This is a genomic window from Paraburkholderia sp. JHI869, from assembly GCF_038900775.1.
GTDB lineage: Bacteria > Pseudomonadota > Gammaproteobacteria > Burkholderiales > Burkholderiaceae > Paraburkholderia.
Genome location: NZ_JAYMSC010000030.1, coordinates 55,811 through 105,206 on the forward strand (window position 1 = coordinate 55,811; position 49,396 = coordinate 105,206).

General features: G+C 64.5%; 35 protein-coding genes (1 of these 35 only partly in view). 17 read left to right on the forward strand and 18 right to left on the reverse strand.

The genetic code is table 11. The annotated features are described in order from the left end of the window. The 5 genes from VSR72_RS34730 to VSR72_RS34750 all read right to left on the reverse strand — a co-directional run. Positions 1-381 carry the 5' portion of a hypothetical protein gene (locus VSR72_RS34730; protein WP_342956779.1) on the reverse strand. The gene continues 111 nt to the left of window position 1, outside the view, so only the first 381 of its 492 coding nucleotides appear in the window; the start codon lies at positions 379-381; its stop codon lies off the left edge, out of view. 45 nt (positions 382-426) lie between these two features. Continuing rightward, positions 427-2,481, reverse strand: coding sequence for an alkyl sulfatase dimerization domain-containing protein (locus VSR72_RS34735; protein WP_342956780.1), 2,055 nt, complete (start codon positions 2,479-2,481; stop codon positions 427-429). Between the two features lie 162 nt (positions 2,482-2,643). Next, the gene (locus VSR72_RS34740) at positions 2,644-4,344 is read right to left on the reverse strand and encodes a ShlB/FhaC/HecB family hemolysin secretion/activation protein (protein ID WP_342956781.1); all 1,701 of its coding nucleotides are present in this window, start codon (positions 4,342-4,344) and stop codon (positions 2,644-2,646) included. A 74-nt stretch (positions 4,345-4,418) separates the two neighbouring features. Further along, the gene (locus VSR72_RS34745; protein ID WP_342956782.1) at positions 4,419-13,994 is read right to left on the reverse strand and encodes a YDG domain-containing protein; all 9,576 of its coding nucleotides are present in this window, start codon (positions 13,992-13,994) and stop codon (positions 4,419-4,421) included. 142 nt (positions 13,995-14,136) lie between these two features. Further along, the gene (locus tag VSR72_RS34750; protein ID WP_342956783.1) at positions 14,137-14,313 is read right to left on the reverse strand and encodes a hypothetical protein; all 177 of its coding nucleotides are present in this window, start codon (positions 14,311-14,313) and stop codon (positions 14,137-14,139) included. A gap of 549 nt (positions 14,314-14,862) precedes the next feature. Between VSR72_RS34750 and ugpC the strand changes: the two genes are divergently transcribed. From ugpC to VSR72_RS34785, 7 genes are all read left to right on the forward strand, one after another. Next, positions 14,863-15,951 carry a sn-glycerol-3-phosphate ABC transporter ATP-binding protein UgpC gene (gene ugpC, locus VSR72_RS34755; protein WP_342956784.1) on the forward strand — a complete coding sequence of 363 codons (1,089 nt, stop codon included), beginning with the start codon at positions 14,863-14,865 and terminating at the stop codon, positions 15,949-15,951. A gap of 22 nt (positions 15,952-15,973) precedes the next feature. Then, entirely contained in the window at positions 15,974-16,876 is a 903-nt protein-coding gene (locus VSR72_RS34760; protein ID WP_342956785.1) for a sugar ABC transporter permease, read from the forward strand. Continuing rightward, entirely contained in the window at positions 16,873-17,736 is an 864-nt protein-coding gene (locus VSR72_RS34765; RefSeq protein ID WP_342956786.1) for a carbohydrate ABC transporter permease, read from the forward strand. Before VSR72_RS34760 ends, VSR72_RS34765 begins: the two co-directional genes overlap by 4 nt. 126 nt (positions 17,737-17,862) lie before the next feature. Next, positions 17,863-19,194 (forward strand): extracellular solute-binding protein, encoded by a 1,332-nt coding sequence (locus VSR72_RS34770; RefSeq protein ID WP_342956787.1) that lies wholly within the window; start codon positions 17,863-17,865, stop codon positions 19,192-19,194. A gap of 75 nt (positions 19,195-19,269) precedes the next feature. Further along, on the forward strand, positions 19,270-20,781 hold the full coding sequence (locus VSR72_RS34775) for an alpha-N-arabinofuranosidase (RefSeq protein WP_342956788.1): 1,512 nt from the start codon (positions 19,270-19,272) through the stop codon (positions 20,779-20,781). A gap of 17 nt (positions 20,782-20,798) precedes the next feature. Further along, a complete protein-coding gene (locus VSR72_RS34780) occupies positions 20,799-21,563 on the forward strand; it encodes a FadR/GntR family transcriptional regulator (protein ID WP_342956789.1) in 765 nt (254 codons plus the stop codon). A gap of 302 nt (positions 21,564-21,865) precedes the next feature. Beyond that, entirely contained in the window at positions 21,866-22,999 is a 1,134-nt protein-coding gene (locus VSR72_RS34785; protein WP_342956790.1) for a branched-chain amino acid ABC transporter substrate-binding protein, read from the forward strand. 76 nt (positions 23,000-23,075) lie between these two features. On the opposite strand, the gene VSR72_RS34790 is transcribed toward VSR72_RS34785, so the two are convergent. The 3 genes from VSR72_RS34790 to VSR72_RS34800 are packed head-to-tail and all read right to left on the reverse strand — an operon-like array spanning position 23,076 to position 27,028. Next, on the reverse strand, positions 23,076-24,650 hold the full coding sequence (locus VSR72_RS34790; protein WP_342956816.1) for a long-chain-fatty-acid--CoA ligase: 1,575 nt from the start codon (positions 24,648-24,650) through the stop codon (positions 23,076-23,078). A 25-nt stretch (positions 24,651-24,675) separates the two neighbouring features. Further along, on the reverse strand, positions 24,676-25,806 hold the full coding sequence (locus VSR72_RS34795; RefSeq protein WP_342956791.1) for an acyl-CoA dehydrogenase: 1,131 nt from the start codon (positions 25,804-25,806) through the stop codon (positions 24,676-24,678). A gap of 16 nt (positions 25,807-25,822) precedes the next feature. Then, the gene (locus VSR72_RS34800) at positions 25,823-27,028 is read right to left on the reverse strand and encodes an acyl-CoA dehydrogenase family protein (protein WP_342956792.1); all 1,206 of its coding nucleotides are present in this window, start codon (positions 27,026-27,028) and stop codon (positions 25,823-25,825) included. A 198-nt stretch (positions 27,029-27,226) separates the two neighbouring features. Here VSR72_RS34800 and VSR72_RS34805 point away from each other — a divergent pair, with 198 nt between their 5' ends. The 8 genes from VSR72_RS34805 to VSR72_RS34840 all read left to right on the forward strand — a co-directional run bounded on the left by VSR72_RS34805 (position 27,227) and on the right by VSR72_RS34840 (position 35,457). Then, positions 27,227-28,366 carry an acyl-CoA dehydrogenase family protein gene (locus VSR72_RS34805; protein WP_342956793.1) on the forward strand — a complete coding sequence of 380 codons (1,140 nt, stop codon included), beginning with the start codon at positions 27,227-27,229 and terminating at the stop codon, positions 28,364-28,366. 38 nt (positions 28,367-28,404) lie between these two features. Next, entirely contained in the window at positions 28,405-29,592 is a 1,188-nt protein-coding gene (locus VSR72_RS34810; protein ID WP_342956794.1) for a lipid-transfer protein, read from the forward strand. Between the two features lie 11 nt (positions 29,593-29,603). Next, positions 29,604-30,044, forward strand: a complete 441-nt coding sequence (locus VSR72_RS34815; protein ID WP_342956795.1) for a MaoC family dehydratase N-terminal domain-containing protein — start codon at positions 29,604-29,606, stop codon at positions 30,042-30,044. A 16-nt stretch (positions 30,045-30,060) separates the two neighbouring features. Beyond that, positions 30,061-30,483 (forward strand): MaoC family dehydratase, encoded by a 423-nt coding sequence (locus tag VSR72_RS34820; protein WP_342956796.1) that lies wholly within the window; start codon positions 30,061-30,063, stop codon positions 30,481-30,483. A gap of 14 nt (positions 30,484-30,497) precedes the next feature. Beyond that, positions 30,498-31,322, forward strand: a complete 825-nt coding sequence (locus VSR72_RS34825) for an SDR family oxidoreductase (RefSeq protein ID WP_342956797.1) — start codon at positions 30,498-30,500, stop codon at positions 31,320-31,322. A 92-nt stretch (positions 31,323-31,414) separates the two neighbouring features. Further along, positions 31,415-32,740, forward strand: a complete 1,326-nt coding sequence (locus VSR72_RS34830; protein ID WP_342956798.1) for an MFS transporter — start codon at positions 31,415-31,417, stop codon at positions 32,738-32,740. A 31-nt stretch (positions 32,741-32,771) separates the two neighbouring features. After that, entirely contained in the window at positions 32,772-34,193 is a 1,422-nt protein-coding gene (locus VSR72_RS34835) for an aldehyde dehydrogenase family protein (protein WP_342956799.1), read from the forward strand. Positions 34,194-34,224: 31 nt separating this feature from the next. Then, positions 34,225-35,457, forward strand: a complete 1,233-nt coding sequence (locus tag VSR72_RS34840) for an acyl-CoA dehydrogenase (protein ID WP_342956800.1) — start codon at positions 34,225-34,227, stop codon at positions 35,455-35,457. 611 nt (positions 35,458-36,068) lie between these two features. Here the strand turns inward: VSR72_RS34840 and VSR72_RS34845 are convergent. Then, on the reverse strand, positions 36,069-36,431 hold the full coding sequence (locus VSR72_RS34845; RefSeq protein ID WP_342956801.1) for a BON domain-containing protein: 363 nt from the start codon (positions 36,429-36,431) through the stop codon (positions 36,069-36,071). 53 nt (positions 36,432-36,484) lie between these two features. Beyond that, positions 36,485-37,600 (reverse strand): porin, encoded by a 1,116-nt coding sequence (locus VSR72_RS34850; protein WP_342956802.1) that lies wholly within the window; start codon positions 37,598-37,600, stop codon positions 36,485-36,487. A gap of 368 nt (positions 37,601-37,968) precedes the next feature. Here VSR72_RS34850 and VSR72_RS34855 point away from each other — a divergent pair, with 368 nt between their 5' ends. Continuing rightward, positions 37,969-39,834, forward strand: a complete 1,866-nt coding sequence (locus VSR72_RS34855) for an alkyl sulfatase dimerization domain-containing protein (RefSeq protein ID WP_342956803.1) — start codon at positions 37,969-37,971, stop codon at positions 39,832-39,834. Between the two features lie 145 nt (positions 39,835-39,979). Here the strand turns inward: VSR72_RS34855 and VSR72_RS34860 are convergent, their stop codons facing one another. From VSR72_RS34860 to VSR72_RS34895, 8 genes are all read right to left on the reverse strand, one after another. Then, the gene (locus VSR72_RS34860) at positions 39,980-41,632 is read right to left on the reverse strand and encodes a GMC family oxidoreductase N-terminal domain-containing protein (protein WP_342956804.1); all 1,653 of its coding nucleotides are present in this window, start codon (positions 41,630-41,632) and stop codon (positions 39,980-39,982) included. A gap of 75 nt (positions 41,633-41,707) precedes the next feature. After that, a complete protein-coding gene (locus tag VSR72_RS34865) occupies positions 41,708-42,622 on the reverse strand; it encodes an SDR family oxidoreductase (protein ID WP_342956805.1) in 915 nt (304 codons plus the stop codon). A 39-nt stretch (positions 42,623-42,661) separates the two neighbouring features. Beyond that, a complete protein-coding gene (locus VSR72_RS34870) occupies positions 42,662-43,816 on the reverse strand; it encodes an acyl-CoA dehydrogenase family protein (RefSeq protein ID WP_342956806.1) in 1,155 nt (384 codons plus the stop codon). Positions 43,817-43,843: 27 nt separating this feature from the next. Further along, on the reverse strand, positions 43,844-44,647 hold the full coding sequence (locus VSR72_RS34875) for an enoyl-CoA hydratase-related protein (protein ID WP_342956807.1): 804 nt from the start codon (positions 44,645-44,647) through the stop codon (positions 43,844-43,846). Positions 44,648-44,657: 10 nt separating this feature from the next. Next, positions 44,658-45,440 carry an SDR family NAD(P)-dependent oxidoreductase gene (locus VSR72_RS34880; RefSeq protein ID WP_342956808.1) on the reverse strand — a complete coding sequence of 261 codons (783 nt, stop codon included), beginning with the start codon at positions 45,438-45,440 and terminating at the stop codon, positions 44,658-44,660. A 19-nt stretch (positions 45,441-45,459) separates the two neighbouring features. Beyond that, positions 45,460-46,608, reverse strand: coding sequence for a thiolase family protein (locus VSR72_RS34885; RefSeq protein WP_342956809.1), 1,149 nt, complete (start codon positions 46,606-46,608; stop codon positions 45,460-45,462). Continuing rightward, positions 46,605-47,012, reverse strand: a complete 408-nt coding sequence (locus tag VSR72_RS34890) for an OB-fold domain-containing protein (protein WP_342956810.1) — start codon at positions 47,010-47,012, stop codon at positions 46,605-46,607. Before VSR72_RS34890 ends, VSR72_RS34885 begins: the two co-directional genes overlap by 4 nt. Before the next feature lie 47 nt (positions 47,013-47,059). Beyond that, the gene (locus tag VSR72_RS34895) at positions 47,060-48,268 is read right to left on the reverse strand and encodes an acetyl-CoA C-acetyltransferase (RefSeq protein ID WP_342956811.1); all 1,209 of its coding nucleotides are present in this window, start codon (positions 48,266-48,268) and stop codon (positions 47,060-47,062) included. Positions 48,269-48,491: 223 nt separating this feature from the next. Between VSR72_RS34895 and VSR72_RS34900 the strand changes: the two genes are divergently transcribed. Next, the gene (locus VSR72_RS34900) at positions 48,492-49,277 is read left to right on the forward strand and encodes an enoyl-CoA hydratase-related protein (RefSeq protein ID WP_342956812.1); all 786 of its coding nucleotides are present in this window, start codon (positions 48,492-48,494) and stop codon (positions 49,275-49,277) included. Positions 49,278-49,396: the final 119 nt, after the last annotated feature.

Sequence of the window (49,396 nt, forward strand, 5' to 3'; positions counted from 1 at the left end):
GAGGTCGAAACGCCCTTCCAGCCAGCCGCGCAACGCCGCCTCCGAAGTGATAACGATATTGCTGCGCCGCTCGTCCGTGGTTGCCGTGACGTCCGGCATCTCGGGAACGATGTCCGGGTCGAAGCCTTCGGTCGTCGCGTGAAAGAATCCCCACGTATCGTTTTCAATAAGCAGAACGTAGAAGTCCGGCAGCGCCAGCAACGCCTCTTCGCCGTGAGCCTCTTCGATGCGAGCCTGCAGCAGGTTGAGCGCTTCGATCGAGGAGATACGCATGCGGGCCGCCGCGAGCGCGCCGCCGGTGGTATCGATCGGCTCGATCAGTCCGGCATCGATCGCGCTACGCGCCGCGACAGCAACGGTCAGGGCCGACGGGTGGCCCACGCCAAAATCGAGCTTGAAATTGCAGATTGCGCACATGTGGGCACCTCAGGGCGTGACGATGTTGAACCAGAAGTCGAACGTATCGAGCCAGGAAACGAACTCGCCCAGTTTCTGGCTGTTGCCGTCGATTTTCGCGTTGCCGGCCATCACGAGCTTCTGCATGTTGGTCTTGCCCATCATGATGTCGTTGAGGTCTGCGCGCGTCATCGTGACCGTGGCGTCAGCCGACTTCGAAGATTTGTCCTTCGTGTAGTGCAGCGCGCTATTCTCCACCCCGAGCACGTAGTTCTCTTTGGTGTCGGTCAACACGAGATTGAACGAAGCCGTCTTCCCGTTGGCGCGGTCGCCGTTGAGCCGAATGCCGAGATAGTCGAGGAACATGTCGAGCGGCATGGCCTGGATGGTGTCCGGGCTCTGCGGCTGCGGCGCGGGAAGCTGCTTGATGCCGCCGCGCAGTTCCTGTGCACCGGTCAGATAGAAGTTGCGCCATGAGGCCGACTCCGACTGATAGCCCAGTTGCTCATAGGTATCGGCGAGGAGCTGCTTCGCGGCCGTGTTCTGCGGCTCCGCGAACACGACGTGATTGACGACTTCAGCGACCCAGCGGTAATCGCCCTTGCTGTAATACCCATGCGCCTTGCTCAGTACAGCGGCCGAGCCGCCCATGAACTCGACATAGCGCTTGCCCGCCTCGGTCGGCGGCAAGCGGTGCAGGTTCGCGGGCACGCCGTCGAAGAACCCGAGACGCAGGTTGTACTGCGCAACGGCGTCGTGGTAGACCGTGCCATAGTAGCCGCGGCAGAACCAGTGTTTCGCGAGACTATCGGGCAAGCGTATGGCCTCGCCGATTTCCAGCGGCGTCATGCCCTTGTTGGCCATACGCAGCACCTGATCGTGCATGTAACGGTACATGTCGCGTTGCGCGCGCAGGAATGCGACGACGCGATCGTTGCCCCACGTCGGCCAGTAGTGGGACGCGAACACCACCTGCATGTCGTCGCCGAACATGTCGAGCGACGATTGCAGATACTTGGACCAGAGCAACGCGTCGCGAACCTTGGCGCCGCGCAGCGTGTACAGATTGTGGAGCGTGTGGGTCGCGTCTTCCGCCGCGCAGAACGCCTTGAACTTCGGCAGATAGAACATGAACTCGGCGGGCGCCTCCGACTCCGGCGCCATCAGCACCACGAGTTCCACGCCGTCGAGCGTGAGCTTCTGGCCGGTCTTTTCGGCGAACTGGGTGGGCACAGCGAGCGTGATGGTGCCGACCGAAGTCGTCTTGCCGAGCCCGCCGTCGACAATGCCCGTTGCGCTGCGCGGCAGCAGCGAGCCATACATATAGCTCGCGCGGCGCCCCATGGCGTTACCGGCGATGATGTTCTCGCCCACGGCCGCTTCGGTGAAACCTGTCGGCGCCACGATCTGCACCTTGCCGGACTTCAGGTCGTCGTCGCTCACGAGCCCGCGTACGCCGCCGTAGTGATCGACGTGGCTGTGCGTATAGATCACGTGCGTAATGGGGTGGTCGCCCAGATGCGGAATGACGAGTTGCTTCCAGACCACCGACGCCACATCGGTCGTGATGAACGGATCGACGACGATATACCCCTTGTCGCCGCGAATGATGCTCATGACGGAAAGATCGTAGCCGCGTACCTGCCAGATCCCGTCGACCACCTTGAAGAGGCCGTGGTTCATGTTGAGCTTGGCGTTGCGCCAGAGGCTCGGGTTCACTGTGGACGGCGAGTTGTTCTCCGGGCCGCCGCTCACGAAGGCGAACTGCTGCAGGTCCCACGCGACATTCCCCTCGGGGCCCTTGATGACGACCGGTTCGGGGAGCGTAGCAACGAGCCCGCGCTTGGCGTCTTCGAAGTCCTGTGCATCCTCGAACGAAAGGAATTCGGCGTACTGCTTGTTCACCGCAATCGTCGCAGGGGTCGCCGGCTTGGCTGCCGGGCCCGTGGCCGTTGCTGCGGTGGCGGCCTGCGCCAGGGTTTCGCCGACCACGCCGGAAAGGCTGGTCGCCACACCGGTGACCGCTACGTTCTTGAGGAATGCCCTGCGCCCGCCTGCCTTTGCCGCGTCGTCCGATTGGGACATGACTACCTCCGGTAATTCGGGGTAACTGCGGGCGCACGGCGCCCGCGCTGGTTGTTCGAGACCTTCAACGAAATATTTCGCACAAACGTAGAACCGCGACCATAGGGAGTTGGGGAAATCCGCTTGCCCAAAGGGGCAATACGGGTCGCGCATTGCGTGCCGCTAGAACGCCTTGCGCAACTGCACCCAGCAGTGCACCGACGTGTTGGCGTTGGCGCTGAGTATTTCCGGCGTGCGGCCGAATGGGAACGCAACACTGGCGCTGAGCAGCAGCTTGTACGGGCCGTTCCACTGCACGCCGAAGCCGGCGCTGCTCAACTGGCCGGTATTGGGTCCGGGCACGAAGGTGTTCTTGTACTGTTGAATCCAGCCGGTATCGACGAAAACGGAAAACTGCCAGAGGCCCGGAATATTCTGGAAAGTCGAATCGTGCCGATACTCGATCGTCGCCAGATAGCCACGCGAGCCGGACAGCACGCCGACGTCATAGCCGCGCACGCTATCGGGGCCGCCAAGGTAGAACTGCTCGGAGGTGTCGAGGTTCTTGCTCGACGTCTGCCCCGAGAATCCGAAGTAAAGCGCGTCGCTGCGCGTGAACTGCTGCAGGCGCGATAGCGACAGTGAGAGCTTGACGTAATGGCCGGCGGTATCGGCGCCGAGCTGGTCGATGATGTCGGTCTGCCAGTTGTTCGCCGCGAGCACGCCATAGGTCATGGCGAGGCGCGCATTGGTCACGCCGCCCGCATCGAGCTGGTCTCCCGCCAGCGTGGTGGTGAAGCTATTCGTGTGACGATCGTTCTGGAGTCCGATGATATCGATGTTGTCGTTGAGCCTGCGGAAGTCATACTCGATCTGGCCGAAAAGATTGCCTCGCGTATTGCGGATGATCGGCTGGGCGAGCACCACGCCGCCCACGAACGCAGAACCGTGCGACTGCAGTTCGGAGAGGTCGTTGCCGAGATGATAGTCGAGCCCCGACACCGTGGCCCCGAGCGTCGTGCCCTGCCCGTTGAGCAGATAGCGATAATCCATGCGCCCGTAAGTCATGCCGTTACCCGACGTCAACGCGCTGAAATCGAGCAGATCGCCCTGATTGAACAGACCGTTGATGTTCAGGCTGCCGCTGCCGCGAACGCGCCCGCTATACGGGTCGCCGAAGTTGTCCACGCCGGCGTCGCCGGTCACGCGCTGCTGGGGCGTCACATCGACGAGCAGATCGGACGTGCCAACCTGTTGCCCTGGCCGCAGCGTCGAACTCACCTCCGCACCCGGAATGTCCTGCATGAGCAGCAGCGTGCGCTCGAGCTGGAATTCGCTGACCGGCTGCCCCGACTGCAACGCCGCGAGCGTATTGTTCAGCACGCGGTCCGACACAGCGCTCTGATTATTGAGCGAGACCGCGCCGTAACGCGCCTCCGCCACGTCGATACGCACGATGCCGTTCTCGATCGTCTGCGCAGGCACGTAGGCCGTGGCGAGAGGGAAGCCGCGCTCGTGATACACGTCGCTGATCTTGTCGGCAAGCGCGTTCAGGTCGCTCAGCGTGAGGTTCTTGCCCTCGCTCGGCGCGACGACCGCGTGCAGCAAGTCGGTGGGCAACTGCGTGTTGCCCGTGATCTCGATCGTGCGCACGGGGAACGTTTTCGTGTCGTCCGCCGGTGCGTTCTTCGGCTGCTGGATCGTGAGGTCGAGGTTCGAGGGCGGCGGCTGCGTGGAAGGCTGCGGCACCTGCTGGAGCAACTGGCCGCTGTTGGGCGGCGTCGGCACGCGCACCTGTGCATGGGCGGCAAGAGCCGTCGCAGCGAGCGCGACGGCGAGACAGATTCGTGTTTTGCGCAGGCTTTCCGAGCGAATCTCGATCATGGCATGAAGGTATCGTGCCCGCGCTGCCGCGCGGGCGTTATTGTTCTCCTCCACACGGAGGCCGTGGTTCACACTCAGTTCGCTGGCAGCCGGACCCCTCCGTTTAGCACCGTGAGCGCGAGTCCCGGGTGGAAGTCCCCGCGCGCCACGTTGCGCTCGTTGGGATGATTCTCCTGCTTCTGATTGCCCGCATAAGTGCCCTGCGCGGAATCCGAAGCGGTGCCATACGGTGTCGTCGTGTCGTCCGGTCCGAGCGGCGCCTGGACGCTCGCCAGCGTGCCCGAAGGCACGGGAGCCACGGGCGCGACGATGTCCGCGGTGAGGCCGGATGGCTGCACGAGCACATAGTTGCCCGAGTCGGCGCCGCTGGCCGTCATCGCCGTGCTCACAGGCTTGTTGAAACCGACCGCAGGGCTGTTGAAGTAGCCCACGTTGCCGTTGCCGAGTGTCACGCTGTCGTGGCCGAGCACGCCGGAAAGCGTTGCGCCCGAGAGCGCATCGAACACGGTGCCGTCATAGGTCCGGTTGCTCGTGAGCGTGCCCACCACCGTGAGCGGCGCGGGCGTGACCGTCACCCAGTCCACGCCGCCCGCCAGCGTGTAGTTGCCGGCAAGCGCCGCGCCGTTGCCGGTCAGCGTATAGCCGCCGAGCCCACCGGACGCGAAGGCGATCTGGTTGCCGACATTCTTCGAAGCCAGCGTGCCGCTGCCCGAAAGCGTGAGCGTCTCGCCATTCACGCCCTGGAGCACGCCATTCGTGCCGAAAACATTCGCCGCCGCACCGCTGGTTGCGTCGTACACGCGGCTACCCGTGAGATCGAGCACGACCGGCGTGATGTTGGCGGCTGTGGTCGCCACCGTGTTGTACGTGTAGTTGCCGGCGTCCGCGCCGCTGCCGGCAATGCCCGTCACCAGAATCGGCACGCCGTTACCGGCATTCGGCGAGACGAAGCTGGCCGACTGCGCGCTGAAGCTCACGCTGTCGCCGCTCAGAATGCCGCTGCTCGCGAGGCCGACCGAAGCCGTGCGCGTGCCGTCGTACACCTTGCCGGTCCCCGTCGCGCTCACGGTGACGGCAAGCGGCGTGATGGTGACCCAGTCGATACCGCCCAGCAGCGTGTAATTGCTCGCAAGCGCCGAGCCATTGCCGCTCAGCGTGTAGCCCTGGAGTCCGCCCAGCGCGAACGGTTGCTGCGACCCGGCGTTGCGGCTGGCGAGCGTGCCCGAGCCGGAAAGCGTCAGCGTCTGCCCGGCCACACCCGTGAGCTGGCCGCCGTTGCCGAAGAGGTTGGCGCCGGCCTGGTTCGTGCCGTCGTACACGCGGCTGCCCGTGAGGTTCACGATGTACGGGAAGATGTCTGCCGTGGTGATGGCCGTGGTGTTGTACGTGTAGTTCCCAAGCGCGCTGCCCACGCCCGTAATGCCCGACACGGTGACGAGAATGTTGTTGCCCGCGTTCGCCGTCAAGAAGTTCGCGCCGCTCGCCGTGAAGTCGGAGGTGTCGCCCGCCACGAGGCCGGCGACGCTCAGCCCGGTGAGCGTCGCCGTGGTGGTGCCGTCGTAGAACTTGTTGCCTACGTTCGCCGTGATCGTCAACGCGCGCGGGGTGATGTTCGCGCTCGTCGTCACGACCCGGCTGCCAAACGAGTAGTTGCCGATGTCCGTGCCATTGCCGTAGAGGCCAACCGTGACAGGAATGTTCTGGCCGACGTTGGCCGTGGCGAAGTCCGCCGAGTTGTAGCCAACCGACGCGTTGTCACCCGCTACGAGGCCGTTCACGGTGAAGCTGCTGAGTTGCGCAGCCGTCGTGCCGTCGTAGACCTTGATTTCGCCCGTGGCCGTGATCGTCAGCGGCTTCGGCGTGATGCTGACCCAGTCGCCAACGCCCGTCCCGAGCGTGTAGTTGCTGGCAAGCGCGCCGCCGTTTCCTGCGAGCGTAAAGCCCGCGATGCCGTTCGTGTCGAAGGGCTGCTTCGCGTTCACGTTCTTGCTCGCGAGCGTGCCGGCGCCGGAAAGCGTGAGCGTTTCGCCATTCACGCCCGTGAGCACTCCGTTGTTGCCGAACAGGCTCGCCGCCGCGCCCGTGGTGCCGTCGTACACGCGCGCGCCCTGCAACGTCAGCACGTAAGGCCAGATGTCGGCGGCGCTCGTCGCGGTGGTGTTGAACGCGTAGTTGCCTGCGTCTGCGCCGCTCGCTGTAATGCCGTTCACGGTGACGGCAATGCCGTTGCCCGCGTTAGGCGTAGCGAAGGTCGCGCTGCCGAAACCGAAATTCACGTTGTCGCCCGCGAGCACGCCGCTCGGTGTGATCGTCGCCGTGGCCGCGGTCGTGCCGTTGTAATAGCGGCTCTGGGCCGTCGCGCTGACCGTGACCGCAAGCGGGTTGATGGTCACCCAGTCGGTACCGCCCGTGAATGTGTAGTTGCTGGGCAGCGCGCCATTGTTGCCGGCGAGCGTGAAGCCCCCAAGACCGTTGGTGGCGAACGGCACCTGCGAGCCCGCGTTCTTTGTGGAGAGCGTCCCGGTGCCCGAAAGCGTGAGCGTCTCGCCGTTCACGCCCGTCAGCACGCCGCTGTTGCCGAACAGGCTCGCCGCGGCGCCCGTCGTGCCGTCGTACGCACGTGAGCCGGTGAGGTTCAGCACGACGGGCAGGATGTTCGCCGTGGTCGTCGCGGTGGTGTTGTACACGTAATTGCCGGCATCCGTGCCGCTCGCGGCGATGCCGTTCACCGTCACGGGAATGCCGTTGCCCGCGTTCGGCGTGGCGAAGTTCGCGCCGGCGAAACCGAAATTCACTGTGTCGCCTGCCAGCACGCCGTTCGTGGCCACCGTGGCCGTGGCGGCCGGCGAGCCGTCGTAGGTCTTGTTCTGCGCGGTGGCGTCCACGACGATCGGGCGAGCGGTAATCGTGCCCGTGAGGCCCGTGGGCTGCGTGAGCACGTAATTGCCTGCATCGGTGCCGCTGATGGTCATGGTCGACGCCGTCACCGACTTGCCGCTGCCGACGTTCTTGTCCGCGAACGTGCCCGTGGTGTCGTTGCCGAGCGCGACGCTGTCGCTGCCGAGCACACCGGAAAGCGCCGCGCCGCTGAGCGTGGCGGCCGTGGTGGCGTCGTAGATTTTCGTGTTCACCGTGGCGCCGGTTACCGTGAGCGTAGCCGGTGTGATGTTGACCCAGTCGGTGCCGCCGTCGAATGTGTAGTTGCTGGCGAGCGCCGCGCCGTTGCCGGTGAGCGTGTAGCCCGCCAGACCGTTTGCAGCAAATGCCTGCTGCGAGTTCACGTTTTTGCTCGCAAGCGTACCGGTGCCGGAAAGCGTGAGCGTTTCGCCGCCTGCGCCGGTCAGCGTCCCGTTATTGCCGAACAGGCTCGCGTTCGCATTCGTCGTGGCGTCGTACACGCGCGTGCCCTGCAGGCTCAGCACGAACGGCGTGATGTTGGCCGTGGTCGTCGCGGTCGTATTCGTGAACGTGTAGTTGCTCGCGTCCGCGCCGGTTTCGTTGATGCCGGAAACCGTGACCGTCTTGCCCGTGCCGACATCCTTTGTATCGAACGTGGCGGACTGGTCGCTGAAGACCACCTGGTCGCCCGCCACGACGCCAGGGCTGCTGAGCTGGACGGTCGCCGTCGTGCTGGCGTCGTAGACCTTGTTGCTGGCCGACGCGACCACCGTCACGCCGAGCGGCGTGATGTTCGCGACAAGGCCGGTGGGCTGGGTGAGGTCGTAATTGCCCGCATCCGCGCCCGAAATCGTCATGCTCGTGCTCACCGGCTTGTTGGTGCCCACGTTCTTGTCGTTGAACTGGCCTTGCGTGTCGTTGCCGAGCGCCACGCTGTCGCTGCCCAGCACGCCGTTGAGCGTGGCGCCCACCAACACCGCATTGGTATTGCCGTCGTACACCTTGTTCTGGGCCGCCGTGCCGGTCACGAACAGTTGCGCGGGCGTGACGGTGACCCAGTCGGCGCCACCCGTCAGCGTATAGTTGCTCGCCTTCGCCGCGCCGTCGCCGGTGAGCGTGTAGCCGCTCAGGCCATTCGGCGCGAACGGCTTCTGGTTGCCCACGTTCTTGTCCACCAGTTGCCCGGTTCCGCTGAGCGTGAGCGTCTCGCCGTTCTGCCCTTGCAGCACGCCGTTGGTGCCGAACAGCGTCGCGGACGCATTGGTCGTGGTGTCGTACACGCGGGCGCCCTGCAGGTTCAGCACGCGCGGCGTGATATTGGCCGTGGTGTCCGCCGTCGTGTTGGCGAACGTGTAGTTGGCCGCATCGGCGCCGCTCGCCGAAATGCCGCTCACGTGCACCGCGAGATTGTTGCCCACGTCCGACTGCGAGAAGTTGGCCGCCGTATCGCTGAAGCTCACCTGGTCGCCCGCCACCACCGCCGCGCTGCTGAGATTGACGTTGGCGGCCGTGGTGCCGTCGTACTGCTTGTCGATGCCGCTTGCCGCGATCGTTGCGGCCAGCGGCGTGATATTCGCAGTAATGCCCGTCGGCTGAACCAGCGTGTAATTGCCCGCGTCCGTGCCCGCGATCGTCATGCTCGTGGACACAGGCTTGTTGGTGCCCACGTTCTTGTTGTTGAAGTTGCCCGTTGCATCGTTGCCGAGCGCCACGCTGTCGCTGCCGATCACGCCGCTCAGCAGCGCATTCTGCAAGGTCGCCGCGGTCGTGCCGTCGTAGACCTTGTCGAGCGCGATCGTGTTGAGCACGGTCAGTTGCGCAGGCGTGATGGTCACCCAGTCCGTGCCGCCCAGTAGCGTGTAGTTGCTCGCGAGCCCGCCATTGGAACCGTTGCCCAGCGCAAGGGTGCCGAGATTCGAGAACGGCACCTGCCTGCCCACGTTCTTGCTGGTCAGCGTGCCAGTGCCGCTCAGGCTCAGCGTCTCGCCATTCACGCCGTTCACCACGCCAGCGCTGGAGAACAGGCTCGCATCGGCGTTGGTCGTGGCGTCGTACACGCGCGTGCCGGTGAGGTTGATGACCTTCGCCGTGATCTGGCCGAGCGTGCCGGCGGCCTGAGTCGGCAGATTGTAGTTCGACAGGTTCGTCCCGAACGCCGCCGAGTAGTCAGAGGGTTCGAGCGTCGCGCTCAAGCCGACGTTGGTGCCGACGTTCGGCGAGAGATAGCCGCTCGATGCGGTCTGCGTGACCGTGGCGCTCTGGTTCCCCACGAAACCCGTGATCGTGAAGTCCGAAGCGCCGAGCGTCACCGACTTCGTGCCGTCGTACTGCTTGACGGGGTTGCCCGTGATGGTGACCGTGAGCGGCGCCGGCGTGATGTCGGCATACAGGTTCTGAGGCTGCTGCACCGTGTAGTTGCCCGCCTGTGCGCCGCTCAGCGTGAAGCCGCTCGCGGTGACCGCCAGGTTCGTGCCCGCGTTCGCCGTCGAGAACTGGCCGCCCGCACCGCCCGACGCGAGCGAGACATTGTCGTTGCCGAGCACACCGGAAAGCGTCGCGTTGCTGCTGTTGATCGTGGCCGCGGTCGTGCTGTCGTACACCTTGTTGTTCGCCACGGCGCCGTTCACGATCAGTTGCGCGGGCGTGATGTTCGCGGTCAGCCCCGTGAGCGGTTGCAGCGAGTAGTTGGCTGCCGCGCTGCCCGAGATGCTGAAGCCGCTTGCCGTCACAGCAATGTTGTTGCCGACGTTGGACTGCGCGAATGTGCCCGTGGTGGACGTGTTGAGCGTCACGTTGCCGGCATCGGAAGGCACCACGCCCGAGAGCGAGGCGCTGCTCACGTTGAGCGTGTCGGCGGTCGTCGTGTCGTAGACCTTGTTGGTCGCGTAGGCGTTCAGAATATAGAGCGGCGCTTGCGTGATCGTGCCCGGACCCGAGGCCGTGGTGGGCAACTGGTAGTTGGAGAGCAGTGTGCCGCTGTTCGCCGTGTAGTTGCCCGGCACGAGCGACCCGCTTACGGTCCGGCTGCCCGCATTCGCCTGGTCGTACGTGAACTGCGCGGTGGGCGTGATGCTTGCGCCCTCGCCGCTCACGAAACCGGTGATCAGAAAGTTGGTGTCGCGCACGCGCGCGATCGCGTCGCCGTTGTACACCTTGGTCGGATTGCCGATGATCGTGACGGTCAACACGGCCGGCAAAATCGTGCCGGTGCCGTAGGCAGTCACGGGAAACGAGTAATTGTTCAGATTCGTGCCGGCTCCGGCCGTGAGATCCGACTGCGCGAGCGAGGCTGTCACCGCCTGCGACCCGGCGTTTTTCGTTGCGTACTGGCCGGTGATGGTATGCGAGACCGTCGCGCTGTCCGTGCCGATGAAACCGCTGAACGTGAAATCGCTGGCAGCAATCGTGGCGATCGTGTTGCCGTCGTAGGTCTTCGACGGGTTGTCGGTAATCGAGGCGCTCAGCCCCCCGCTGATCGGCCGCTTCACGATCGTGCCCATGCCCGAGGCCGTGGTAGGCAGCGCGTAGTTGGAGAGCAACGTGTTCGGGCCCGCCTGGAAGTCGCCCGCGGGCAGCGTCGTACTCACGCCCTGGTAGCCGACATTGCGCGTCGCGTAGTCGCCAGTCGTCGGATAGGGATTCAGGGTGATGGATTCGCCGGGTATTGCGCCGAGCACCTGGTAGTTGTTGGCGCCGAGCGAGGCTGTGGTCGTGCCGTCGAAGACCTTGGTCGGGTTGTTGACGATGTCGACTTCCACCGGCGCGGGCGTAATGATGCCGGTCGCAGAAATCACGGCGGACGGGAACGTGTAATTCGACATCGACGTGCCGGTGGCCGGTACGAAGTCCGAAGGCCTGAGCGTCGCGCTAATGGTGATGCCGGTGCCCGCGTTGGGTGTAGCGTAGGACGCCGAAGTCTGGCCGATGGTGGCGCTCTGGCCGCCCACGAAACCCGAGATCGTGTAATTCGCCTGAGTGAGCGTGGCGTTGGCGCTGCCGTCGTAGACCTTGGTCGGCGAGCCAACGAAGGTGACGGTGAGCGGCGCGGGCGTGATGTTCGCGGCAAGGCCGGTAATGCCCGTCACTGCGTAATTGCCGGCCGCTGAACCGCCGAGCGCGAGACCGCTCACCGAGACCGGCAGGTTGCTGCCCACGTCGGACTGGCTGAACGTGCCGGCGGCCCCGCTCGTGGAGAGCGTGACATTGCCGGTGTCCGAGGCCACGAGGCCCGTGATCGTCGCGCTGCCCAGTTTGAGCGAGGCTGCGGTGGTGGCGTCGTACACCTTGTCGTTCGCCGTCACGCCCGTGACCGTCACGGTCTTCGGCGTGATGTTCGCGGAGAGATATAGCGGCGGCGAGATCTCGTAGTTGCCCGCCTTGGCGCCCGTGAGCGTGAATCCCGAAGCTGCGACCGAAATAGTGTTCCCGACGTTGGGCGTCACGAACGTGCCGATGGCGCCGCTCGTGTTCAGCGTAACCTGTCCGTTGTCCGAACTGATCAGACCGAAGAGAGATGCGCCGCTCACGTCGAGCGTATCGGCGCGCGTGCCGTCGTAGACCTTGTTGCTGGCGATCAGTCCGCTGATGAGCAGCGGCGCGGGCGTAATGGTGCCGGTTCCCGTGGCCGTTGTCGGCAACGTGTAGTTCGCGAGATTCGTGCCGCTGTTCGCGACGAAATTCGTCGACGTGAAGGTCGCGTTCACCGGTATGCCCGTACCCGCGTTGGCGCTCGTGTACGTAACCGAACTGGCCTGGTTCACGCTCGCGCCCTGCCCGGCCACGAAGCCCGTAAAGCTGTAGTTGCTGGCCGTGAGCGGCGCCGAGGTCGTGCCGTCGTACACCTTGGTCGGGTCGTTCACGATACTGACCGTGAGCGGCGCGGGCGTGATCGTGCCGATGCTGGCCGACGCCGTGCCCCGCGCCTGATAGCCGTAGGCCGGAATGCCCGTCGAAGTGTTGATGACGACGCCGGCAAAGGTTGTCGGCGAATTCACGGTGATGTTCGTGCCCGCGTTCGACGTTGCATACGTACCCGTTGCGCTCGCAACGACATCGCCGTTCACGAGCCCCGTGGTCTGCAGGTTCGCATTGGTCAGATTCGCGGTGGTCGTGCCGTCGTAGACCTTGGTCACGCTGCCCGTGAGCCCGGTGAGCGTGATCGTGGGCGCGAGGCTGTAGAGAAAGCCGTTGCCGGAAGCTGCGGGCGTCGTGCCATAGGGCGCGTTGTACTGAATATACGAAGGCGTGAGACCCCCGGCAGTATCGAGCCGCGGATCGGTCGAGTAGATTAGCCATGGCGCCGAGGTGCCGGTGCTCACGGCCGAACTGCCCGCGTTGTTCACGAAGTTGGCGTTCGTCGCGAGCGCGACGCCCGCGCCGCCTGTAACGGAAGCGCCCGAAGCGATCGTCAGGTTGCCGGTGCCTGCCTGCATGTTCACCGCGCCCGCGCCGGTCACAGGCGCATTCACGTAGATGGCATTGAGCGCCTGGAGCGTCAGGCTCGCGGCCGAATTGCTCCAGCTGATGGCTGCGTTGACGTTGATGTCGCCCGCACCCGGCGACTGCACGCCTGCGCCCGTGGTGCCCGAAGCCGTTGTCTGCTCGACGACGTTCGTGCCGCCATTCAGCGTGTTCGAGATCTGGGTGGCCGCGTTGGCGTCGATGGTGAGGTCGGTCGGATCGACGAGCCACGTGCCGGCACGCCCGAACGGCGCAGCCGCCGTGATGTGCGTGTCGGGCGCGATGCTGAACTTCGCCGCCGACGTTTCGATCGAGCCCCCGTTGCCGCCGTTCGGTGCGCTCGCATCGAGCGTGCCGCCAACGTTCACCTGTCCCGCTTCCATGCCGCCCAGCAGCACAATCTTGCCTTCGTGATCTTCCACGGTCTGCGCGCGAATCTTGCCCGTGTTGTTCACGGCGCTGGCGAGGAGTGCGTCTTTGGCGCCCGCGGTCATGATGACCTGGCCGCCGTCCGCTACGAGCAATTGGCGGTTTTCCGCCAGGTTGTCGAGCGTGCTCGCATCGACCTGAATATGGACGAGCCGCGAACCGTCGAACGTGAGCGTCGCCGCGCTCCCGCCTGCCAGCGCGATCATGCCCAGGCGCGCGCTGATGACGCCCTGATTGGAGACGCGATTACCAAGGAGTGCGACATAGCCGCCATCGGCCGCGGTAATCGTGCCATGGTTGACGACGCTGCCCTGCCCGCTGCCGCTAAAGCGGCGCGTATTGCTGCCGAGGCTGCCCGGATCCACATCGAGTGTGGAGGCCACGATACCGCCGACGTTCACGCGAGCGGAGGGCCCGAACAGGACACCATTGGGATTGATGAGCCATACCTGGCCGTTGGCGTTGAGCTTGCCGAGCACGGTACTCGGCGTGCTGCCGAGAATGCGGTTGACCGCAATCGCACTGCTGCCAGGCTGCACGAAATTGACGGTCTGCCCCGCACCGACATTGAAGCTCTGCCAGTTCAGTTGCAGCGTCGGGCTGGCCTGCTGGATCGTTGTCGTCGCACCCGCCTGACTGATCGAACCGGCACCCGAAACGATCTGGCCGCCAGTCGGCGCGCCAGCAGCAAACGCCATGCCCACCCACAGCAATGGCACACCCGCGAGGACGATAGCCACGACGCGGCTCACGCCTCTTCCAGCGCGGCAAGCGCCTCTGCCCGCACGTCGGCTCGCGAGTTCCGACGCGACGACCCATTGCCTGAGAGACCGATTCCAGCACAGCCGGTAGATGTGATTCATGGCCTCGTCCAAGGTCGTCAGGATGACGAATAACTGGAAACGGTGCCCATTCAACCATGCCGGCCGGCAGTCACCGTGCACATGCTACCTGGAGCAGAACGGTGCGTTCGAGCCACACAGCGTACTGATTCCCTTTCAATTCTTATTCTTTCTTGCACAAGCAACCATAGGGATTCGGGGCAATCGCCATTGCCCTTTCGGGCAATAAAAAGTGGAGGGCATTGGCGATGTGGCACAGTGACGGCGCACGCAAGCTTGACGTTGCACGATCATCAAGATCGGCATTCCATATCAACAGTTTGAAATCAGCCTTCGCCATGGGAAAAAACACCCGGCGCGAGAGGACTGCAATATCAGTCAATCGGCGGATATTTAACGAGGTCGGCACCCTGTCTGAACGGGTAGGTGTGCGCTGCCGCAGACGCGGGTTACAGTCCGGACTGAGGGTGTCCTCGCGCTCCCTCGGTCTCCAAACCTGCTACCCGCCACGTGAACTGCACCTCGATGTTGGACACCGATCCAACCTTTTGGGTGCACTTCACGTGGCGGGATTTTTTATTTCCAGGAACGTCGTGCGAAACCCGCTCTCGCGCGAGATGTGATTACCAGGCATTCCCTGGCAAATCGCAGTTTGAATCGCCAATCGATACCTGGCTAAGCGAACCTCCCATTCCCAGAATCAAAAATCTCCTCAAATCAAAATAGCGCGAACCTTGCTCGCCTATTCCCATTTCGAATCAATTCGCATAAAGCCCATTATTTGGGATACCAGATAATCAGTGTTTACACGAATGGGTTATGAGGTCTTTCTTTTCATAATATCAACGCACTAAAAGCGGCGGTACGAGACTACTCCAAAGGAGGCACCGTGACGGGCATCCGACTGAGCGGCGTAACGAAGCGGTATGGCGAAACCGAGGTGATCACCGGCCTCGACCTCGACATTCAATCCGGTGAGTTTCTTGTCTTCCTCGGCCCTTCGGGCTGCGGGAAATCCACGTTGCTACGCATGATCGCCGGGCTCGAAACCGTGAGCGACGGCCAGATCAGCATTGGCGAGCGGCGCGTGAACGATCAGCCTCCGGGCAAACGCGGTGTGGCGATGGTGTTCCAGCATTACGCGCTCTATCCGCACATGACCGTCTACGACAACATGGCGTTCGGCCTGCGCAATACGGGCGTGAGCGCGAGCGAAGTCGACCAGCGCATCAACGAGGCCGCGCGCATGCTCGAACTGAGCCCATTGCTGCAGCGCCGCCCCGCCCAGCTTTCCGGTGGCCAGCGCCAACGTGTCGCAATCGGCCGCGCCGTTGTGAAGGAGCCCGAAGCGTTCCTGTTCGACGAACCGCTCTCCAACCTCGACGCCGCGCTGCGCACCCGCACGCGCCTGGAGCTTGCGCGCATCCATCAGCGCCTGCACTCCACCATGGTGTTCGTCACGCACGATCAGGTGGAGGCCATGACGCTCGCCACGCGCATCGTCGTGATGAACCGCGGCCGTATCGAACAGATCGGCGCGCCGCTCGACATCTACAAGCGGCCCGCCACGCGCTTCGTCGCGGGCTTTATCGGCACGCCGGCCATGAACTTCATCGAAATCGAGCGCGTGGGCGACAACGGCGGCCGGTTGATCGCCGGATTGCCGTTCGACGGCGTGCAAACGCCCACTGCCATTGCTGCCGCCAGCCTGCCCGCGGGCAAACTCACGCTGGGCGTGCGCGCCGAACACGTGCTGCTGGACCCGCAAGGGCCGCTCGTTGGCCGCGCCGAAGTCATCGAACGGCTTGGCGACCGCTCGCTGGCGCATGTGAGCATGCCCAACGGGCAGTTGCTCGTGGCCGAGTTGCCGCGCGCACGCGAGCTCGAAATCGCGACTGGCGACACGATCCGCATGAGTCTCGACGCAGCGCATCTGCATGTGTTCGACGAAACCGGCAAGGCTTGGCATGGCCTCTAACCGCACCCTCCGATCGCTCACCATGCCGCTGCCGAAAACCGGCGAGGGCCGGCGGCGCAACCTGCGCGCGCCATGGTCCAACGCGCTGTTCGTGCTGCCGTTCGTGATCGTCTACGTGCTGTTGCTGATCGTGCCGTTGTGCCTTGGCTGGTGGCTCAGCCTGCAACGCGTGGACCTGCTCGCAGGCACGAGCGAGTTCATCGGCATACGCAACTATCTGGACCTCACGCTCGACCCGATTTTCCGTGGGGCAATGCGCAACACGTTCTACTTCGTCATCCTCACGGTTCCCGTTTTTGTGCTGCTCGGCCTCGCGCTCGCGCTGGTGCTGAATCGGCCCGGCCGTTTCGGCGCCGCGCTGCGTGCGCTCTTTTTCGGCTCTTCGGTGTTATCGGTCACAATCGTCACGCTGGTCTGGAAGCTCGTGATGATGCCCGGCAACGGCCTGCTCGCCGACATGAGCCACGCGCTGCATCTGCCGGAATTCGTCCCGCTGATGCACGAGGCCACCGCTCTGCCCGCCATCGCGGTCGTCACGGTCTGGTGGATCATGGGCTTGCCGATGATGCTGTTCCTGGCCGCGCTCCAGCAGATTCCGCAGGAACTCTACGAAGCCGCGGCGCTCGACAGCGCCTCGCGCTGGCGCACGTTCACGAAGATCACGCTGCCTTCCATCTGGCGCACCGTTGCGCTCGTGGCGGTGATCGAAGCGGTGCTGCAGTTTCAGTTGTTCGGCCAGGCCCAGTTGCTCACGGACGGCGGCCCGAACAATTCCACGCGCCCGCTCGTGCAATTCATCTACGAAACCGGCTTCCGCCAATGGTCGTTCGGCTATTCCGCAGCAGCGGCGCAAGTGCTGTTCGCGCTCATGCTGATCGGCGTGGTCGCGCAGGCCTGGCTTCTGCGCAAGAAGGAGAAGGCATGAGCACGCTCGCTTTCGAAACGCGCTCGCGCGGCTCGCTAACGGGCCGCATGGGCGACCGCCTGATGCTCGGCGCCGTGGTCGTGCTCGCGCTGCTCTGGATCACGCCGCTCGTCTGGGTGCTGTGCCTCTCGTTCAAGCCAAATGCGTTTCTCGAACAGCACACTGACGTGCTGTTCTCCCCGCCCTTCACGCTGCAGAACTACACGAACATCCTCAACACCTCGGCGGTGGGTGGATGGCTCGTCAACAGCCTCATCGTTTCGATTGGCCAGACGCTGCTCACGCTCATCATCGCCTCGCTTGCGGGCTATGGCTTTGCGCGCACCGAGTTTCCAGGCAAGCGCTATATCTATGTGCTGTGCCTGTGCGGACTCGCGGTGCCCGAGCAGGCGCTCGTGATTCCGCTGCACCATATCTTCGCCACGCTCGACTGGCACAACACCTACGGCGCACTGATCCTGCCGCGCCTCGCCTCGCCGTTCGGCGTGTATCTCATGACGCAGTATTTCAAGGCAGTGCCCATCGAGATCGAAGAAGCTGCTTTGCTCGACAACGCCTCGCGCTTCAAGGTGTTCTGGCGCGTCGTGCTGCCGCTTTCGCTGCCAGCGCAAGCCACGCTCGCCATCTTCACGTTTCTCAGCGCGTGGAACGACTATCTATGGCCGCTCGTGTCCGCGTCCAAGCCTGAAATGTACACGCTCACTATCGGCCTCGCCTCCACGCAAGGCAATTTTGCGCAGTCCGAGGGCATCGGCTACCTCATGGCGCAGGCTGTTTTCGCCGGCTTGCCCATCTTCGTGCTCTATCTGTTCTTCCAGAAGTACATCGTGGCAGCCGTAGCCGGCACGGCGGTTCGCTAGGACGCTGACCGCGAGCCCGACTTCGGGCGGTCACACTCGATTCCCGCTTTATTCGCAGTACAAACAAAATGATCCACTGGGAGCGCGTCAACAGCGTGCCAGCGGGGTCTTCCACAGGAGAGAGACATGAGAAGATCGTTGGTGCGCGGCGTGCTCACGCTTGCTGCGCTGGGCCTTGCGTCAACCTTGACGGCACCGGCCCAGGCCAAAACGGAAATCACGCTGTCACGCTTTTTCGGCGCCTGCGACGCCGAATACGGCAAGGTCAACGACGTGAGCCAGGCATCGGGCGAATGCGGCATCATCACGACGCTCGTGAACCAGTTCAATGCGACGAACAAGGAAGACATCGTCGTCAAGCCGCAGATCATCGAGTGGGCGCCCTACTATACGCAGCTCGATGCGCGCATTCTGAGCCGCGACGTGCCGACCATTTCCGTCATGCACGAGGCCGTGCTCGGCGACTACGTGAAGCGCAACCTCGTCGAGCCGCTCGACGACGGCTTCAAGTCGGTCGGCGTAGACACGAACGATTTCACGCCCCAGGCCCACCGCGCCGTAACCTTCGGCGGCAAGACCTATGCGCTGCCGTTCGACACGCATTCGTGGCTCTGGCACATCAACGTGAACCTGTTCAAGAAGGCTGGACTCGTCGACGCGAGCAGCAAGCCCATCCTGCCGAAAACGCCCGACGAGCTGCTTACGCAAGCGAAACAATTCAAGGACAAGACGGGCCTGCCCTATTTCGCCGTGCCGATCGCCAATGAGTCCGCCGCGCAAACGCGCACGTTCGACACCTGGGTCTATCAGCAGAACGGCACGCTGTTCCCCGCCGGCCCGACGAAGATCGACATGCACACCCCGGCCGCCACCAACGCACTTGCGCTCTACGACAAGCTCATGAAGGCGGGCGACGTCACGCCGGGGCTCGACTATGGCGCGGCCAACCAGGCCTTCGAGAACGGCAAGGCAGGCGTGCTCATGGTCGGCACATGGATGATCGAGGACTTCACGAATCTCGCGAAGAAGCCCGACTCTCCGCTTGCGAACGGCTACGACGTGGTGCCGTTCCCGAACCTGTATCAGAAGAAAGCGGTGTGGGCCGACGGCCACTCGTGGGTCATGCTCAAGGGCGGCGCGAAGGACGAGAAGACCCGCCACGCCGCGCTCGTGTTCCTCAAGTTCCTCTACGACCACGACGGCGACTGGGCCCGTACCGGCCACCTGCCCGCACGCCAGTCGATCATTACGAGCGCCACGTTCAACGCATTGCCGCATCGCTCCGAGATCAAGGAGATTTCGACCACCGGTTACGCGCTGCCGAACACGGTGCCGCGCCAGTTCGCAATCCAGCAGATCGTGGGCGAGGAGATCAGCAACATGCTCTCGACCGGCAAGTCGGTCGCCGACGTGCAGAAGGAAGCGGAACAACGCACCAACGCCCTGCTCGCCCGATAACGCCACCACGGGGCCGCGTCTCTCACGGCGCGGCCGACTCACTTCACATCGCTACAGGATGGATAGAGGAACACCATGATCGCTTCCCGCCTCATCGTCGATCGCGACTTCGTCATTTCCGAGCTCGACCGGCGCCTGTTCGGCGTATTCGTCGAGCATATGGGCCGCTGCGTCTACACCGGCATTTTCGAGCCCGGCCATCCGGATGCCGACGAACGCGGCTACCGCAAGGACGTGATGGCGCTCACGCGAGAACTCGGCCCGACGATCGTGCGCTATCCCGGCGGCAACTTCCTCTCGGGCTACAACTGGGAAGACGGCGTAGGCCCGCGCGAAAAACGTCCGCGCCGCCTCGATCTCGCGTGGTACTCCACCGAAACCAATCAGTTCGGCACGAACGAATTCATCGAATGGTGCCGCTCGCTCGACATCGAACCGATGTACGGCGTGAATCTCGGCACGCGCGGCCCCGACGAGGCGCGCCGCTTCGTCGAATACTGCAATCATCCGGGCGGCACGGCGCTCTCCGACCTGCGCCGCGAGCACGGCCATGAAAAACCTCACGACATCAAGTTCTGGTGCCTCGGCAATGAAATGGACGGTCCGTGGCAGATCTGCCGCAAGACCGCCGAAGAATACGGGCGCGCCGCGCTCGAAACGGCCAAGCTCATGCGCTCGGTCGACCCCACCATTCAGCTCGCCGCGTGCGGCTCTTCCACGCACGAAATGCCGACCTATGGCGCGTGGGAGGATCGCGTCCTCGACCATTGCTTCGAGCAGGTCGATTTCATTTCGCTACATACTTACTTCGAGAATCGCCGCGACTCGACCGCGGAATTCTTCGGCAATATCGAAGTGATGGATCTGTTCATCAAGGAAATCGTCTCGGTGGCGGACAGCGTAGCCGCGCGCAAGCATTCGTCCAAACGCATCATGCTTTCGTTCGACGAATGGAATGTCTGGTACAAGGCACGCACCATCAACGACCTGCGCAAGCCGGGCTGGCCCGAAGCGCCGCGGCTCATCGAGGAGGTCTACAACCACGAAGATGCGCTCGTGGTGGGCGGCGCGCTCATCACCATGATGAACAATTCGGACCGCGTGAAGACCGCCTGCCTCGCGCAACTCGTCAACGTGATCGGGCCGATCATGACTGAGCCGGGTGGCCGCGCGTGGCGTCAGACCATCTTCCATCCGTTCGCACAGGCCTCGAAATTCGGTCACGGCCGCGTGCTCAAGCCGGTCATCGATTCGCCCACCTACGAAGCGGAAACCTTTCCGGAGATCCCCTATCTTTGCGCGTCCGTGGTGGACGACCGCGCCACCGGCACGACGACCATCTTCGCGCTCAACCGCCACCTGAGCGACGAAATGGAACTCGACGTCGAGCTGCGCGGGCTCGGCAAGGAACGTACGCTCGATCACGCGCTCGAGTTGTATCATGCCAACATGAAAGCGGTGAACACGGTGGAGGCGCCAGCGACGGTGGCGCCGGCAGTGAACAACGCCGTGTCGGTCGACGGGGAACGCGTGCGCGCGAAGCTCAAGCCGGGCTCGTGGAACGTGATTGTGACGACCGCCCGATAACACAGCACGGACACGCTGTGCACGACGTCCATGAAGGGGAAGTGATGTTCGAGCGCGAACCGATCGTTGGCAATATAACAACGCAGATCGCCAAGATTATCGGCATGCGCGTGGTCTCGGGCGAGTTCGCGCCCGGCGACGCGCTGCCGGTAGAAAGCGAACTGTGCAGCGCATACGGCGTGAGCCGCACCACGCTGCGCGAAGCCATCAAACAGTTGGCGGCCAAACGCCTCATTGCTGTTTCACCCAAAATCGGCACACGTGTCCTGCCCTTCTCCGACTGGAACCTGCTCGACCGCGACGTACTCGCGTGGCGCCTCAATGCGCAGTTCGACTCGAAGATCGTCGAAGACATCTTCGAAATGCGTATCTGCTTCGAGCCGCGCGCGAGCTTTCTCGCCGCACGCCACGGCAAGGACGAGACTTTCCAGATCATCGAGCGCCGTTACCTGGAACTGGCGACCGCTTACGGACAATCTGCCCAGCATGGCGCCTCCGATATACGCGCCGCCGCCGACGCGAATCTCGAGTTTCATCTCGCCATCATCACGGCTTCGCAGAACGGCATGTTCATCACGATCGGCAACGCGATCAAGGCCGCGTTGCGCGTATCGTCGGAGATGATGCAGCGCCAGGCCGCGAAGCCGAGCGAAGACCTCGAACTGCACGACGCCGTGCGCCGACATATCGTGGCGCGCGAAGCCGACGCGGCAGCGGCAGCCATGACGCGACTGCTCGAATCGTCGCGCGACAGGATACTGCGCTATACGATCGCGCCTTGATGGCCGATGGTACGCGTTGGCGTGAAAGGCCGCGCTGTGCCGATCGCGCCACGCTCCACTACGCACGACTCGCACGTCAGCGCTGCCCGTGCGCACCCTGGTCGCCGCCCTCTTCCAGGCACTATGCAGAAATCGTCACGAGTCGGACCCCAATCGACCAAGACGTGCCTATTTTCGCTACCTAGACTGCATTCGCCGATCTCGCCACGTTACGCATCAACGCGAAACGCAGATCGCGCTCGCCGGCGCTGAAGCACGGAGCGCCCGGCGTTGCCCAACATGCACCTGAGGGGAAGTGAAAAGTGAAATTGAAGGTAACGCACTCCGCACTTGTAGTCGCCTGGGCATTTTCATGTGCCGCCGCGCATGCCGATGTGGTCAAGATTGGTTTTGCCGCGCCGCTCACCGGCGCGCAGTCGAACTATGGCACGGACATGCAAAAAGGCGTGCAGCTGGCCATCAACGATTTCAACGCCACGCATCCCACCATCGGCGGCAAGCCCGTCTCGTTCGAGCTCGACTCGCAGGATGACCAGGCCGACCCGCACACGGGCACCGTGGTGGCGCAACGCCTGATCGACGATGGCGTAAGCGGTATCATCGGCCACTTCAACTCGGGCACCAGCATTCCCGCCTCCGATCTGTACAACCGCGCCGGCCTGCCGCAAATTTCGATGGCGACCTCGCCGGTCTACACTGCGCGCGGCTACAAGACGACATTTCGCCTGTTGACGAGCGACGCACAGGCGGGCCGCATTGTCGGCTCCTATGTGGTGAAGACACTGCACTACAAGCGCATTGCGATCATCGACGACCGCACCGCATACGGTCAGGGCATTGCCGACGAATTCGCCAAGGCGGTCGAGGCCGCCGGCGGCACGGTGATCAAGCGCGACTATACCAACGACAAGGCGTTGGACTTCTCTGCAATCCTGACCAACCTGAAGGGCATGAACCCGGATGCGGTGTTCTACGGCGGCGGCGACGCGCAATCGTCACCGATGATCAAAAAGATGCGCCAGCTCGGCATCAAGGCAGCGTTCGTGACCGGCGAAATGTCGCGCTCGCCCACCTTCCTCAAGATCGGCGGCAGCGCGGCCGAAGGCGCGATCGTGTACATGGGCGGGCTGCCGAAGGAAAAGATGCCGGGCTTCAGCGGCTACGCTACGCGCTACAAGGCGCGCTTTGGCGAAGACCCCATCACGTACTCGCCGTACTCGTACGACGGCACGATGGCGCTGCTCACCGCAATGAAGGACGCAAACTCGACCGACCCGAAGGTCTATGGCCCGTACCTCGACAAGCTGTCGATCAAGGGCGTGTCGGCTGCGACGATTTCGTATGATTCGACCGGCGACCTCAAGGACGCGCCCGTGACCATCTACAAGGTCCAGCACGGCGACTTCAAGCCAGTGGATACGATCGCGGGCAATTGACGCAAACGCTGCACCACTCGCCGCCAGGCTGCGCAGCAGCGCAGCCTGGCGTTGCGTCACAGCGCGCCGCACGCGCTCAATTGACCTTCTTTGCTTTCCCCTCCCAATACGGCGCGCGCAAATCGCGCTTGAGGATTTTGCCTGCGCCGGAAAGCGGCATCGCCGTGCGGAACTCGATACTCTTCGGGCACTTGTAGTTGGCGATCAACGTACGGCAGTGTTCCCGAATATCGCCTTCCGAGACCGGCTCGCCGGGTCTCGGCACCACGATCGCGTGCACCGTCTCGCCCCAGGTTTCGCTCGGAATGCCAATCACCGCGCACATCGCCACGGCTGGATGGCGGCCAATGGCGCTTTCCACTTCCGCCGAATACACGTTCTCGCCGCCGCTCACGATCATGTCCTTCATGCGATCGACGATGAATAGGTAACCCGCCTCGTTCATCCAGGCGCCGTCGCCCGTATGCAGCCAACCGTCGCGCAGCGTCCCGGCCGTTTCCTGCGGCTTGTTCCAGTAGCCACGCGTGACGCTCGGGCCGCGAATGACGATTTCGCCCACCACGCCGCGCGGCACTTCGTTGCCGGCTTCGTCGACGACTTTCACCGACGTCCCCCATGCCGCGCGCCCAACCGAAAGTGAAAGCCCGCTTGCGCGCCCGGCTTCGCCGTGGTTTTCAGGCGGGTTAGTGGTGACGACCATCGCTTCGGTGAGCCCATACGACTGCGAAAACTCCACGCCCGGGAGAACCGCCATCGTGCGCTCCAGCACGGCGGCAACGATGGGCGAAGCGCCGTACACGAGCCGCTTCACGCTGCTGACGTCGCGCTTGCCGAATTCCGGGTGATCGATGAGCGCCTGGATCATCGTCGGCACGAGGCCGATTTCGGTCACGCGCTCGCGTTCGATGGTTTCGAGAACCTCCGAAGCATTGAAGACCGGAATGATGACGTGCGTCTCGCCCGCAATGAACTGATTGAGCGCCCTTGATAGCGCGGCCATATGAAAGAGCGGCGCGGCATGCAGGCTGCGCCCGTTGCGCACCGGCGGCGCCTCCGCGATGCGTTGAATGCAGCCGCTCCAGATGTTGCGATGACTCTGTATCACGCCTTTCGGGAAGCCCGTGGTGCCACCCGTGTACATGACGATGGCGAGGTCCTCGTAGCCGCGCCAGGCGTCCTCGACAGGCTCATGTCCGGCGATCAGCGATTCATAGGATTGCATACCAACCGGCGTCTCTCCCTCGCCCATATAGATGAAGGTGGGCTCACGCTTTGCCGTCTTGCGGATGGCGGCCGCCATCGGCACGAACTGGTCGTCGATGAACAGGATGCCCGTATCGCAGTCGTCGAGCGAGTAGACAATCTCTGGAACGCTCCAGCGGATGTTCACGGGATTGAGGACGCCGCCGCCCCACCACACGGCCATGCAGGTTTCGAGGTAGCGGTCGGAGTTGAGCGCGAGCACGCCTACTCGCTCGCCGGCCGCCAGGCCGGCCGCATGGAGCGCGCCCGCGAGGCGCGCCACGCGCGCGCAGAATTCGTCGTAGCGGCGCACGCGGCCGCGAAAGATCGTAGCGATTTTCTCCGGGGTCTGCTGAAGGCAGCGATGGAGGCTGTTTGTGAGGTGCAACTTCGTCTCCTGATGGTTTATCCGGCTTCTTCGCGCTGACCTGGGTTCACGCCGCCATGGCCGCACTATAGCGTTCGAGGTGCGTGTCTGTGTCGCCGAGCAGCACGTCCGTCATCGTCAGATAGCGGAAATAGTCGCTCACTTCGAGTTCGTCGGTGATGCCCATGCCGCCGTGCAACTGCACCGCCTGCTGGCCGACGAACCGCGCCGCACGCGCCACGATCACCTTGGCGCCCGACACCATGCGCCGGCGCGCCGCGAGTGACGGTTCGTCGAGCGCTTTCGCCGCGACATAAGCCATCGAGAGCGCGCATTCTTTTTGCACGAGCATATCCGCGAGCCGGTGCTGCAGCGCCTGGAACGCCGCGAGCGGCTGGCCGAACTGGCGCCGCGTGAGCAGGTAGTCGCGGGTCATCTCGATGAGCCGTTCCATCGCGCCTGCCGCCGCCGCGCATTGCGCCGCAATGCCATGATCGAGGCCCTGTTCCAGCGCAGCCAGTCCCTCGCGCGCTCGCGATTCGCCGCCAATCAGCGCGTCTGCGCAAAGGCGCACGCTGTCGAGCCGCAGATCGGCGCCGCGTTGCCCGTCCATCGATGGATACGGCGTAGCGGTCACGCCTGCCGCTTCGCGCGGTACGATGAAGAGCGCCACGTCGCCGTCGAGGCGCGCGCTGACGATCCATGCATCCGCGCCGTGGCCGTGCCAGACAAGGCACTTCACGCCGTCGAGGACCCAGCCCGCCCCTTCGCGCCTTGCCGTGCATTGGGCCGTGTCGGTGCGATAACGCGAAACCGGTTCGAGCCATGCCGCGGTCAATACGCGTTGGCCCGTGACGATGGCGGGCAGCCACTCCGCCTTTTGCGCTTCGCTGCCGAATCCGCTCAGCACCGCCGTCGCAATGACGGCGCAGGGAATCACAGGCTCGAGCACGATGCCTCGCCCAAGTTCGCGCTGCACGACGAGCTGGCTCGCAGCGCTTTCCCCGAAGCCGCCGAATTCGGCGGGAATGGTGAGCCCGAGCACGCCCATCTCGGCGAGCGTCGCCCACATGCTGCGATCCAGACTCGCATCCGAGCGCGCAATGGCGCGGCGCTTCGCGAACGAATAGTCCGCAACGATGAAGCGGCGCAGGCTGTCTGCCAGCATCTGCTGCTCTTCGCTGTAGTTGAAGTCCATCTGCGTCTCGCTCTTCTCAGGTGTTCAAAATCATGCGGGCGATGATGCCCCGCTGCACTTCGTTGGTCCCGCCATACACCGAAGTCTTTCGCATATCGAAGTAACTGGCGCTCGCGGCAGACGCCCATGTCGGGCTGCCAGGAGGCAAACCGGCTGCGAACATCGCGTCCGGCTCGAGCCACTCCGGTGCGAACGGCCACGCATGCGGGCCAGCCACTTCCATCTGCAGCATGGCGATGTCCTGCTGAATCTCCGAGCCGCGAATCTTCACGACCGACGCTTCAGGGCCGGGCTGCCCCGCCGCCTGCGTCGCCACACGAAGCAGCAGCATTTCGAGCGCCATGAGGTCCATCTCCACGCGTGCGATGCGATCGCGCATGCGCACGTCGTCGATCAGCACGCCGCCGCGGCCGTCTGGCGCCGCTTGCGCAATGCGCTTCAAGCGCGCGATCTCGCGATGGCAATGGCCGATGCCCGCAATACCCGTACGCTCGTGACCGAGCAGATATTTCGCGTAGGTCCAGCCGCGGTTCTCCTCGCCAACGAGGTTTTCAACCGGCACTTCCACGTCTTCGAACCATGTCTCGTTCACGTCCACGCCGCCGTCGAGCGTGCGGATCGGGCGCACGCTCACGCCGGGGCTCTTCATGTCGATGAGGAGCATCGAGATGCCGTCCTGCGGCTTCGCCTCGGTGTCGGTGCGCACGAGGCAGAAAATCCAGTCGGCGTATTGCGCGTACGAGGTCCACGTTTTCTGACCATTGACGACATAGCAGTCACCGCGGCGCACGGCGCGCGTTTTGAGCGACGCCAGGTCCGAGCCCGCGCCGGGCTCCGAATAGCCCTGACACCAGAAGTCCTCCATCGAGAGAATGCGCGGCAGGAAGCGCGCCTGCATGTCGGTGCTCGCATACTTCATCAGCACGGGCGCGATCATCGAGAGCCCGAATGGAATCTGCCGGGGCGCGCCCGCGCCGATCGTCTCGATCTCGAAGATGACCCGCTGCACCGTGTTCCAGCCCGTGCCGCCAAACGCTTTCGGCCAGGCCGGCGCGCCCCAGCCGTGGGCGTGCAGGATGCGCTGCCAGCGCACGAAGTCGTCCTTGCCCAGTCGTTGCTGGTTTTCCACCTTCGCGCGGATGTCGCGCGGCAGGTGCTCGCGCGTGAATGCCCGGACTTCCTGCCGGAACGCCTCTTCTGCTGCGGTAAAGCGCAGGTCCATCAGTGTCTCCTCCATTCGCCCCAGGGCGCCACAAGCACCAAGCGTAGGCGTGCGCTGCGGAGCAAAGCCCACCGCCGGTGGGGGGGCCTGCGGTCGCAGGAAACCGCGGCAAACCCTTCCCCCCCATCGGCGGTGGGCTTGCGCATCGCGCCGCGCCGGACCATCTCCTCACACGAGGCGCAGAACGAGGAATCCGACATGCAGATACAACGCCAGGTCTTCCGCGAAGACCACGAGATGTTCCGAAACACAGTGCGCCGTTTCTTCGAGCGCGAGTGCCTGCCGCGCCAGAGCGCGTGGAGCGAGGCCGGCATGGTCGAGCGCGAGGTCTGGCGCAAGGCAGGCCGCGAAGGCCTGCTGTGCGTCACGCTGCCCACGGAATACGGCGGCGGTGGCGGCGACTACGGCCACAGTGCCGTGATGGCCGAGGAAGTCGCGCGCTGCGGGCTCTCGGGCGTGACCTTCAACATGCACTCGGACATCATCGCGCCCTACATCGCGCGCATCGGCAACGAGGAGCAGAAGCAGAAGTGGCTGCCGGGCGCGTGCTCGGGCGAGATCGTGCTCGGCATCGCCATGACGGAGCCGGGCACCGGCAGCGACCTGAAAGCCGTGCGCACGACCGCCATGCGCGACGGCGACGAGTACGTGATCAACGGCAGCAAGACCTTCATCAGCAACGGCATCAGCGGCGACCTCTTCGTGGTCGTGTGCAAGACCGACCCGGCGGCGGGCGCCAGGGGCATCAGCCTGATCGTCGTCGAGGGGGACCGCGAAGGCTTCCGGCGCGGCCGCAAGCTCGACAAGGTCGGTCTGCACGCCCAGGACACCGCCGAACTGTTCTTCGACAACGTGCGCGTGCCGGTGGCCAACCGGCTCGGCGAAGAAGGCGGCGGCTTTCGCTACCTCATGGCCGAACTGCCTCAGGAACGCTTTTCGATCGCGGTGGCCGCCGCGGCGCGGCTGGAAACGGCGCTCGCGCAAACGGTCGATTACGTGAAGGAGCGCAAGGCCTTCGGCCAAACGGTCTGGGACTTCCAGAACACGCGCTTCAAGCTCGCCGACATTCAGACCCAGGCCACCGCCGTGCGCCTGATGGTCGATCACTACCTGGGCGAACACATGCGCCGACGCCTCACGCTCGAAGAGTCCGCAGTGGCGAAGCTCTTCGCCACCGAAACGCTTGGCAAAGCCCTGGACGAAATGGTGCAACTGCACGGCGGCTACGGCTACATGCTCGAGTACCCCGTGGCGCGCGCCTTCGTGGATTCACGCGTGAACCGCATCTACGGCGGCACCAGCGAAGTCATGCGCGAACTGATCTCGCGCGCGCTCTGAACCGCTTTGAACACCTATATACCTGGAGGAGATTTGGCATGACACGCAACGTTTATGTGGCCGGCGTCGGCATGATTCCGTTCGCGAAGCCGGGCGCGAGCGCCCACTACGACGAGATGGGCGCGCAGGCGATCAGCCAGGCGCTCGCCGATTCGGGCGTTCCCTTCGAACTCGTTCAGCAGGCCTATGCAGGCTATGTCTACGGCGATTCGACCTGCGGGCAAACGGCGCTCTACCGCGTTGGCATGACGGGCATTCCCGTCGTCAACGTCAACAACAACTGCGCGACCGGTTCGTCCGCGCTCTTTCTCGCACATCAGGCGGTAAAGAGCGGCATGGTGGAATGCGCGCTCGCGTTCGGCTTCGAAGAAATGCAGCCTGGCGCGCTCAAGAGCAACTGGGACGATCGTCCGCGCGCCATGGCGAAGTTCATCGAACTCTCCGACGCCCTGCTGCCCGAGTCGCCCCAGCCCGGCGCGATCCGCATGTTCGCGGGCGCGGGCAAAACGCACATGGAGAAGTACGGCACGAAATTCGAAACGTTCGCGAAGATTCGTGCGAAGGCGAGCCAGCACGCCGCGCGCAATCCGCTCGCGATCTTTCGCAAGGTCGTGACGCCCGAGGACGTGCTCGCCGCGCCCATGGTCTGGGAAGGCGTACTCACGCGCCTGATGGCCTGCCCGCCGACCTGCGGCGCGGCGGCGGCCATTGTTTGCTCCGAGGATTTCGCGCGCCGCCACGGCCTGCGCAGCGACGTGCTGATCGCGGGCCAGGCGCTCACCACCGACGGCCCCGATATATTCCGGAATCCTGACATGATTGATCTCGTAGGCGTAGGCATGACCGAGTCGGCTTCGCGCTCCGTGTACGAGCAGGCCGGCATTGGCCCCGAGGACATCGACGTGATCGAGTTGCATGACTGCTTCGCGCAGAACGAGCTGATCACGTATGAAGGCCTGGGTCTGTGCGGCAAGGGCGAAGGCGAACGGCTCGTCGAGGCGGGCGACAACACCTATGGCGGACGCTGGGTCGTGAATCCTTCGGGCGGCCTGCTTTCGAAGGGGCATCCGCTTGGTGCGACCGGCCTCGCGCAGTGCTACGAACTTGTGCACCAGTTGCGCGGCAGCGCAGGCGAGCGCCAGGTGGAAGGTGCCAAGGTCGCGTTGCAGCACAACCTCGGCCTCGGCGGCGCGTGCGTCGTCACGGCATACAAGAAAGCAGCCTGAGGACCGACACGATGCTCAACAAATCCATTGTCGGCCAGGCGTTGCCGTCGTTTTACGCTACCGCCGAAGCGGGGCAACTCGCCCTCTTCGCCAAGGCGACGGGAGAAACGAACCCGGTCTATATCGACGAAGCCGCCGCCCGCGACGCGGGCCACCCAGGTCTCCCGCTGCCGCCCACCTTCCTGTTTTCGCTCGAACTCACGCAGTCGTCGGCGGCCTGGCGCGAGGAGGCAGGCATCGTTGCTTCGCGCATCCTGCACGGCGAAGAGTCGTTCGTCTATCACCGCCTCGCGTTCTCGGGCGAGAAGCTGCTGTTCGAAAGCCGCATTGCGGACATCTACGAGAAAAAAGGCGGCGCGCTCAGCTTCCTCGTGCGCGAAACGCGCGTCACCAACGCGCGCGGCGAGCACGTGGCCGAACTGCGCAGCGTACTTGTTCACCGCAACGGCTGATGGAGGAAATCACGCCATGACTCAACCCGATTTCAACGCGCTGTGCGTTGGCGACGATCTGCCGCCACTCACGCTCGCTCCGGTCAATCGCACGACGCTCGCGCTTTTCGCCGGCGCGTCGAACGACCACAACGCGATCCACATCGACCTGGACTACGCACGCAAGGCAGGCATGCCCGACGTGTTTGCGCACGGCATGCTCTCCATGGCCTGGCTCGGCCGCCTGCTCACGCAATGGGCCGACCAGCGCCAGTTGCGCGAGTTCGGCGTGCGTTTTGTCGGCATCACGCATCTCGGCCATGCGATCACCTGCACAGGCAAGGTGGTCGAGAAGTTCGAAAGCGCCGGCGAGCCGCGCGTGCGCATCGAGCTGCAAACGGCCAACCAGTATGGCGAGGCGAAGGTACTCGGCGAAGCGGTCGTCGCTTGCCTGGCATAACGAAAGGAATGGAAATGGGAAAACTCGACGGAAAGGTCGCCCTCGTCTCGGGCTCGGGACGCGGCATCGGGCAGGCAATCGCGCTGAAACTCGCTAGCGAAGGTGCGCGCATCGTAGTCAACGATCTCGATGCGGACCCCGCGCACGCAACAGTCGAAATGCTGCGTAAAGCCGGTGCGCAGGCGCAGGCGTGCGTGGGCAGCGTCACCGCGCCCGACTTCGCGGAGCGCTATGTGGGCACGGCTATGAAGGCGTTCGGCGGCATCGACATCATCGTCAACAATGCGGGCTACACGTGGGACGACGTGATCCAGCGCATGACAGACGAGCAGTGGTACGCCATTCTCGATTGCCACCTCACCGCGCCGTTTCGCATCCTGCGCGCGGCCTATCCGCACATCAAGGCACAGTACCAGGCTGAAGCGGCAGAAGGCAAGGAAGTGTTCCGCAAGGTGGTGAACATCTCCTCGGTTTCGGCGCTCAACGGCAACGCCGGGCAGATGAACTACTCGTCGGCGAAGGCCGGCGTGATCGGCATGACGCGCGCGCTCTCGCGCGAGTGGGGCCGCATGAAGGTCAACGTCAACGCCGTGGCGTTCGGCCTCATTCACACGCGCATGACCGATGCGGACGCATCGGCTGGCGCGACCGTGAAGATCGAGGGCCGCGATATTCGCGTGGGCATCAACCCGGAACTCATCAAGACCCACGCGCAACGCTGCCCGCTCGGCCGCGGCGGCACGCCCGAGGAAGCCGCGGGCGCCGTGTATCTGTTCTGCTCGCCCGAGTCGAACTACATCACGGGGCAGGTCGTCGCCGTATCGGGCTCGCCGCAGTAACGCACGCGCCATCACCTCATACCCCGAAATATCCACCCGCTCCGGATCGCGACAGCGCTTCTGTGCGGGTGGCCTGCTTGACGAGACTCGCCATGACTGCTTCGTCCGACTTCCAGCCCCGTCCCGCATGGACCATGACGGTCCTGCTCACGGGGCTTGCGCTCATCAACTTTCTCGACAAGGTCGTGATCGGCATGATCGCCGTGCCCATGACCGCCGAACTGCATTTGAGCCCCGCCGAATTCGGGCTGATCGCGGGCGGCTTTTTCTGGCTCTTCTCGGTCTCGACGATCGCCGTGGGCCTGCTCTCCAACCGGTTCCAGACACGCTGGCTGCTGCTCGCCATGGGCCTGGCCTGGGCCGTGGTCCAGGCGCCTCAAGCCATGACGACGGGCGCCCTCTCACTGCTCGTGTGCCGCGTGTTGCTGGGCGCGGCGGAAGGCCCGTTCCTGCCGGTCACCGTGCATGCGCTCTACAAGTGGTTCCCCGACCGCAAGCGCAATCTGCCCGTTGCGATCGTCAGCCAGGGCGCAGGCGTCGGACTGCTGCTCGCGGGCTTGCTCATTCCGCATATCACGCGCGAATGGGGCTGGCGCATGAATTTCGTCCTGCTGGGCGCAGTGGGCGCGCTTTGGTGCGTGCTGTGGCTTGCTTTCGGACGCGAGGGCAACCTCGCCTCCACGCATGGCCACGCGCAAGCCCTGCACGGCCTGAACGCCGGCATGCTTGACGGGCCCGCTGCGCGCCAGCCGCTGCGCAAGACGCTGACCGATCCGTCTGTCCTCTGCCTCTTCCTGATTGGCTTTGCCGCGTACTGGTCGCTCAGTCAGTTGCTGACCTGGCTGCCGACGTATCTCGAGAAAGGCCTGGGCTATCCGGGCGTGATCGCCGGGCGCTGGTTCGCCGTCGTGGTCGTCACGGCAACGCCCGTGAATGTCGGCCTGAGCTGGCTTTCGCAAACCATGCTGGAGCGCGGCGCCACGACGCGCGTGGCGCGCGTCAAGCTCGTGAGCATGGCGTTCATCGTAAGCGGCATGATCTACTTGTTGCCCCTCTTGCTCACGCTTTCGCCCAGCCAGAAAGTGCTGCTGCTCGCGCTGGGCGCCGCGCTGCCTACTGTGAGCTTCGCCGTGGCGCCCGCGCTGCTCGCCGAAGTCGTGCCCGACTACCAGCGGGGCGGCGTGCTTGCCATTCATACCGCGATAGCCAGCCTTGGCGCGGCGTTCTCGCCCGTGCTCATGGGTGCGATCGTGCAGGCGCGCGGCGCACAAATGGCGAGCGCGTGCGAGGCGGGGTTCGCCACCTGCACGGTTCTCGTCATCACGGCAGCGCTGCTCGCGCTGCGCTGGCTGCACCCCGAGCGCTCGCGCCGCGTGCTCGGGTCCCCCGCCGCGCAGGCACAGTCGAGCACCGCGTGAGCACTGGCATCATCAAACATAAGGATTCCAAATGAAAACACTGAACCGCTTCTACATCGACGGAGAATGGGTCGCGCCGAGCCAAGACGCGACGTTCACCGACATCATCAACCCCGCCGATGAATCGCTCATCGGCACGCTCGCAATGGGCGCCTCTGAAGACGTCGATCGCGCCGTGGCTGCCGCGCGCGCCGCGTTTCCCGCGTGGTCGCAAACGTCGCGCGAAACGCGCATGGCGTTGCTCGAGCGCATGAGCGCGTGTTATCGCGCGCGCATGGACGAGATTGCCGAGGCCGTGCGCCTTGAAATCGGCGCGCCCATCTCGCTGTGCAAAGGCATGCACGCACCAGTCGGCCTCACACAGATCGAGGCGACGCTCGCCACGCTGCGCGATTTCGTGTTCGAGCGCCAGCATGGCATGCACTACGTGCGCCGCGAGCCCATTGGCGTCGCCGCGCTCATCACGCCCTGGAACTGGCCGCTCAATCAGATCGCAGCGAAAGTCGCGCCCGCGCTAGCGGCGGGCTGCACCGTGGTGCTCAAGCCCTCGGAAATTGCGCCGCTCGACGCCATCCTCTTCGCCGAGGTCATGCACGAAGCGGGGGTGCCGCCCGGCGTTTTCAACATGATCTTCGGCGAGGGCCGCGTGGCCGGTGCGGCGCTCAGTTCGCATCCCGATGTCGACATGGTATCGATCACGGGGTCCACACGCGCGGGCGTGGAAGTGGCGCTGAGCGCCGCGCCCACGGTCAAGCGCGTGACGCAGGAGTTGGGCGGCAAGTCGCCGCTCCTGATTCTCGACGATGCCGACCTGCCGTCCGCCGTGGCGGGCGCTGTCATGCAATGCATGGCGAACTCCGGGCAGACCTGCGTTGCGCCCACCCGCGTCCTCGTGCCGCGCGCACGCTATGAGGACGCCGTAGCGATCGCGGCGGCGGCGACGCAGCGCGTGAGCGTGGGCGACCCAGCGGACCCCGCCACGCGTATGGGACCCGTGTCGAATCGCGGCCAGTTCGAGAAGGTGCAGCGGTTGATCGGCGTTGGCATTGAGGAAGGTGCGCGTGTGGTGGCCGGCGGCCCGGGGCGTGCCGCGGGTTGCGAACGTGGCTTCTACGTAAAGCCCACCGTTTTTGCGGACGTGACGAACGACATGACCATCGCGCGCGAAGAGATCTTCGGCCCGGTGCTCACATTGATCGCCTACGACAGCGAAGACGACGCCATCGGCATCGCCAACGACACCCCCTACGGCCTCGCCGCTTACGTCTATTCCGGCGATGCCGACCGGGCCCGCCGCGTGGCCGATCGCCTGCGCGCGGGCATGGTCCGCATCAACGGCGCCGCACCCGACTTCTCGCTGCCCTTTGGCGGCTACAAGACCTCCGGCAACGGCCGCGAGTACGGCGAAGAGGGGTTCGGCGAATACCTCGAATACAAGTCGGTCACACGCTGATCTATTCCGATCAACACATACAGGAATCCTCATGAACTTCGATATTCCCAGCGAGTGGGTCGATTTCGGCGATGCACTCATCCGCTTCATCGACCGTGAAGTTGCGCCGCTCGAGCACGAGCACCGCGCACTGCTGGAAAGCGAGCACCGCGCGTACACCGAAGACGGGCGCTACCGCCCGGAGGTCCTCGCGCTGCGCCGCCAGGTGCGCATGCGCTCGGCGGAACTCGGCTTCTACACTGCGCTCGCGGACGAATCGCTCGGCGGCGGCGGCCTCGGCTCGCAGGCCGCGGTCTACATCCAGGCGCGCCTGAACGCGCATTGCGGTCCATCGCGCCACCTCGTGCATACCGTCGTGCTGCCCTCTCCGTTCACCAACGGGCTCTCGCCGGTGCTGCGCCACCTCGACCCTGCCGTGCTGGCGCGGTATCACGACGAGATCGCGAGCGGGGACAAAACCATGTGCTTCGGCCTGTCCGAGCCCGATGCCGGGTCCGACGTCTTCGGCATGCGCACGCGCGCGGTGCGTGACGGTGACGACTGGGTCATCAACGGTACCAAGCAGTGGATCACCAATGCGCCCTATGCCGACTATGCGATGATTTTCGCGCTCACCGACGAAGATGAGGCACGCGGCCGCCGCGGCGGCGTAACGGGCTTCTTTCTGCCCACCAGCACGCCGGGTTTTTCCGTGCCGAGCGTGATTCCGGTGATGGGGCACCACGGATCGGAAACCGGCATCGTCTCGCTCGAGAACGTGCGGGTGCCCGATAGCCATCGGCTCGGGCCAGTGGACCGGGGGCTCGCCGTGGCGCTGGATGGCGTGAACGCCGGGCGCGTGAGCATGGCCGCATCATGCCTCGGGCTCGCGCAATGGGGGCTCGCCCAGGCCGTGGAGTATGCGAAGGTGCGCAAGACGTTCGGGCGGCCGATTGCCGATTACCAGGCGGTGCAGTTCATGCTTGCCGACTGCGCGATGGATATTTATGCGACTCAGTCGATGTTGCGGCACTGTGCGTGGCTCGTGGATCAAGGCCGTGCGGCGACTAAGGAGGTTTCTATTGTGAAGGCTTCTGCTACGGAGATGGTTGGGCGCGTGCTCGACCGCTGTATTCAGGTGCATGGCGCGATGGGGCTCACCAATGAGCTGCGGCTCGAGAAGGCCTATCGGTATGCGCGGACTGTCCGGATTCCTGATGGGACTTCGGAGATTCAGCGGCGCACTATTGCGCGGAAGTTGTTGGATGGGGATTTGGTGTTCTGATTTTTTTGTTTTGGGGCCGCGGGCCGTTTGGTCGTGGCTCCTGTCGGCTTTGGCCTTTCCTTGTGTTCGCGTCGGTATGCAAGCGTTGCCCCTGTGCGGGGCGGCACCTACTTTTCTTTGCAGCGGCAAAGAAAAGTAGGCAAAAGAAAGCCGCTCACCCCGCTAATGCCTGCCACCGTTCACATCGCGCCATACCAGGTTAATGGCTCCGGAGCGTCTGTCACCTCGCACCATTCTCCTTAGTGACAAAGCGCTCATTCATCCCGCTGCTCGCTACGCGCGCTGCGGTTGGGCCTGCAAGGGAAACCGATCTTTCTGCCAGGGCATTCGGGTTGGGGTTATGCCCTTCGGGGCGCGTAGCGCCGCCGGACATATGACTGCCTTGTCACTCCGCCTGGGAGCGAGTGGTGACAAACGCTCCGGAGCCATTAACCTGGTATGGCGCGAGGTGAACCGTGGCAGGCGCTGGCGGTGTGAGCGGCTTTCTTTTGCCTACTTTTCTTTGCCGCTGCAAAGAAAAGTAGGTGCCGCCCCGCACAGGGGCAACACTTGCAGACCGACACGAACACAAGGAAAGGCCAAAGCGGCCAGAAAACCGCCTCAACCCAGCATCAGAACGTCGACAACGTCAACGCATTCTTCACAGAAGTCACCCCCGGTACGCTCGCGGCGGCCCGCGCAGCCAACTCGATCTGCGCCTGCTCAGGCACGGCGCCTTGCAGCGTCACAGCACCGCTATCCGCGCGCACGGTGATATTGCTCACCGAGAGTCCCTTGGTGCGCGCCAGCACGTGAATGACATCTTTGCGCAGCTTGCGGTTAGCGGCTTTAACTGCCTTGGCGTCCAGTTGCTGCGCCGAAGCACTAGCGGCACCGCCCTGCACCTGAGCCTGCGCCCGAGCATCACTCATGACCACCGCGGTCAGCGCACATACCGTGCTCAAAGCGACACACATCATCTGCTTGCGATTCATATTCTTCACCCCATATTCAAATATCACCGGATTAAACGGCCACGCGTCCCGCATCAAAACCGATGGGTCATGCCAATCACGGCCAGCGTCTGCGACGTGTTAAACCCGGTCACCGTCACCCCCGACCAGCTCATCGTGGCGGTGCCGTGGTTCTTCATATACCCCGCACGCGCATAGATCGACGTGCGCTTCGAGAGGCTATGGTCGTAGCCAATCTGAAAAGCGGGCGTGTTGTCGTGCACCCCGCGCGCGTTGCGCTCCTGAATGGCAAGTTCGATCGTGTCCGCCGACGTGGCCTGGATCGTCGCGCCAATCGATGCGATGCTGTACGGGTGACCGGCCCCGGCCAGCGCGGCCATCGAGTGCGGCGCGGCATCCTTCGGTTTGCTGTACACATAGAGCGCCTGCAGATTCACAATGCCGATGCGGTATGCAAGCGCACCGGTGAAATGCTCCGTGCCAAGCAGGTTCAGCGCGGCTGGCAGGCCCGGAATCGTCGCCGTGCCCGGGTGCATGTACTGGTACCCCACGCCAGCATAGAACCCGTAACCCGTATACGAAGCGGCTACGTCGAGCATGTTGCCGGTCGTCTGCGGCACCGGCTGCGTGACCGTCGCCGAAAACCCGTACATGCCGTAAAACTGGAAGCCGCCCCAGCTTGGCGAGCGGTAGAACATCGAATTGCTCGTGCGGCCGGACATGTTCTGCGTGGCGAGCGTGTTGCGGTCCGCCGTCAGCACCGCCGATGCCGCGGGCGCGAGCGCCTCATCCGCACGAAATGGATCGGCGGGATACACGATCCAGAAGCTCGGCTGATACTGACGCCCGAACGTGAGCTGTCCATACTTGTCGTTGCTGAAGCCCACCCACGACTGGCGGTAGAACATCGCCGTGGTGTCGGCGAAGAACGCGCCGTTGTTCACGTTGAAACCGTTCTCGACGTCGAAGATCGCCTTCAAGCCGCCGCCCAGGTCCTCCGTCCCCTTCAGGCCGAACATGGAGCCGGTGTTCCCGCCGCTGCGCTCCTGAAACGATGCCTTGCCTCCGTTGTTCAAGTACTGCCCGAACACGTCCACCACGCCGTACAACGTGACGCTGGACTGCGCCGCGGCCCCACCCGCAGCGCAGAGCATTGCCGCCCCGCAAATACCTCGACTGACTAAACGCATGCACGTCTCCTCTCTTTGTGTAATTCGCACCTCGGCGGTGCGATTGGCCATAAAGCGGGAGCCTGCCTTTCGATCTTGCCCGGCCGGCTGTTCATGCGTCGAGTCTCAAGCCAATCGCGCGCACGCGACCTACCGGAATAGTGGGGGTGGGATAACCCGATGACGCGGTAAACGCGCGCGCAATCGCGTGCTCAATCGCGGGCGCGCCAGGCGCAAGCCGCGCAGCCGCCCCCCATCGACGGTGGGATCCGGTTGCACCTCCCCGCATACCGTGTCATGGCAGCCCAGGCGGGAAGCTCGCGCGCAATGCGCGCAGTCCATGCCTCGCGCACGGCGCACGCGCCGCCATCTACCACCGAGGGATCCACATGAACACTCAGGAGACCGTCCAGCCGGAACTGGACGACATCGAATTCGAAAACGCGCAGCGCGGTTTCATCGGCACGATTCCCGATGCCGAAATTCTCGACAGCAAAGGTCGCCCGGTCTGGAGCCTCAAGGACTATGCGTTCCTCGACGACGTCGAACCCGCGCCCACCGTCCATCCGAACCTGTGGCGACAGGCACGCCTGAACATGCACCACGGCCTCTTCAAGGTCACCGAGCGCATCTATCAGGTGCGCGGCTTCGACGTGGCGAACATCAGCTTTATCGAGGGCGATACGGGCGTGATCGTGATCGATCCGCTCACCGTTGCCGAAACGGCCGCGGCAGCCATGGCGCTCTATCGCAAGCATCGCGGCGAGCGGCCGGTGACGGCGCTCATCTACACGCACAGCCACGCGGACCACTACGGCGGCGCGCGCGGCGCGCTAGACGAAACGGATGCCCGCGCGCGCAACGTGCCGATCATCGCGCCGCGCGGCTTCATGTGGCACACCGTGGCGGAAAACGTGATCGCCGGCAACGCCATGATGCGACGGGGTATGTTCCAGTCGGGCCTGAGCCTGCCGAAGCACGTGTGCGGCCAGGTGGACTGCGGCATCGGCAAGGCGATTCCCATGGGCACGGGCACGCTGATCGCCCCCACCATGAGCATCGAGAACGAAGTGGAAACCCACGTGATCGACGGCGTGAAGATCATTTTCCATCTCGCGCTGGAGAGCGAAGCGCCCTCGGAGATGTTCATGCATTTCCCGGAGCTGCGTGCGCTGAACACGGCCGAAATCGGCGTGCAGACGATGCACAACCTTTGCCCGCTGCGCGGCGCCGAGGTGCGCGATCCGCGACTTTGGTCGCGCTATCTGAACGAAGCGCTCGACCGCTACGCGCCCACCGCCGACGTGGTGTTCGCGCAGCACAACTGGCCCACCTGGGGCAACGAGCGCATTCGCGTCTATTTGCGCCAGCAGCGCGACCTCTACAAATATCTGCATGATCAGACCGTGCGTTTGATGAATCATGGCCTGACTGGCGTCGAGATTGCCGAAGTGCTCGCGTTGCCCGAGTCGCTGGCGAAGACCTGGGCCAATCGCGGTTTCTACGGCACGATTTCGCACAACGTGCGGGCGATCGTGCAGCGTTATCTCGGCTGGTACGACGGCAATCCTTCGCATTTGAACCTGCTGCCGCCGGAGCTGGCCGGTCCGCGCTACATCGATTACATGGGCGGAGCGCAAGCCGTGCTCGAAAAGGCGCGCGCCGACTTCGCGCGCGGCGAGTACCGCTGGGTCGCGGAAGTGACCAACCATCTGGTGTTCGCCGACCCTGCGAATCAGGAAGCGCGCGCGCTCTGCGCCGAGGCGCTGGAGCAACTCGGCTTCGCCGCCGAATCGTCGACGTGGCGCAACGCCTATCTGCTCGGCGCGCAGGAGCTGCGCAAAGGCGCGCCGAAGCTGCGCCGACGCAACGTGAGCCGCGATCTGGTTTCGGTGCTGCCCATCGAGTTGCTGCTCGACTATCTCGCCGTGCGTCTGGACGGCGAGAAGGCCGAGGGCGAAGCGATGGAAATCGAATGGTCGAACCCTGAGACAAAGGAATGCTGGGCCATGCGCCTTGAAAACTCGGCGATGACCTGGCTGCCAGGTGCGGCGCGCGGCAAGCGCGACGCAAATGTGTCGCTTGGCCGCGCGGGGCTCGCCGCGCTGCAGATGGGTGACGGCACGCTGGCTCAAACGTTCGCGCGGCTCGTTGAAGAAGGCACGATCAAGGTGGAAGGCGATCTCGCTGCCGTAATCAGACTGCTTGCCATGCTCGATGAGTTCGAGCCGATGTTCAATGTCGTTGAGCCGTGACACCCAGGCACGACGCAAAGAAGCAACGCCGAGCCCCGCAAGGGGCTTTTTTTACTGCAACCGGAGTGCGGACATGAAAGCCTGAAACGAAAAAAGGCGGTCACCGACTAACGTGACCGCCTCCTTACTCCTGCATTCGCGCGCCTCAGACGATTTCCGCCGTTCCCATTGGCATCGCGCACGCGCGCCCAAGAATCATGTCCGCGGCCTTCTCGCCAATCATGATCGCAGGCGCATTCGTATTGCCGCCCACGATCGCCGGCATGATCGACGCATCGACCACTCGCAAGCCCTCCACGCCGCGCACACGCAGTTGCGGGTCGACGACCGAGGTTTCGTCGCTGCCCATGCGGCAAGTGCCCACAGGATGAAATGCGGTATCCGCGCGCTGCGCGATGATGGCGCGAATCGCCTCGTCGTCGCTGCCGTCCGCGCCCAGGTGCGGATCGCCAAACACGCCGCCAAAACGCTTGAGTGCCGGTTGATCGAAAATGCGCTTGAGGATATGCACGCCCTTCACGAGCGTTTCCATGTCGCGCGGATCGCTGAGCATGTTCAGATCGATGAGCGGCGCCTCGCGTGTATCCGGCGAGGCCAGGCGCAACCGCCCCCGGCTATGCGGACGCAGCACGCACATGTGGCACGAATAGCCTTGCCCCCAGCGCATGGGGTGCGTCACGGCGGCGTTCATGAAATGCGCCTGAAGGTCGGGATCGTCGAGTTCGGGGTCGCTCTTGAAGAAGCCACCGGCTTCCGCGACATTACCCGTCAACATGCCCGCCCGTTCGCGCCGGTAGCGGCGCCATTCGTTCAACATACGCCATGCATTCCCGATTGAAGGCCCGAGCAACCCGGCGCCCGGCACCTTGAGCTGATAGAGCAGCACGTCCACATGCTCCTGCAGGTTTTGGCCTACGTCGGGCGATGCTGCAATCACGGGCACGCCCAGCTCGCGCAAATGATCCACGGGACCAATGCCCGAGGCCATGAGCAACTGCGGCGAACCGAACGCGCCGCTGCTCACGATCACCTCGCGGCACGCCGTGAGCGTCTGAACTTCATCGCCTCGCCGCACCTCCACGCCGCTAGCGCGCTTGCCGTCGAAAACGATGCGCACGGCCTGTGTGTCGGTCAGCACATGCAGATTCGGCCAGCGGCTAAGGCGCGTTTCGTCGCCGCCGTGAAGGTAAGCGCGCGCCGCATTCCAGCGCTCGCCGTTGCGCTGCGTAACCTGGTAGTAACCCACGCCTTCTTGCGTCGGGCCGTTGAAATCCGCGTTGTAGCGATAGCCCGCCGATTGCGCGGCCTCCACGAAAAAGCGCGAGAACGGGCTCGGCGTGCGCGGATCGGCGACGTTGAGCGGACCCGCCCCGCCATGCAGCGCGTCGTCGCGGCCGCCATAGCGCTCGTTGCCCTCGGAGCGCTTGAAGTACGGCAACACGTCCTGCCACGACCATCCTTCGCAGCCCGCTTCGGCCCAACGGTCGTAGTCGCGCGCCACGCCACGGATATAAACCATGCCGTTGATCGACGAACTGCCTCCCAGCCCGCGCCCGCGTGGCTGCCTGCCGCGCCGGTCGTTCAGGAGCGGCTGGCGCTGCGTGCGATAGCCGTAGTTGCGCGGCCCGGCCTTGCCCGTGGTGAGCACGAGGCCGAGCGGCGTTGTCACGACCGCGCTGTGATCGTGCGGCCCGGCTTCGAGCACGGCGACACTGTGGCCCGCCTGCGCGAGGCGCCCGGTAACGGCGCAGCCCGCCGACCCCGCGCCGACGACGATATAGTCAAAACTCGTTTCCATGGAACCCTTTCGCACCCTTCGCTTCGGCGGACAACCTGTCCCGCTCGCTGATTGACGTAATGCGCGGCCTCACGGTTACACCGGGTCCCAGTTGAAGACCTCGGCGGACACTTCCACGGGCACAAACGACGCCGCCATGGCAGGTGCGAGGTGCGAGGCCAGCGCTTGCGGCGTCCAGCCATCGCTACGCTGCATCGAGCGAATGGGGCGCGGCTGGCTCATCAGGAAGATCTCGTTGCGGCGCACGGTGAAGACCTGGCCGTTCACGGCCGCAGCAGCGTCGCTGGCGAGAAACACCGCGAGCGGCGCAATATCGGCGGGCGACATCGAACGCACTTTCGCAAGACGCTCGGCCTGGTCGGGCGTCTCGGGAATCGAGCCCACCATGCGGCTGAACGCAAACGGCGAAATGCAGTTCGAGCGCACATTCGAGCGCGCCATGTCGAGCGCGAGCGACTTCGACAAGCCCACAATGCCGAGCTTGGCCGCAGCGTAGTTCGCCTGGCCCACATTGCCGATCAGGCCGGACGTCGATGTCATGTGAACGAAGCTGCCGCACTTCTGCGCCTTGAAATGCGGTGCCGCGGCGCGGCTCACGTTGAAACTGCCATACAGGTGCACGCGCAGCACGGCGTCGAACTCTTCCGGCGTCATCTGGTGAAAGATGCGATCGCGCAGAATGCCCGCGTTGTTGACGACGCTGTCGATGCGCCCGAACGTCTCGACCGCCGCTTCGACAATGCGGTTCGCACTCGTTGCGTCCGCAACGCTCTCACGGCTCACAATCGCTTCGCCGCCCGCTGCGCGAATGAGGTCCACCACCTCCTGACCGGGGTCTTCTTCGCTTGCGCCGCCATTGACGGTCACGCCCACGTCGTTCACCACCACCTTCGCGCCGTGCTTCGCCATCATCAGCGCGATCTCGCGGCCAATGCCACGTCCCGCGCCGGTCACGATCACGACCTTACCTTCCATCATGCGTTCGCTCATCTTGCTGTCTCCATTCATGTTGACTGTCTTGAGGGCGCTTCAGCGAAACGCCGCCGTACCCGTAATTTCGCGGCCCTGAATCAGGGCAAGAATGCCGTTCATGCCGTCGGGCACCTGGAACACGCGTGCGTCGCGCCACATCTGCTCGATGCCCAATTCTTCGCTGATGCCCATCGCGCCGTGCACCTGCATGGCGAGGTGGATCGCGCGTTCGCACGCCTGGGTCGCATAGCGCTTGGCCATGGCCGAGGTGCCGTTCGCGCGCATGCCGCGGTCGATGCAATCGAGCGCGTAGTAGCACATCAAGCGCGACGAGACGATCGCCGTCTCGATGTCGGCGAGATCGCGCTGCACGAGCTGATGGCTTGCGAGCGGTTTGCCGAATTGCTGGCGTTGCTGGGCATAGTCGCGCGCAAGTTCGAAGGCCTTTTGCGCGAGATGCACCGTCATGAGACCGAGCAGCGGGCGGTTGCCGTTCCAGGCCATGGTCAGCGTTTTGGCGGCGTCGCCGGGCTCGCCCATGACGTGGCTGGCCGGCACGCGCGTGCGTTCGAACACCAGTTCGCTCAGGTGTCCCTGGCGCAGGCCTGTGATCGCGGTCTCACGTACGTCGAATCCGGTTTCATGGCGATCGACCAGTGCGCGCCGTGTGACGGGCCGCCCCTTTTCGTCGAGACCCGTGGTGCACGAGACGTTGACCACATCGCAGATCGACGCGTTGGTGATCCACATCTTGCGGCCTGAGAGATACGCGTCGTCGCCTTCTAGTTCGAGACGCGTGCGGATCGCGCCCGAGTCCGAACCCGCGTTCGCCTCGGTGTTCGCCGTGCAGGCGATCTTGCGTCCGGCGATGAGGTCCGGCAGATAGCGCTCGCGTAAATGGTCCGGGCACCCCAGGTGAATGCGCAGCACGGTGCCTTCGTGCGAAGCGAGCGAAAGCGCTACGACGGGCGGCAGTTGTTCGAGTATCAGCCCGTAGTCGAGCATTTTGAGGCCGCCACCGCCCGCTTCCACGGGCACGCGCGGCGCGGTGATGCCAAGCTCGGCAAAAGCCGCGAACATTTGCAGCATCGCGGCTTTCGGCAGCGGTTTGTCGGCCGGGTGGGCTCGCAGTACAGGGTCGATCTTCGTCTGGACCATCCGTTTTGCGGCGTCCACCATTAAGGCCTGATCTTCGGTGAGCGAGAAGTTCATACGTTCGGAGTCCTTTGAATCACGCGGTCAGGCGCCTCGATAGGCAGGTTCGCGCTTTTCCGCGAACGCCTTGCGGCCTTCGATACGGTCGGCGCTGTCGCGCAGCAAACCCCATTGACGGTTGGCCTGCGCCACGAAATCGCGCGGCGCCAGATGCGCGGTCTGCACGGCAAGTTGCTTGACCGCCTGCACCGCCAGCGGCCCGTTGGCCGCGATACGGCCTGCGATTTGCAGCGCCACGTCCATCAAGCCTTCTGGCGGCACGACGTCGCTCACGAGGCCAATGCGCCACGCCTCGGCCGCGTCGATGCGCTCGCCCGTCATCGCGAGTTTCATGGCGTGCGCGGCGGGAATGGCGCGCATGAGGTATTGCACGCCGCCGCATGCGGGCACGCTCGCGACCTTCACTTCGGGCAGGCCAAAGCTCGCCGTTTGCGCGGCGATGCGCAGATCGCATTGCAGCGCGAGTTCGAGGCCGCCGCCCAGGCAGTAGCCGTTCACGGCGGCAATCATCGGCTTCCAGATCTCCAGGTCGCTGAAGTCGAGCAGGCGCGTATAGCCGCCTTGCGCCGCTTCGGCGCGGCGGCCCTTGAAGGCGCCCGCCGCGAAGCCGTGTTCGGGCGGCAGTGTGGCCTTGAGGTTCGCGCCGGTGCAGAACGCGCGGGCGCCCGCGCCCGTCACGACGATGGCGCGCACGGCATCGTCATCGCGGCAGGCGGCGAGGCGTTCGCGCAGCGCGAGCAACTCGTCGAGCGTCAACGCGTTCATGGACTCGGGTGCATCGAGCGTGAGCACCGCCACGTGGCCTTCGAGCCGGTAGTGAATCGTCATGCCGGCCTCCTCACACGCTCGGGCTCGACAGCGAACGGCCGCCGCAGACATAGAGCGTTTGTCCCGTGATGTACGACGCCGCACCGCTCGTGAACATCACCACCGCATGCGCAATATCGTCCGGCTGGCCAATGCGGCCCACCGGCACGGTGGCCTTGAGGCGGTCGCGCTGCTCGTCGGTGTAGGTCGCCATGAGCGGCGTTTCGACGATGCCCGGCGCAATCGCGTTTGCCGTAATGCCGTGCTTCGCGAACTCGATCGCGAGCGAACGCGTGAGGCTCACCACGCCGCCCTTCGCCGCCGAATAGTTCGATTGCCCGAAGCCGCCCAGCCAGGCGCGCGACGAGATGTTGACGATACGCCCGTAGCCCTGCTCCACCATGCCGGGCACCACTGCCTTCGCGCACAGGAACTGCGACTTCAGATTTACCTGGATCACGAAGTCCCAGTCTTCCTCGGTCATCTTCGTGAAGCGCTTGTCGCGCGTCACGCCAGCGTTGTTGACGAGAATGTCCGGCGTTTTCCAGCGCGCCGTGATGTGTGCGACGGCATTGCTGACTTGCTCGCCCGATGTCACGTCCACGCGCAAGCCGAGAAGACGATCCGCATCAGCGCCAGTGTGCGTGGCAAGCGCGTCGAGCGCGGTATCGTTGAGATCGAAGACGGCGACCTTGTGGCCCGCGTCGAGCAAAGCCTTCGCGATGCCAAGGCCGATGCCCTGTGCGCCACCGGTCACGATGGCGACCTGCGCTTCAACCTGCGCTCCAACCCGCGTTTCAACCTGATCGTTCATGAGAGAGGAATCCTTATCTTCAGTGACCGAGAATATGGACCGCAGAAGCTGCGTGATCCACACCTGCGATGCCGCCGCCCGTGCACTGTGTGAGTGCGAGCGATGCATGAGGAATCTGGCGCTCGCCCGAGCGCCCTTCGAGTTGCCACACCGCTTCGACCATCTGTGCGACGCCCGTCGCGCCAAGCGGATGGCCCTTCGCGAGCAACCCGCCGCTCGGGTTCACCGGCACCCGGCCGCCCAGCGCCGTTGCGCCGGAGCGCAGCAGTTCGTGCGCCTCGCCGCGTTCGCACAGGCCCAGTGCGTTGTAGTAGATGAGTTCGGCGATCGTGAAGGCGTCATGGAGTTCGACCATGTCGATGTCGCCGGGCGTCACCCCCGCTTCGCGATACGCAAGCTGCGCGGCGCGCGCCGTGATTTCGGCAGCGAGGATATCTTCGGTGCCGACCTCCTGTCTGCCCGACTGCACCACGGAAGCCAGCACGCGCACAGGCTTCGCGCGCTGCGCCGGCCGCCGCGTGGTGAGCACGAGAGCTGCGGCGCCATCCACGGCGGACGGACAGCACTGCAGCAGCGTGAGCGGATCGAATACCATGCGCGAGTTCATTACGTCTTCCACACTCACCATGCTGCGCGTCTGCGCATACGGATTGAGTGCGCCGTGACGGCGGTTCTTCACCGCCACTTCCGCAAGCACCTGCGGCTCGACGCCGAATTCGTGCAGATAGCGTGTGGCGCGCATGGCATATACCGAAGGCAGCGTGAGGCCCGCGCGTGCATACATGGCGGTCATGTAGTCGTTACGTTGCAGCGGCAGCGCGCCGCCGCCCATGGTCGTGAGCTGCTCGGCGCCCAGCACGACCACCGTGTCGTAGCGCCCCGCCTCCAGCGCGTGGCAGGCGAGATGCACGCCGGTCGCGCCGCTGGCGCAGGCGTTCTCGACGTTGTATATCGCGGGCCCCGTCACGCCCATGTCGCGCAGCAGCACCTGGCCCAGCACCATGCCGCCGAATACGTTTGCCGCGTAGAAGGCCTGCACGGCAGAGGCTTCGATACCGGCGTCGGCAAGCGCGCCCTGCACCGCGCTTTGCGCGAGATCCTGTATCGAGCCGTCATGGCGGCCGAACGGCGTCATGGCGACGCCGGCGATATAGATGGGCGTCTTCATGCGCATGGCTCCTCGTCTTGCGGCTCGAATGCGTACACGGTGCCCTCATCGGTGTCGATCAGGCACGGCACGAGCGCGTCGCCAATCATTGGGCGCCGGCCTGCCGGATACACGAGCCGTCCGAAAATACGCACGCCTTCGGGGTAGTCCGCGTAGCCGAGCGCCGTGGGCGGCTTGCCGGTTTTCGGGCTCGGATGCATGACCGTGAAGCTGTAGAGCGTGGGCGCGCCGCGAAGCTCGACAAGCTCGGTGCGTGCACGCTGCGGCGAAGTGAGCGGCAGCGGGGGAAAGAAAACCTCCTCGCGGCCCGTGTAGCGATACGCTTGCAGCACGACGCGGCCCTCGCACACGCGCCAGGGATCGTCGCCGGTGCTTCGTGCCTCACCTTCTATTTTCGAATTCATATGCAATCCTGATTTAATAAGCTGACTCCAGGTATCGACAAAGCCGCTCAAACGCGCTCGAACACAGCGGCGAGCCCCTGGCCTCCGCCGATGCACATCGTCTCCAGACCGTAGCGCGCGCCGCGCCGCGCCATCTCGTGCAGCATCGTGGTCATGATGCGCACGCCGGTTGCGCCGATGGGATGCCCGAGCGAAATGCCCGAGCCGTTGACGTTCACGCGTTCCTCGCATGCTTCGCTTTCGATGTGCCATTCGCGCAGCGCGGCGATCACCTGAACGGCGAACGCCTCGTTGATCTCGATGAGATCCATATCCGCAAGCGAAAGGCCGATGCGCGGCAAGAGGCGCGCCACGGCCGGCACCGGGCCAATGCCCATGCGCAGGGGATCGCAGCCCGCCGCCGCCCAGCCGACGAAGCGGCCCATTGGCTGCGCGGCGTGCTTCGCGAGCCACGCCTCGGAAACTACGAGGCACCCCGAAGCCGCGTCGTTTTGCTGACACGCGTTGCCCGCGGTCACGGTGCCGTCGCGCAGCAGCGCGGGCAGCTTCGCCATGGCTTCGAGGCTCGCGTCCTCGCGTATGCCTTCGTCGCGTGCGAACAGCACCGTTTCGCCCTTGCGCTGCGGCACCGGGACGGGCACGACCTCGGCCTCGAAGCGGCCTGTCTTCCACGCCTCGCTCGCGCGCTGGTGGCTGCGCGCCGCGTACAGGTCGCTCTCTGCGCGCGTGATGCCGTAATCGCGCGCGAGATTCTCGGCAGTCTCGGCCGCGCCGCCCGCCATCACGCCGTAGCGGCTCACCGGCTGCGAATTCACGCGGCCGCGGTCGAGCCGGTCGTGGAACGCCGCGTCGCCCAGACGCGCGCCCCAACGCATGCGCGTGCTGTAGTACTCGATATTGCTCATGCTCTCTACGCCTGCCACGAGCACGCAGTGGGCGGCGCCGGTCTGAATCTGCATGGCCGCGTCGATCACGGCTTGCAGGCCCGAGCCGCAGCGGCGGTCTACGGCGTAGCCCGAAACGTGTTCCGGCAGGCCTGCGAGCGACGCGGCATAGCGGCCGATGCACGGTGCCTCGCTCGACTGGTACGACTGGGCGACGATGACTTCGTCGACCGATTCGGCGCTCGCGCCCGAGCGCTGCAGCACGGCGCGCAGGATATGCGCGGCGAGGTCGGCGGCAGAAAGCGGCGTGAGCGAGCCGCCGAATTTGCCAACGGGCGTACGGAGCGGAGAAACGATATAAGCGTGTGCCATGGGGGGTCCGAAAGAGCGCGCGAATGACTGCGGCGCAATGAGGAGATGAGGACCAGTAGACCAGCGCGGCGGGCACACAAAGCCACCGCACATGGGGGGGCGGGCGCAGCGAACCGCCCGCTGGCACGGCGCACGGCACTGCGATTGCGCCCCCCATCGTCGGTGGGTATGCGAGTCACGCGACGAAGGACACTGGTCACGTCTACCGCTACCGGAGAGCCCGATGTCCTCGAACCCGATCCAGCTTCGCCACGCCACGCTCCACATTGCAGACGGCGTGGCCGAATTCACCCACCAGCGGCCGGAGGCACGCAATGCCCTTTCGCTCGAACTGCGTGCCGATTACGCCGAACTGGTCGATATCGTGGAGCGCGACGCCAGCATTCGCGCGCTGATCGTCACGGGCTCGGGCGGCAGCTTCTGCGCGGGCGGCGATCTCAAGTCGATGACCCGGGCCCGCGAGCGCCCCGAAACGGGCTCGCCTGCCGCCATCCGGTTGCGCGTGATGGAAGCGCACGGCTGGGTGCAGCGCCTGCGCAATCTCGAGGTGCCCGTGATCGCCGCCGTGGACGGCGCCGCCGCAGGCGCGGGTTTCTCGCTGGCGCTCGCGGCGGATTTCGTGCTGGCGTCTTCGCGGGCTTACTTTTGCATGTCGTTCGCGAAGGTGGGACTCGTGCCCGACCTGGGCGCGGCCTGGCTGCTGCCGCGCGCGGTCGGCATGGCCGCAGCGAAGGAACTCGTGCTCACGGCGCGCAAGCTCGGTGCCCAGGAAGCGCAACGGCTAGGCATCGTGCATGCGATCCACGCGCCCGAATCGCTTGCAGAGGAGGCACGACGCTTCGCGCGGCGTTTCGTGAGCGCGCCGCGTGAAGCGATGGGACTGGGCAAGCGGCTTCTCAACCAGAGCTTCGAAACGCCGTACGCGACGCTCGCCGAGCTGGAGTGCGCCGCGCAGGCCGTGGCGTCGAGCGTGCCGTATCACGCACAGGCCATCGCCGCGTTGATATGACTCCCGGTGTCAATCGGAATCGGTTTTCAAGATCTAGTCCATGGTTAGAGTAAATTTCCTGAGGGCGGCGTAGCAGTAAATCTCGACGGTGGATCAAGCTGATATTCGCGGGTTGGTTA

Coding starts and splice junctions, on each gene's coding strand:
- VSR72_RS34735 (WP_342956780.1), bottom strand. CDS start 2,481: ATGTCCCAATCGGACGACGCGGCAAAGGCAGGCGGGCGCAGGGCATTC.
- VSR72_RS34740 (WP_342956781.1), bottom strand. CDS start 4,344: ATGATCGAGATTCGCTCGGAAAGCCTGCGCAAAACACGAATCTGTCTC.
- VSR72_RS34745 (WP_342956782.1), bottom strand. CDS start 13,994: ATGAATCACATCTACCGGCTGTGCTGGAATCGGTCTCTCAGGCAATGG.
- VSR72_RS34750 (WP_342956783.1), bottom strand. CDS start 14,313: ATGGCGAAGGCTGATTTCAAACTGTTGATATGGAATGCCGATCTTGAT.
- VSR72_RS34760 (WP_342956785.1), top strand. CDS start 15,974: ATGCCGCTGCCGAAAACCGGCGAGGGCCGGCGGCGCAACCTGCGCGCG.
- VSR72_RS34765 (WP_342956786.1), top strand. CDS start 16,873: ATGAGCACGCTCGCTTTCGAAACGCGCTCGCGCGGCTCGCTAACGGGC.
- VSR72_RS34770 (WP_342956787.1), top strand. CDS start 17,863: ATGAGAAGATCGTTGGTGCGCGGCGTGCTCACGCTTGCTGCGCTGGGC.
- VSR72_RS34775 (WP_342956788.1), top strand. CDS start 19,270: ATGATCGCTTCCCGCCTCATCGTCGATCGCGACTTCGTCATTTCCGAG.
- VSR72_RS34795 (WP_342956791.1), bottom strand. CDS start 25,806: ATGGACTTCAACTACAGCGAAGAGCAGCAGATGCTGGCAGACAGCCTG.
- VSR72_RS34800 (WP_342956792.1), bottom strand. CDS start 27,028: ATGGACCTGCGCTTTACCGCAGCAGAAGAGGCGTTCCGGCAGGAAGTC.
- VSR72_RS34805 (WP_342956793.1), top strand. CDS start 27,227: ATGCAGATACAACGCCAGGTCTTCCGCGAAGACCACGAGATGTTCCGA.
- VSR72_RS34810 (WP_342956794.1), top strand. CDS start 28,405: ATGACACGCAACGTTTATGTGGCCGGCGTCGGCATGATTCCGTTCGCG.
- VSR72_RS34815 (WP_342956795.1), top strand. CDS start 29,604: ATGCTCAACAAATCCATTGTCGGCCAGGCGTTGCCGTCGTTTTACGCT.
- VSR72_RS34820 (WP_342956796.1), top strand. CDS start 30,061: ATGACTCAACCCGATTTCAACGCGCTGTGCGTTGGCGACGATCTGCCG.
- VSR72_RS34825 (WP_342956797.1), top strand. CDS start 30,498: ATGGGAAAACTCGACGGAAAGGTCGCCCTCGTCTCGGGCTCGGGACGC.
- VSR72_RS34830 (WP_342956798.1), top strand. CDS start 31,415: ATGACTGCTTCGTCCGACTTCCAGCCCCGTCCCGCATGGACCATGACG.
- VSR72_RS34835 (WP_342956799.1), top strand. CDS start 32,772: ATGAAAACACTGAACCGCTTCTACATCGACGGAGAATGGGTCGCGCCG.
- VSR72_RS34840 (WP_342956800.1), top strand. CDS start 34,225: ATGAACTTCGATATTCCCAGCGAGTGGGTCGATTTCGGCGATGCACTC.
- VSR72_RS34845 (WP_342956801.1), bottom strand. CDS start 36,431: ATGAATCGCAAGCAGATGATGTGTGTCGCTTTGAGCACGGTATGTGCG.
- VSR72_RS34850 (WP_342956802.1), bottom strand. CDS start 37,600: ATGCGTTTAGTCAGTCGAGGTATTTGCGGGGCGGCAATGCTCTGCGCT.
- VSR72_RS34855 (WP_342956803.1), top strand. CDS start 37,969: ATGAACACTCAGGAGACCGTCCAGCCGGAACTGGACGACATCGAATTC.
- VSR72_RS34860 (WP_342956804.1), bottom strand. CDS start 41,632: ATGGAAACGAGTTTTGACTATATCGTCGTCGGCGCGGGGTCGGCGGGC.
- VSR72_RS34865 (WP_342956805.1), bottom strand. CDS start 42,622: ATGAGCGAACGCATGATGGAAGGTAAGGTCGTGATCGTGACCGGCGCG.
- VSR72_RS34870 (WP_342956806.1), bottom strand. CDS start 43,816: ATGAACTTCTCGCTCACCGAAGATCAGGCCTTAATGGTGGACGCCGCA.
- VSR72_RS34875 (WP_342956807.1), bottom strand. CDS start 44,647: ATGACGATTCACTACCGGCTCGAAGGCCACGTGGCGGTGCTCACGCTC.
- VSR72_RS34880 (WP_342956808.1), bottom strand. CDS start 45,440: ATGAACGATCAGGTTGAAACGCGGGTTGGAGCGCAGGTTGAAGCGCAG.
- VSR72_RS34885 (WP_342956809.1), bottom strand. CDS start 46,608: ATGAAGACGCCCATCTATATCGCCGGCGTCGCCATGACGCCGTTCGGC.
- VSR72_RS34890 (WP_342956810.1), bottom strand. CDS start 47,012: ATGAATTCGAAAATAGAAGGTGAGGCACGAAGCACCGGCGACGATCCC.
- VSR72_RS34895 (WP_342956811.1), bottom strand. CDS start 48,268: ATGGCACACGCTTATATCGTTTCTCCGCTCCGTACGCCCGTTGGCAAA.
- VSR72_RS34900 (WP_342956812.1), top strand. CDS start 48,492: ATGTCCTCGAACCCGATCCAGCTTCGCCACGCCACGCTCCACATTGCA.